Origin of the sequence: Cupriavidus pauculus, from assembly GCF_002858765.1 — a bacterium.
GTDB classification, from domain to species: domain Bacteria; phylum Pseudomonadota; class Gammaproteobacteria; order Burkholderiales; family Burkholderiaceae; genus Cupriavidus; species Cupriavidus pauculus_B.
The window spans coordinates 113,524-167,435 of sequence record NZ_PJRP01000012.1 but is presented as its reverse complement, the minus strand read 5'-3'; the positions used below and the strand labels follow the sequence as shown (position 1 = coordinate 167,435).

Sequence of the window (53,912 nt, the reverse complement as noted above, 5' to 3'; positions counted from 1 at the left end):
AGAGGGGCTGGGGGAGAGGGAGAGGGCGAGCGCATACGTCGCGCTAAACCCCGGCCATCACTGCGGCACCAGTTCCACCCGCTCCTTGCTTTCCTTTTCCACCTGCTTGCGCGAATACACGAGCGGGAAGTACTCGCCCTTGGCCCACAGCGGTGCCAGGTCACGATAGTGCGGGTTGGCCGGGTTGCCCGACTGCCCCGGCGTGTTGACCACACGCGACGCGTCCCAGTTGCCCACGTCGAGCACCATGCGGAACGACGCACCGGCCGTCAGCTGAAAGTCGCTGTTGCGGTAGCTGGTATTCATCGGCGTGAACGACGATCCACCGATCGGCCCGGCATTGACATCGAGCTGCTGGCGCTGCGCCGCATCCAGGATCGGATCGAGCGGATGGCTGAACACGGCCGTGTGCAGCTTGCCCCATTGCCAGGCCCTGGGGTCGCTGCCGAGCTTCTTCTCGATCTCGACCATCGCCGTCTTCAGCGTGCCGGTCATGATCTCGTTGCGCTTGTCCACCGTCATCCAGGTATCGGGCCGCTCCAGCACCGCGATCACGCGGCTGGCATCGCCGGGCCCCACCAGGCGCGCACCTTCCGGCGACAGCGCGGCACGCACCACGGCCGTACGCAGGTACTTGCTGAACCACACCTCGAACAGCGCGGCGGCGGCGCTGTCGGCCCGCTCGTTGCCGTCCCAGTTGCGCAGCAGGTCCAGGCCGCGCTGCACCTGGGCATCGCTGCTATTCAGCGGCTTGACCAGCGCCACCACACGCTGCGCGGGCAGCGATACCGTGTCGTTCTGCCACGCCATCGAATCTTCCAGCGAACTTCGCGGATTCGCCGCCACCAGCGCCTTCAGCCGGCGCGCACGCGAGCTGTCGCTCCATTCGTAGCCGACGCCGATCTTCGCGGCCGGGTGATTGGCCGGGATGTTGTTCTCGTTGGCGGTCACCACATAGCCGGGCGCCGGATTGAAGGCCCACGGCAGTTCATCCATGTTGCGATAGCCGGCCCACTCGTAGCGGCCATCGCCAGGCACCGGCATCAGGCCATCCCAGTTCGGCCGGTTGACCGTCAGCCCGCCCGGAATCCAGCCGATGTTGCCGGACCGGTCGGCATAGACCTGGTTCTCGCCCGGTGCGCCCCAGCGGTTCATGGCCGCGCGGAACTGGTCCCAGTTCTGGGCGCGCATATAGTCCATCGAGCCGAAGTACGGCGCCATCCCGTAGTCCAGCCAGGCCGCGCGCAGCGCATAGGCGCGGCCGCCCTTGGCATCGGCGTACAGCACCGGGCCATGCCGGGTGTAGTCGATCGTCACCTTGCGGGGCGTCGCCTCGCCGCGCACGGCAATCTGCTCGGTGACCGTCTCCATGGGCTCCCATCGGCCCTTGTAGCGATATTCGTGGGCCTGGGCGGGATTGGTCTCGTAGACGTAAAGGTCTTCCTGGTCCATGTAGAACCGGGTCAGGCCGAAGGCAATCGTGCCGTTGTGGCCAATCGAGATGCCGGGCAGGAACGGCTCGCCCGCGCCGATGACCGACAGGCCCGGCGCATTGAGATGGCTGATGTAGCGCAGGCTGGGCGCGCCGTGGGCGCGGTGCGGATCGTTGGCCAGGATCGGCCGGCCCGTGGTGGTGCGGCTACCGGCGATCACCCAGTTGTTCGAGCCCAGGCTGCGGCCGGTGTCGCTGTTCGCGTCGACGGTGGCGTAAAGCTGGTCCACCGGGATGTTCTCGGCCTTGCTGGTGCCCTGCGACCACCACTCCTTCGGAAAGCGCGGCGCGGCGGTGGCCAGGTCGTAGGCGCGCCGCAGCTCGGCGGCCGGCACGGCGCAGGTGTCGAGTCCCTCGGGCACCTTGGGCTCGACCGGTGGATCCAGCTCGCGGCGCACCCAGTCGGCACGCACGGCGTTGGGTTTCACGTAGCAGAAGATCTGCGCACGATCGATCTCGCCCGTGAAATTCAGCGTCAGGCCATGGTGACGGATGCGCACGATGTCCTCGGCGCGCCAGCGCGACGGCTTGTAGTTGAGGATCTTGAACTCGGGCGGCAGCAGTTCCGGATGCGCCTCCACCTGCGCCACATAGGCATTCACGCCGGCCACGAAGGCCTCGGCCACGCGCTTGGCATCGGACCCATAGGCCAGCCATTCCCGATACATGTCGCCCCGGAACAGCACCGCACGCGCCATGCGGTCGCCTTCCACATAGGCGGGGCCGAAGTCCTTGGCCATCTCGCCCAGCCCGCGCTTGCGCCACAGGTCGATCTGCCAGAGCCGGTCGCGTGCGGCCATGAAGCCCTGCACGTAGAACGCGTCATAGAGCGTGTTGGCGTAGATGTGGGGCACGCCCCAGCGGTCCACCAGCACCGTGGCCGGCTTTTCCAGGCCGGGCACCGCGAACTTGTCGGGGCCGGCGGCCTGGACGGGCAAGCTGGCGGCGGCCAGCCAGAAGGCGGCGACGGCTGCGCGGCGCCATGGGCGGATGGGACGGGACATCGGGACTCCTCGACGGAAACTGACAGCGAGGATAGCGGAATGTGATCGCGGCGGCGATCCTGCGCCGCCGCAAAAACGCGCATTGGCGCCCGGACGCGGCTAGTAGACGTCGCGCCGGTAGTGGCCCGTGTCGATCATCTGCTGCAGGCGGGCGTCCCCCAGGATATCGGCCAGCGCCGCATGCACGCCGCCCGCCATGCCCTGCAGGCTGCCGCAGACATAGATGGCCGCACCTTGCGCCACCCACGCGGCAATGCCCGCTGCGGCGGCCCGCACGGCGTCCTGCACGTAGTGCGGCGCGCCGCCGTCGCGCGACCACGCGCGGTCGATGCGCTGAAGCACGCCCTGCTCGCGCCACGCCGCGAGTTCTGCCCCGTGGAAGTCGTCGTGCGCGGCGGCGCGCTCGCCAAACAGCAGCCAGTTGCGATGCCAGCCCTGAGCGGCGCGGGTCTTGAGCAGCGCCCGCAGGCCTGCCAGCCCGGTGCCATTGCCGATCAGGATCAGCGGCCGGTCGTCGTCGGGCGCGTGGAAACCTCGGTTGCTTCGCACGCGCAGCGAAATATGCGCGCCCTCGGCGGCGTGCCGGGTGAGCCAGCCCGAAGCCAGCCCGAGCGTGCCATCCGCATGCACCGTCTGCCGCACCAGCAGTTCCAGCCGGCCATCGGCGGGTAACGACGCAATCGAGTATTCGCGATGCGGCAAGGCAGGCAGGGCATCGATCAGTGCCTGCGGCGCCAGGCCCGCCATCGTCGCCATATGGACATCGGGTAGCGGCAAGCGAGTGGCCAGCGCTTCGGCCAGCGTCATCGGACGGCTGTCGCAACGGACTGCCATCGATCCGTCCAGCGACAGCCTGTCCAGCAGCCGCGCCACCGCCTCAGGCGGCCGGCAGGGACCCACTTCGGCAATATCGCCCGCCTGCCACGTCAGATCAGCGGCGGCCTCCGGCACCAGCGCCAGATGCCAGGCCGGCTGCCCGAGACTGCCCGGGTTCAGCAGCCGTCGCTCCACGAGTTGCCATCGCCCATAGCGCGGGCGCTCCCAATCCTCGATCTCGGCGCCACCGCTTAGCGCGGATAGATGGTTTTGCCAGTGCCGTAGCGCGCCGGGGTCGCCGTTGTCCACCTCGACCATATCGAACAGCGGCTCGGCCTGATGGCGTTGCAGCCAGCCGGACAGCGCATGGCCGAACGCACAGAAGCGGGCGTAGCTGCTGTCGCCCAGCGCCAGGATGCCGTAGCGCAGCGTCTTCAGCGTGTCGGGTGTGGTGCCAGACAGCAGCTTGCGGGCAAAGCCGGAAGCCGTGTCCGGCGCATCGCCCTCGCCCGTGGTGCTGACCAGGAACAGGGCCTGCCCGCACGCGGCCAGATGCTTGCCATCGAGATCGGCAAACGACAGCAGTTGCACCGGCATGCCCGCGCCCTGCAGCGCCCGCGCTGTTTGCGTCGCCAGTTGCTCGGCAAAGCCGGTCTGGCTGGCATACGCCACCAATGTCGGCTTGCCCTGACCATCGTCGGGCACGGACAGCCTGACGCGTGCCGCACGGCGACGCCGGTGTGCGCCGATCGCGCCGGCGCAGAACGCGAGATAGGCGATGACCACGCCCGCCGCCATGAAGGCACGGCTGTGCGCCAGCATGGCCAGCGCCACGCCGACCGCGAAGACGTTGCCCCACAGCCAGCGCGTCATGACAGCATCGCCGCAAAGGCCGGCGTGGTGCGTTCGTCGAATCCGTCCGGCGTGCGCACCAGGAACCGTGCCGCCAGCGCGTGGCGCTGCGCAAAGGCCATGCCGGCCTGGGGCCCGAGCACGGTCAGCGCCGTGGACAGCGCATCGGCCAGCATGCCATCGCGATGGATCACAGTGACCGATGCCAGCGCGTGCGCCGCCGGATAGCCCGTGCGCGGATCGATCGTATGGGCAAAGCGCTGCCCGTCCTGCTCGAAGTAGCGGCGATAGTCCCCGGACGTGGCCACCGACAAACCCAGCAGCGCGATCAGCGTGCGCGTGGGCGCAGCGCCGTCGGCGGAGGGCGATTCCAGTTCGACCCACCACGGCATGCCATCGGGCTTGAGCCCCTGGCCGCGCAGCTCGCCGCCGATCTCCACCAGATGGTGTGCCAGGTCTTGCGCGTCGAGATAGCGCGACACGGCGTCGACGGCAAACCCCTTGGCGATGGCACAGAAGTCCAGCGAGACACCGCCGGGCTGGCGCACGCAGCGCTGCGCGGCATCGACGTCCAGCCGCTGCCAGCCGCAACGTTCGCGCACACGCAATACGTCGTCCACGGACGGCGCGGCGGTACGGCGCCCGGCGGGGCCGAAGCCCCAGAGGTTCACCAGCGGGCCAGCGGTGGGGTCGTAGGCGCCGCCACTATCGCGTGCCGTCTGCAACGCAGCCTGCAGCACGGCGAAGCAGTCGTCGGGCAGCGTCACCCAGCTATCGGCGGCGGCATGGTTGAAGCGCGACAGGTCCGAGGCATCAGACCAGTTGCTCATCTCGGCGATCACGCCATCGAGAACGGCGCGGATACCCGCTTCGATGGCGTCAGCCCGTTTGGCCGCCAATGGCCCCGGTGCCAGCACGGCGCTGACCGACCACGTGGTGCCCATCGTCTCGCCCGCCCATTGCCGCACCTGCCCTTCCGGCATCGGCGACGGCGGGGGTGCGGACAGCGCGACGGGAATCAGCACGCGGTGCATGGGCGGGTCCTGGGGTGTTCTTATTGCGGCAGCACTTCCACCGTCACGGCGTACGTGGCACGGCGCCCCTTGGCTTCCTTGATCGACGTCTTGTCGTCGCGGGTCTCGGCTTCCATCCAGTACATGCCCGGCGCCGGATACTTGACGCTGAACTTGCCGTCGGCGTCGGTCGTGGCCTCGATCTCGTTCAGGCGGTCGCGGTAGCGAATGCCGCCCGGCACCACCGACACCTTCTGGCTGGCCGCCGGCTTGCCGTCGAGCAACAGGCGGAAGCTGGCCGTTTCCCCGACGATCAGATCGTTCGGATGGGTGATCGGCGCCAGCTCCAGGCCCTTGCCGGTGGTCGTCAGCACCTGCTTGGTCGGACGGCCGTTGGTGACGTAGGTCTCGATGCGGCCGGCGATTTCGTTCACCTGCAGGTCCTGCGCGCCTGCCGGCACGTTCTTCGCGAAGGTATCGGCGGCGCCACGCCAGCGCTTGGTCTGGCCGTTTTCCTTCCAGCTTGCGAAGACCCCCTGGTTGACCACGGCCACGCGATAGGTGCCGGGCTGGGTCAGGTGCAGGTCGAACGTGCTGCGGTATTTGCCGGTCGATGCGTTCTCCGCCGACACGGCGGTCTTGCCATCGGGCGCGGTCACCGCAAGGTTGTCCAGCCGCATCGGCACGTGTTCAAAGTAGAACAGGTCGTTGGACACGGCAGCGTCCACGGTCACCCAGGCGTCCTTCTCGGACAGCACGGTGGCCGACGGCAGCAGCCATTGGCGGTGTGCGTGGGCAGCCAGCGGCGCTAGGGCGGCCAGGGCCACGACGGCGAGGCGGGTGGTGAGACGCGCAGGGAAGCGGGTAGAGAGGCGGGCAGGTTTGGTCATCGTCGGACTCCGTTCGTCGGTTCGCATCAAGGTTTGACTTCGACGGTGACGCCGCCGAGTTCGTGTTCGCCTTTGGCGCTGGCGGTCTGGGCGGCCTTGGCCGGCCACGAGAACGGCACGCGCACCAGTTCGCGGCCGCCCACTTCGCGCGCGGCTTCGACCACAAGCTGGTAGTCACCGGCCGGCAGCTTGCCCAGCGGGGCCTTGCCGTCCTTGAAACTCAGGGCGTGCTCGCCCGGTGCGCGCGTGGCGCCGGACACGCCGTCCGCGGGCATCTGCATGTCGCGGCCGGCCTTGCGCCACCACTGGCGCATGTCCTTGAGCCACTTCGTGCCCTCGCCTTCCTTGTTCTTGGCGTCGTACCAGACGGCCAGCGTCTGCACCGGGCTCTGGTCGGCGCGCTCGATCCACGTCGCCACGTACGGACGGTGGTATTCGGCCACGTTCAGGCGGGGAATCTCCACCTTGACGTTCAGGTCGGCGGCCATGGCGGGCGCCAGCGGCGCAGCGGCAAGGCCAGTCACGGTGACGGTCAGGAGTCGGCGCATTGTCAAAACTACCTTTCTCGATGGAATGGGAAGTGAAGCGGATCAGTGGATATACAGGATGGCCAGCAGCAGCGGAATCACCAGCCCGGCACCCACCAGCGGCCAGGTGGCCACGCGGCCCGACGCATGCAGCTTCAGCAGGAACAGACCCGTCACGCTGAACACCAGGCAGGCGATGGCGAAGACATCGATGAACAGGCTCCAGGCCCGGCCCGTGTTGCGGCCCTTGTGCAGGTCGTTCAGGTACGAGACCGCGCCGCGCGAAGTGAATTCGTACTGCACCTCGCCGGAATCAAGCGCCACGCTGACCCAGGCATCGCCGCCGGGACGCGGCAGGCCCACGTAGATTTCATCGGCCGACCATTCGGCGTCGCGCCCGGCCGCGTCGACGTCGAGCGTGCGCGCCAGCCAGTCGGCCAGCACCGGCGGCACGGGCCCCTTCAGGTTCTTCGTGTCGGCGCCGGCCGGCATGGCGCTGCGCAGCGCACTGACCACTTCGCGCGGCGCCGCCTCGGTGCGCGTGACGACCTTCGGCTTGGCCTCGATCTGGCCGGCGTGGTTGAGCGTGAATCCGGTAAGGGCGAACATCAGCATCCCGATCAGGCAGATCGCGGAACTGATCCAGTGCCACTGGTGAAGATGCTTGAGCCAGAACGCGCGGCGCTGCTGGCCGGAAACTGGCGCGGTGTCGGTCATTCGGGTGCTGGAGACGATGCGCGGGGTGCGCCGGACGGCGCGTCATCCGCTGCGGAAACTGGCGATGACATCACAATATCGCCACAGGCCGAAGGATGATAATTGTTCTCATTTGGTGCGGCAACCCGTGCCCCCCTGCAGGGCGGGGTTGTTTTGGTTACGGTTGATTACGCTGCGGCTGAATAGCAAGCCTGGCCGCGCCGGGCAAGGCGGCAAATCTTGCGTCGCTGCCGGACCAACCTGCAATCCGGGGCGCCCTTGCTCCGCATATCGGGCGCTGCGCGCCCAGAACCTGCCGGGTCGGCCGGGTGGCGTGGCGCTTGCAGGCCTTGTTTCCATGGGCCTGATTCCCAGGCCGCAATCGGAGACGTCTCATGAAAACAGTCTGGATCCTTGTTGCGGACGAGGGTGTCGCGAGGATAGTTGCCGCACGCGGCGACAATGCGCGCCTGGAAGAGGTCGAGAAGATCACGGATGCCGGCGCCCACGCGGACAATGCCGACCCGCGGCGCGACGCCTACGGCCGGCGGCCGCAGGCGTCCGTGCAAGGTGATGCCGGTCATCCCGCTGCGCACGCTGGCCGCATGGCCACGGTCGTGTCATCGGCGGGCGAGGATGAGATCCACCAGGAAGCGCAGCTGTTTGCGCGCCGGGTGGCCAAGATGCTGAAGGATGCCCGCAACAAGCAGCGCTTCGACGAACTGGCGGTCATCGCGCCGCCGCGCTTTCTAGGGCTGCTGCCCAAGGCTATGCCGCAGTCGGTCTGCGATGCGGTGACACGGGAACTGGGCAAGGACTATTGCCAGCTTCCCGATCAGGACCTGCAGCAGCGCATGGCCGACGACGGCATCATGCCGGCGCGCCGCGATCCGCGCATCGGCACGGGCCAGGGCGGCGGCAATGCCATCGACAGCCTGCTGATGCGCTAGGCCCCGCCCGGCAGGCCACCTGCTTCAGGGTTTCAGTTTCAGCCCTGCGCCGCCTGTGCCGACTCCGGCCCGCGCCGGAAGCTGATGGCCAGCCGGTTGAACGCATTCATCAGGCCGATGGCCATCGTCAGGTCGGCCAGCTCCTTCTCGTTGAACGCTGCAGCGGCCACGTCGAAATCGGCGTCGGGCACGTGGGTATCCGCCACACGGGTCACCGATTCGGCCCAGCGCAGCGCGGCCTTCTCGCGGTCGCTGAACAGCGCGCCCGCCTCGTGCCAGGCCGGCACCAGCGCCAGCTTCTGCGGCGACACGCCCTTCTTGATCAGGTCGCGAGTGTGCATGTCCAGGCAATAGGCGCAGTTGTTGATCTGGCTGACGCGCAGATAGACGAGGTCGACGAGCACGTCTTCCAGCCCCGACTGCATGATGTAGCCATACACGCCGCCGAATGCCTTCACGCCATTCGGCGCTGCCTTGGTGTAGTCCAGTCTCATTTCACGCTCCTTTTGCGCGGCGATCATTGCTCGTAGGTGGTCAGATTCTTGTCGTCGGTGTCGACGACAAACACGGCCAGCAGCTTTGCCGGCTGGGTCTTGCTCGCATTGCGGCTGACGGGATGGCGCGAGCCGGGCTCCTCGTAGAACGATTCGCCGGCCTTGTAGACGCGCTCGGGCCCGTCGTTCACCTTGCTGGCAATGCTGCCAGACACCACATAAGCGTAGACGAACGCCGACTTGGCATGCACATGCGGCTTCGACGCCCCGCCGGGTGCATAGTCAACCTCCACGGCGACCACCGACTTTCCGGGGATATTGGGAATAGCGTGCGAGAAGTTCGGCTTGACGCTCTCGGCCGCGCCATGGTCCGTGGCGCCGTGGGCGATGGCGGCGCCGCTGACGGCCAGCCCCGCCGCAGCGAGGATCGATACAAGAAGGCTTCGGGGTTTCATGTTCATCTCCTGGTTGATGGATAGAATCATGGACGCCCGGTAGTGCATGTAAAAGAACCAAAAACCGCAAATCCTGCTGCACCAGACCCCATGACACCCCCGCTCCACCTCAAGCTGGACCTGACGCTCGACCGCCAGTCGTCAACATCGCTCGCCGAGCAGATCCGGCTTGGCATTGCCAGCGCCATCGAAAACCAGGTGCTGGTGCCAGGGGCCAGGCTCCCGTCGTGGGTGGATCTTGCGACACAGCTTGGCGTGGCGCGCGGCACGGTCAAGGCCGCCTACGAGCGGCTGGTGGACGCGCAGTGGCTGGTGTCGTCGCGCGCCGGGGGCACACGCGTTGCCGACCTGGCGCCGAAAGCGCGCAATGTGGCCGATCCCGGACGCCCGGTGCAGACCGATCTGCAATCGGCGCTGTACCAGCACTTTCTGCCCGGCCCGGCGGTATTCCAGATGGGCGTGCCGGCGTCGGACTGCTTTCCGGCCACGTTGTTTGCGCGTTTGCGTGCCCGCGCGGCGCGTGACGAAATCGAGGCGCCCGCGTCCTATCCCGACCCGCGCGGCGAACATGCGCTGCGACGCGAGATTGCCGCGCACCTGGCGCTGGCTCGCGGCATCGCCTGCCAGCCGTCGCAGATCTTCATCGCGGCCGGCTTCACCGGGGCGCTTGGCGTGGCCTTGCGCGTGATCCAGGCTCCGGGGCGCCAGGCGTGGGTCGAAAACCCCGGATTCATGATCAGCCGCAGCGCGCTGGCCATCGCCCAGTTCAGGCCCGTGCCCGTGCCCGTGGACGAGGAAGGGATGGACATCGGCTACGGCGAACGCCACGCCCCCGATGCCGCGCTGGCGCTGGTCACGCCCGGCCAGCAGGCGCCGCTGGGCCCCACCCTTTCACTGGCGCGCCGGATGCAACTGCTCGACTGGGCCAGCCGCACCGACGCGTGGATCGTCGAGGACGACTACCTGGGCGAACTCCAGCTCCGTCGCCGCGCCGCACCGGCGCTGGCATCGCTGGATCGTGCAGGCCGCGTGATCCATATCGGCTCCTTCAGCAAGACCATCAGCCCGACCCTGCGGCTCGGCTTTGCCGTGGTGCCGCTTGACCTGGTGGGGCGGTTCGAGGAAGCCGTGGCCTGCCTGGGGTCCGCACCGGGCCCAGCCGTGCAGATGGCCACCACGGCATTCATGCACGATGGGCACTACCTGCGGCACCTGCGGCACATGAAGCGTATTTATGCGGCGCGAAGTCAGACGCTGCTGGACGCGCTGGCGGCGCGGCAATTCCATGCCTATCCGGCCGGCCTAGCCGTGGTTGTGCAGTTGCCCGATGGCGCGGACGACCGGCGTATCGCCCGCGAAGCTTATGCCTACGGCCTGGCGCCCGCGCCGCTGTCGGGGTTCTACTGCTCGGCGGACACACAGCGCGCCGGGCTGCTGCTCGGCGTGGCCACGGCGATCGAGCATCAGGTGCCCAACGCCTGCGATCGCCTTCAGCAGCTGATCCGCAAGTTCGCGTGACGCCCACCAGACCGGCAAGCTCAAGGCGCTGGCCGTGACCAGCAAGCTGGCTTGCGCCCTGGCGTGGGATGCGGCAAGCGCCGTCGTTCAGCGCAGCACGCGCCAGGTCGACTGCACCAGCCCCGACGGGAAGTGCCGGCTCGATTCGAGCGCCAGGCCCACGTCGCGCGGCAAGGCACCGAACAGCGGCCTGCCCGCCCCGATCAGCACCGGCACCGTGGAGACCACCATGTCGGAGATCAGTCCATCGCGCAGGAACGACTGAACCAGTTGGCCGCCATCGACATAAACGCGGCGCACGCCCTGGGCCGCCAGTTCGGCAAAGGCCTGGGCCGGCGTGGCATCCGAAAACCGGACCTTGCCCTGCAGATGCGCGGGCACGGGCTGGCCCGCCAGTTGCCGGGAAAGGACGAGCACGGGGCGGTCGTAGAACCAGTCACCCATCGTCAGCACTTTCTCGTAGCAGCCGCGGCCCATCAGGATCATGTCCTTGTCCGCGATGAAGTCGGAGTAGCCGTGGTCTTCGGCGGGATCATCCCTCCAGAAGCCAGCCGATGTCGCCATCAGGCCGTGCAATATAGCCATCAAGGCTGGTGGCAATGAAAACGTGTCCGGTAATCATCAAGGTCTTGTGGTTCTGCGTGGTGGTTGAGGCGCGGCGTGTCGCGGGCCGCTACGGGATGCCGGTCAGGCTTCGACAGGCGCTTCCAGCCCGCGCAGGCACAGGCTCATCAGGCCCAGCCGGCCCGGCACGCCCAGCTTGCGAAACACGCTGAGCACCAGCGTCTGCGTCCTGGCCGCACCCAGGCCCAGGCGGCTGGCGATCTGGCTTTCGGAAGCCGCGGTTAGCAGCAGCACCAGCACGTCGCGCTCGACGGGGTCCAGCAAGCCGAGAAGATCCGACGCCAGCATATGTTCGCAGGCCGGTTGCCGCAACGCCGTGACGTCGCGCGCAAAGCCCATGCGCAGCTGATGCGCGTGGAGCCAATTGGCCTGCCAGGCCAGGTAGATCGCCCGGCCATCGCGATGCTGATAGCGGTTTTCAAACCCCACCCGATCCCGTCCGGCCACCACCTGCGCCGCTTCTTTCAGCGTGCGGTCCCGATCGCCAGGCAGCACGAGTTCGATGATGGGTTGTCCGATGACATCGGACCGGGTGAAGCCCAGCGTGTCGGCGCACCTGGCATTGACATAGCGGACGATGCCGCCCCGGTCCACCAGGAACACGGTTTCCTGCGCGCCTTCCGCCAGGGTGAGGATAGCGTCTTCGGTCAATCGCTCCATGGCTCTATCCGCTCTTGTCCGCTCTGTTCGCTCTCTATCTGCGCCGTTTGCTTTCGCTGCGTTGTACCGATCCGCAGCACCTGCGTCAGATTCGACGAATCTGGAGATACTGCCATAGCCAGCCACCGTCCGGGAGGTCATTGGCGACGCAGATACTGCCCTCCGGACCGCGCGGCCATCAGAAAGCGGCGCCCTCTTCACTATTCCCATATTGGTAGCAATCCTCAATCAAGTTTCCGCGTTGGCCGACCGTTAGCGCCGCTCATAGAGAGGACGTCTCGAAAAGCGCCCCGACGATCAACGAAGCGAAATGGAGGAGATGGGATGTTGCAAGAACTGAGTCTGAGGAAGAAGCTCATGCTGCCGCTGGTGCTGAGCTGGGTCTGCCTGCTGGCCATCACGTTGTGGAACGTCTGGCAGATGCGCGAGCAACGGCTGCAGGATCGCAAGGTCGCGCTGGAACAGGTGACCGACACCGCCAATTCAGTGGTTGCCGAATACGAGGCCATGGCCCGCGCCGGCAAGATCAGCGCCGAAGACGCGCAGAAGCAGGCCATCGACCGCGTGCGCGCCATGCGCTTTGGCGCCGACGGCTACTTCACCATCATGCGCTCCGACACCGTGGTGCTGATGCATGCCATCAAGGCCGAGCTCAACGGCAAGAACATGTCCGACATGAAAGATGCCAATGGCGTCTACCTGTTCCGCGACATCGCCCAGATCGGCAAGACCACCGGCAAGGGTTTCATCGAATACCTGTGGCCCAAGCCCGGCGCCGACGCCCCGCAGCCCAAGCTCAGCTATACGCTGAACTTCAGGCCGTGGGACTGGAATTTCATTGCCGGCCTCTACCTCGACGACATCCAGGCCGAATTCCGTACCGCGCTCTGGAAGGCGCTGGGCTGGCTGGTTGCCGTGGGCGCGCTGATGAGCGTGGTGATGGTGCGCATCTCGATCAGCCTGCAGCGGCAGCTTGGCGGCGAACCGGCGATGACGTCCCGGATCGCCGCGCGCATCGCCGATGGCGACCTGGGCACCCACGTGGAAACCGCGCCTAACGACCGCGACAGCGTGCTGTACAACATGCAGCAGATGCAGGCGCGCCTGACCGGCGCCATCGGCCAGATTCGCGGGTCGGCCGATTCCATCGCCGGCGCCGCGCGTCAGATTGCGGCGGGCAACGTCGACCTGTCGCGCCGCAGCGAGGAACAGGCCGCCTCGCTGGAAGAAACCGCTGCGAGCATGGAGGAACTGACCAGCACCGTGCGCCAGAGCGCCGATAACGCGCGCCAGGCCGCGCACCTGGCCGAAGGCGCATCGGACATCGCCGTCCGTGGCGGCGAGATCGTGCACAAGGTGGTGGAAACAATGGGCGAGATCAAGGCCGCGTCGGGCAAGGTCGTGGACATCATCGCCGTGATCGAAGGCATCGCCTTCCAGACCAACATCCTGGCACTGAACGCCGCCGTGGAAGCCGCCCGCGCGGGCGAGCAGGGCCGTGGCTTTGCCGTGGTGGCCGGTGAGGTGCGCAGCCTGGCCCAGCGCAGCGCCACCGCTGCCAAGGAAATCAAGGGCCTGATCGACAATTCCGCGCAGCGCGTGGAAGACGGCGCCACGCTGGTGGAAGGCGCCGGCAAGGCCATGGAAGACATCGTCGGCGCCGTGAAACGCGTGACCGACCTGATGGGCGAAATGCGCGCGGCCACCGAAGAACAGACCGGCGGCATCGAGCAGGTCAACCAGGCCGTATCCCAGATGGACCAGATGGCACAGCAGAACGCCGCACTGGTGGAAGAAGCCACGGCGGCCGCGGCATCGCTGGAAGACCAGGCCGATGCCCTGCACCGCGCGGTAGGACAGTTCCGATTGGCGGGGGCGTTGTAGAAGTTGTAGGCGTTGTAAGGAAGGGGAAGTCCGAAAAGAAACGCGTGAAAGCGTTATAGCGTTTTTGCCAGACTTGCCGGCCCGCAGCGATGCGGGCCGTTTTGTTTTCGGCGAATGCACTGTGCCGATGTCCTTGCTGCCCCCAAAGATCTCGCGGCCGCCTTCTCGCTGCAGGCGCTTGCCGTGGAAGCCCCATCGCTGATTTTTACCGCCTCCATGGCATGGCGAGCCCTGACTTGGCGAGCAGATGAAGCGATCGGATCAGTCCCACCCACGCGATAAAACAAAAAGGGCGACAGCCAAAGCCATCGCCCTTTCCCACCCCAGGCGCCAGCCTGGAACGTCTTACTTCTTCGAGTTCGTCAACGCCTGGAACTGCTGCGTGAGGTAGTTCTTGGTGTTGTTCATCTGGGCCACCGCCAGGTCGAGCGCGGTGAACTGCTTGCGGATGCGCTCGATCTTCCCGTCGATGCGGGTGCTCAAGTCCTCGTAGCGCTTCTCGATGTCCTTCATGCTGCGCTCGATGCCGGTCGTGACCGCGCCGATCGGGCCGCTTTCGCCGGTCATCTTGTCCACCGCATCGGACAGTCGGCGGCCGAAGCCACCCGTGGTGCCGTCGCCCGAGAACAGCTGCGTCACGGTGGGCAGGTTGTCCTTCAGCGCGGCGTCCAGCTTCTTGCTGTCGATGGCCATCGTGCCGTCCTTCTGCATCGACACGCCAATCGCGGCCAGCATGGTCGGGGCCTTGGCCGGCATGCCCGCTTCAGGCGTGTTCAGCACGGCGCGGATGGTCGTCTGGATGCCGCGGATCGACGAGTCACCGTTGAGCGCACCCTTGGTCATCGCCTTGGTGTCGAACGAGGTCAGCGACTTGATCGAGGACTGGATGTTGTTGTACGCGGTCACCATCGCCTGCACGGCGTTCTTGATGCTGTCGGTGTCCTGCGTCATCGACAGCGACGTCGTGCCGGTCTTCTTGAGCGTCATGGTCACGCCCTGCGCGGCGTCCACCACGGTGTTGCTGGTGCTGGTGATGGCGATGCCATTGACCGTCAGCGCCGCATTGGTGGCGCGCAGCGTTTCCTTCATCGCGTTCGAGCCCGGCGTGGTCGGGTCGTAGCCCGCCACCCCTTGCAGCTCGGGCGACGAACCCGAGACGCGCATGCTCATCGTCTCGCCGGTCTTGTCCGACGTCAGGATCAGGCGGTACGGCGTGGCGCTGCCATCGTTGATGATGCTGGCCTTGACGCCGATGCCAGCCTTGTTGATGGCATCGCGGATGTCCTGCAGCGACCCCTTGCCCGGGTCGATGGTGACCGTGCGGGGGTTGGGGACGTCGGTGGTGGACGCATTGGGGTTGAACCCGGGGCTCAGGTAGGTGCCGCTGGCTTCGTCCCAGCCGGTCGTGGTGCCGAACTCGAACGTCAGCGTGCCCGAGCCGATCTGCACGTCCTGCTTGGCGTACCCGGTGCCGGCCAGCGACTGGGCCTGCGCCAGGCGCGTCACGTTGACGCTGAGGTCGCTCGGTACGGCGTTGGCGGCGGTGGTCACCGTCATGATGTCGGAATTGCCCACCGCGGACTTGACCGCGCCGAACGTGTCCCGGTTCATCAGCGCCTTGGCCGTGGCCTGGAAGCTGGTGAGCATGCTCTTGACCGTCCCATAGGCGGTCAGGCGGGTCTGGTACGCCGCGTGCTGGTTGTCCAGTGCCGTCAGCGGCGCGCGCTCGGCGGCGGACAACTTGTCCAGCAATGTGGACAGTTCGAGGTTGGCCCCAACCCCGAGGGAGGAAATCGCTGCCATGGTGTGTGCCCTTCTTCTTGTTCGTTTCTTGTCACCCAGGCGCTGCGTCACCTGAATGTCCTGACATCCAGGTTTACGTCGACGCAAAGTGGTTCTTTAGGCTTTTTGATACAGAAACGATACAAAGATGATACGAAGACGGGCTAAATCCGATACATGAGCTTTATACAGCACAAATAAGTCAGTGCGCCAGGCGTTGGCCCAAGGCAGACAAAGTGGCGTCGAACTGCCGAAGCTGTGCCGTCATCGGTTTGTCATCGACACGGCGCCGGGCCAAGGCGGCCTCGAGCGATGCGGCGATCAGCCGTCGCTGGGCGCCGATGTAGCTCAGGCAGCGGGCCCGGGTCTCGGGCCCGCCATTGGCCAGCACGGCCAGCACCGGCACCAGCGGCAAGGTTCGGTAGCCGGCAAAGGGGATGGATTCGATGCCGCGTGCCGGGCCCAGCAGTTCGGGCGCCAGCAGGCGGTACACGGCATCGCCCCATTGATGCTTGTCGTCGGCCTCATCGTCGCGGCGCCGGGCCAGCGCTGCGGCGTAGTCGCGGTCGGCAACCGCCCCCGCCACAACCAGCGGGATATGGCCACCCGGCCGAGGACGCGACGGCGACGGCGATGGCGTGGACGGCACGACGGCCAGGCAGTCGGCGCCGATATCGTGATCGCCGCCGCGTCGCTTGGCCGCCAGCGACACCGCCTGGAGCCGGTCTGGCACCCAGGCGTCGAGCGGCACCATGGCGCAGGTGGATGGGCGGGACGCGTGGATCGTGCAGCGGCCATCGTCGGCCAGTGCGGGACAGCGCCCGCGCGACGGATAGTCGATGGCCTGCGTGGCGATCATCAGCACGTCGCCATTCGGCAGCGGATGACCCTGGCGGCGCGCCAGCGCGGCAAACGCCGCCACATCGTCAGCCGTGACCTCCACGAGGTGCCCGTCCACCACGTGCCGGATGCCGACCCGTGGCGGCCGCACGCGGCGCAGCGACAGCGCCCCGACAAAGCGACCGGCGTGGCGGAACAACTCGTCCATGCTCATCAGCGGCGGGGAATTGCAGCACTTGCCGCAGGCGGTGCATTGAAAACCGACCGCGACGCGATCACCGTCCACCATGCCTCCTACCATGGCCGACGCACCGAATCGTTGAAGCGCGTCAGGATGAAAGCCTTCACCGCCGGGGCATGCAGCGCGCTGACCGTCTGCGCCACCCACCCAGCCCGACAGTCGGCCACACGTACCGCCAGCACATTGGCCCACGGCACGCGGGCATCCTCGATGCCAAGCGCGTCACGCGCCGGGGCCAGCCCGGCAGCATCGGCCGCCGCGTAGGGCAGCGCCACCAACGCGGCGCTTCGCAAGGCGGCAGCCAGCCGTTGCGCCGGCAAACGCTCGAAGCGCAGCTTGCGCGGATTGTCGATGATGTCGCTGACCTGCGGCTGCAGGCCGGCCTCGCCATCGATACGGATCAGTCCGTGGTTCTGCAGCAGCAGCAGCGCACGACCCTGATCGGCGCGTGCTGCCGGTATCGCCACGACCGCGTTGACCGGCACCTGCCGCAGTGCCGCGATCTTCCCGGCGTACAGCCCCATCGGATAGGTCACCGTATGCACCACCGCGCAGACCGACGCATCGCCCGCCAATGCCGGGGCATCCTCGGCAATCGACGCATCGATGCGCTGCGCCCGCAGCGCCTTGCGCACTGCGGCGGTGTCGGGCAAGGACACCGCCAGCAGTTGCGCCGCGCCGCCCGCGTTGGCCGCAGACGCGGCTTCCACGAGTTCACGGTCACCCTGCGTCACGACGCCGATACGCACCACGTGTCGGGTTTCGGGCGGTACACGGACCTGCGTTTCGGCCCTCGCCGGCAGGTGCAGCGCCCAGACACAGCCTATCGCCACCAGCAGCGGCTTAACCATCGCGCAGCACCGTTCGGAAGCCGATGTGCGAAGTCGGCAGGTCGCGCTCGGCGGGTTCGCGCGCCGACGCCCGATAGCGCACGCAGAAGTCCGGCGCGCACAGGAACGAGCCACCCTTGATGACGGCCATGCGCGTGTCGCGCGGCTTGCCGGATTGGCCCGACAGCGCCGCCACGAACGCGGTATCGCCATTGGCGTGCGACTGGCGCGGCCCGGTATAGGGGTCGGCGGTCCATTCCCACGCGTTGGCGATCATGTCGTACAGACCGAACGCATTCGCCGTGAAGCACCCCACCGGCGCCAGGCCATCGAAGCCGTCGCGGGCACTGTTCAATACGGGGAACACCCCTTGCCAGTAGTTGGCCGTTGGCGTGCCATCCGCGTTGGTGGGCGCGGTTTCCAGCGCGGCGCCGGTCTGGCCGGCCTTGGCCGCGTACTCCCATTCGTCCTCGGTCGGCAAGTCGCGGCCCAGCCACTGCGCGTACGCGCGGGCATCGGCCTGCGTCACCAGCGTCACCGGCTGGTTGTCCTTGCTGTCGATGGTCGATGCCGGCCCCGACGGATGCCGCCAGTCGGCGCCGCGCACCATCGACCACCACGCATAGGGCCGTTGTTGCAGTTCGTCGTCAGTCGGCTTGTGGAACACCACGGCCTCCCCGGCGCGTTCCGCTTCGGTGCGATAGCCGGTGGCCTGCACAAAGGCGGCGAACTGCGCGTTGGTGACTTCGGTGCGGTCGATCCAGAAACTGCCCACGCGCGTCTTGCCCGCTGGCCGCTCATCGGGATAGCCGAGCGTGGTGCCCGGTACGAATTCACCGCCGCGCACGTGCGCCATGCCTGCCGTGCCCTGCTTGCGCCAGTCATCGGGCAGACCTGTGTAGGCGGCGCACTGGCGCGGCGTGCCCAGTGCCGCCGCGCCATGCAGCGGCACGGCGCGCACCGCCAGCGTTGCCGCCAGCCCCGCCACAAAGGTGGCGCCAGCGATCTTCCACAGCCGATGGAATCGATGCAATGCCACGGCCGCCTCAGTAGATCATGCCCGGCACCTTCGGCAGCACCGCACCGACCGCCTTGGCGTAGTCGTTCCACTTCGCCTTGAGGTCCGCCACCACGTCGGGGCGCTGCACGGCAAGGTCGCTGGTCTCGCCGCGGTCCGCACGGATGTCGAACAGCTGCCATTCGCCATTGGCCGGCCCGAACGGCGGCTCGATCCACGTGGCCTTCCAGTTGTCGGCGTAGACGTAGGTGCGGCCGTAAAGCTCTTCCGCGAACGTGGCGCGTGCCGGGCCAGTGGCCTTGCCCTGCAGCGTCGGCAGCAGCGACAGCCCGGTGATCGGATACACGTTGCGGCCGTCGTAGACCACCTTGCCCGCGTTGCGGTTGACCCCCTTGCTGTCATAGAGCGGCGCCGCTGGCGTGCTGGGTGCGACGACGCCGGCAATGTCCAGGAACGTGGGCGCCAGGTCCACCACATGGGTGAAGGCATTGAGTTGCGCAGCCTGCTGCGCGGGCGCCGCACCGGGCAGCTTGACGATGGTCGGCACCGAGTGGCCGCCTTCCGCCGGGTACGACTTCCAGAGCCGGAACGGCGTGGCGCTGACCTCGGCCCAGCGCTGGCCATAGTCGAGATTGCTGGACCCTTTGTAAGCCGTGGTGCCCAGCGTCGGATAGACGGCCGGGTCTGCGTTCTTCGTGTCGTAGCTCTGGTCGTAGTTGCCGCTGAACTCGTAGTAGCTGGCTTCCGGACCGTTATCGCTCTGGAAGACGATCAGCGTGTTGTCGTACTCGCCAATGTCCTTCAGGTGCTGCACCAGGCGGCCGACGTTGTCGTCCAGGTTCTCGACCATCGCCGCGAAGATTTCCATGTAGCGGGCCTGGGCACGCTTTTCGTCGGCCGTCAGGCTGTCCCACTTCTTGTTGGCATTCGCCACGCGGGTATCCACGCCGCCCTGCGCCGCGCTGTTGGTCGACGTGATGTAGTTGGCCGACGCCGTGCCCCAGTTCGCGGACTTCGGCGTCACCGCCAGTGTCTCGTCGCGCCCGGCGTTCGGCGCGAAGTCGGCCGGAATCAGCCCCAGCGCCTTCTGCCGCGCCAGCCGCGCCGCCTGGATGGGCGCGTAGCCAGCATCGTAGGCGCCCTTGTAACGGTCGATGTACGCCGCCGGCGCCTGCAGCGGCGAGTGCGGCGCCTGGTAGGTCAGGTACGCAAAGAACGGCTTGCCATCGGCATTCTTGCCGGTGCTCGAATCGATGTACTTGAGGATCGTCGACGTATAGAAGTCGGACGAGAAGAAGCTGGTGGTGTTCGGTGTTACGTAGTGGTCGTCTTCCACATACGCCGTGCTGCCGTTGCGGCCGAAGTGGTCGCCACCGCCGCCCAGCAGCGCGTAGCTCTTCTCGAAGCCCCACGACACCGGCGTCTGTCCCGGCGACGTCGTGCCAACGTTCGCCCCCTGGTTCGTGGCATTGGGCAGCCCGCTGCCCAGGTGCCACTTGCCGGCCATGTACGTGTGATAGCCGCCATCCTTGAGCAATTGGGCGATCGACAGCGCGCGGTCGTTCAGATAGCCCTCGTAGCCGGGCTTGGGCGCGTTGTTCTCGTCGACGTAGTTCACGTCGGTGGTTGCCATGGTGCCCTGGCCTACCAGGTGGTGGTCGGTGCCCGAGATGATCATCGAGCGCGTCACCGCGCAGACCGCCGCCGTGTGATGGTTGGCCAGGATGCGACCCTGCTTCACCAGTGCATCGAGATTGGGCGTTCGGATTTCACTGCCGAAGGCGCCCAGGTCCGAATAGCCAAGGTCGTCGGCCATGATGAAGATGATGTTGGGCTTCTTCGTGGCCACCGTTGTCGGCGTCGGATTGTTGGAGGACGTTGTTGACGCGTCGTCGCTGCCGCAGCCGCCCATCAGCGTTACGGCCGTGGCGCACAGGCCTGCCAGCACCCGCCGTGCCGGGGTGCTTCGGTTGCTACGGGACGCTGCTGTCGTTCTTGTCATACGCCTCTCTCCTGAACCGGATGTCTTGGGAAAGCGGTCATGCTAAGAACGTGGCGCGTAGCGCCGAACGAATGTTTTTGCCTATCGATATTCGTGCAGCGCGCCGCAGGCTGGTTTGCCCGACTGGTCACCGTGACGGCGCCCGGCGGGATCCGTATGGAAGCGGATGCCCTGGGCATGTAGATTTTGCAAGCCGTCGCCTGCGGTTTTCTCCATTCAAGCGGGGCAGGGCGCGCGCTGCCGACGCCGTCAGGGCGTGGTCTGGACCTTGCACCGCCTTCCCTTGTCTCCTACTTAATCTCCCATTAAGACTCGATAGATGAGCGCACCATGGCAGCCCGCGAAGATGCATCAACACGTAACAGCCAGCCGGAACAGGACGAACCCGATCATGTCGTCGAGATCCTCGCAGTGAAGGTCTCGGGCGAGGGCAATGGCCTGGTGGACGACGAAAACTCGGGTCACGCACTGCGGCCGGACGACCCGTCGCCGGGCAAGACCGCCAACGAGCGCAGCGCCGGCGAAGGCGACGAGGACGCGACCAGCCAGTAAACGCCGCGCACCCAGACCGCCAGACATTGGATACAACAGCTTACAAAGACACCTGCGACCGGGTCAACGGACCGCACGGCGCGCCGTTAGTATCGGCATCCACGCAGCAACCCGAGCAAAGGTGCTCTACATGTCCAGGTTCCTCATCGCCAGTCTGATCGGTCTTTCCGCCCTCACGGCTTCTGCCGCCGCCGAGGCGCACGTCAATTTCGACATCGGCATCGGCGTGCCGGCGTACGTGGCCGCACCCCCGCCGGCGCCGGTCTACTACCAACCCGCGCCTGTCTACGTGGCGCCGCGGCCGGTGGTGGTCGAGCCGCGACCCGTGGTGGTAGCCCCCGGTTACTACGAGGGCTACCGCGAACAGCGCTGGCGCGAGCGTGAATGGCGCCGTGAGCAACGCTGGCGCGAACACGAATGGCACCGCGAGCAGCGCTGGCGCGAAGACTACTGATTCCAGCGACCGCCCAGGCGCCCGCCTCCCGGCTTCTCCGAAGCGCGCGGGCGCCCGCCATCCCTCCTGCCTGGCCTGACCGATTTCTACCGCGTCACATCCAGCACCCATCCCGGCTCAAGATGATCGGGATCGTCCGCCAGCCCGTACTGCGGATTCAGGTTCACCAGTTCCCGCAACGCGAAATTGCCGACCTGTTCGTCGTGCGTCATCGGCGCCTCCCGGGCGGCAACCGTCTGTTCGTCGGACTGCAGCGTTTCCAGATACGTCCGCGCAATGCCCCATAGCGTGGCGTCATCGACCGTGGCCGCCGAATACGGCTCGACCGTAACCCGCTCGTCACGCGGTGCGCGCGCCCGGGGCGTGGTGGCGGGGAATGTCCCGGCTCCGTCTGCGGCGGCTGCGTTGCCACAAGGGCGCTCGGTGTCGTGGTCGGTGCGGTCGTCGGTGCCGTCGTCGGCGCTGGCTCAGGTGTAGAGGAGATTGTCGGATCGGGCGTCGACATCGGCGCAGGCCTGCCCGCGCCATCCTTCTCGTCCTTGGTCAGTTCCATCACGATCTTCGTGACGAAGTTCGCGATCACGCCCCCGCCCAGCAGGACTAGCCCGAACGGCATGACCTTGCCGTAGAACTTCCACTTGCGATCCTCGCCCGCGAAATCAACCGGCGCTTCGTTCCGTGCCAGGCGCAGCGCGTTCTTATCATTGAGCAAGTTCAGGTGGGCGCCCGTGCCGAACACCAGCAGGCTGGCGGCCTCGAACGCGCCCACCGCGCCGCCCTGGTGGTCCTGTCGTATCGCTAAGGCGCGCGCACCCCCTCAAACAAGGGGACATACAGTCATTCCAGTCATTGCAGTCGCGGCATTTGCAGATTTAACAGTCCGTTAAGCCTGAGTCGGCAAAAAGGTAAAAATACAGCGGCAACACCGCCTAACGTTACGTAACGCGTAACGTCGCAGTACCGGAAGTCCGCAGCATAGTGCGGCTTTCAGCGTCGCCGCATGGCTGGAACGGAACTTGCGCCGCAGTCGCTTCCAAACATAGAAGAACAGGGGAGCGACACCATGAAGGCTGCTGTTGTGGAATCCCGGCCGCTGATCGGCCTCGGGATCCAGCAGGTGCTGTACCGCATCCAGGACATCAATGATTCGTATCTGATGTCGCCCCGCCCCGTGCCTGGCCTGACGCTGGACGGCATCGATCTGCTGATCGTGGGAGACCTGCTGCGGGGCTACGACACGGCCATGCTGGAACTGCTGCGCACCGCAACGGATGTGCGCGGCGTGCTGTATCTAAGCGCCGGGGGCACGGTGCAATGGATGCCACCGCGAGCTATCTCGCCGTTGCTGTCGTGGCTACCCGAAAATGCCACCCTCGCAGCCATCGATGGCACGCTGCGCAATATGATCGGCGCCATGCGGCGAGGTTGCTGCACCGGCGCGCCTTACGAGGATGCGCGGCCACACCTCGCCCAGACCACGCCCGCGACTGGCGGCGATGCCGCGATCGTGTTGCCGATGCCCATCTCGGCGCTTCCGCCCGGTACGGCTCAGCCGAAGTTCGCGACCGAGGCCCAGTTGCTGAGCCTAACGCAGCGCCAGTACGATGTGCTGGTGCTGCTGTCCAAGGGCATGTCGATCAAGCTGATCAGCCGCCGCCTGCATATCTCCGTGCCGACGGTGAAGAGCCACACGCTGCAGATCTACCGCCGGCTCGCGGCCAACAACAAGACCGAGGCCGTCTTCGTGGCACGCGAGCGTGGCGCACTGCTGACGTCGATCTCGGCGGCGGCCGAAGCCGCCTGACACGATCGGACGTACAGCGTCGGACGTACGGCGCCGAACGTACAGCGCTGAACCCTCAGGGCCGCTGCGAGAACGTACGCTCGAATACCGATTCGGCGATGCGGTTCTTCAGGATCTCGATCGAACCGCCGGCAATCATCCAGCCCCGGCAGCGCCGCTGGCAGTATTCGACCAGTTCTTCCTGGCTGTAGCCCATACCGCCCATCACCTGCAGGGCCTCGTTGGCGATGTCGAAGCCGGCCTGGTTGCAGAATGCCTTGGCGATGGCCGTTTCCTCCGCCGACGGCAGGCCGCTGTCGGCGTTGCTGGCGGCACGGTACAGCAGCAGCTGCCCGGCATCGAGCTTCATCTTCATCTCGGCGAACTTCCACTGCAGACCCTGGAACTCGCACAGAAGGCGGCCAAACTGCTTGCGCTGCAGCGCCCACTGGCGCGCCACCTCGTACGCGTAGCGGCCCAGCGCCAGCGAGCGCGCCGTGTTGCCCATGCGTTCGACGTTGAAGCCGGCGATCTGCTTCTTGAAGCCGCCCTCGCCCAGTAGCACGTCTTCGGGCGCCACGTAGACGTCCTCGAAATAGATCTGCGCCCATTCCTCGCCCGACATGAAGCGCGATTTCTGGCCGATGCGCACGCCGGCCGCCTTCGTGTCGATCAGCACCGACCCGATACCACCCACGCCGGGGCCGAAGCGCACGTAGGCCAGGATCACGTCGGCATGCGGGCCGTGCGTGGTGAATATCTTGGTGCCGTTGATGCGGAACCCTTCGCCGTCGGGCGTGGCACTGGTCTTCAGTTCGGTCACGGCCGAGCCGGCCTCCGGCTCGGTCATGCCCACCGAGATCAGCGTCTCACCGCGCAGCAGCAGGGCCAGCCAACGCGCTTTCTGCTCGGCCGACCCGTACTCGGCCAGCACGCGAATCGCGCCGAAGTTGCCGGCCTGCACCACGTCCGCGCTGCGCGGGCAGTGCGCGGCCACGGCCTGGATGGCGATCACGGCGTCCATCAGCGAGCCGCCCTGGCCGCCATCGGCCTCGGCGATCGTGATACCAAGCAGGCCCTGCCCGGCCATCTTTTTCGCCACATCCCACGGATACGCGTCGGTGTGGGCGCGCTCGCGGGCGCCGGGGCGCAGTTCCTTTTCCGCGAAGCGGCTGACGGCGTCCTGGAATTCCTGCTGTTCGGGGGTGAGCTTGAAATGCATGATGTCTCCGGAATCTCTTCGGTATCGGGTGTCTGGTATGGGGTATCGGGTGCGGATGTCAGTGTTGCGGGTCGGCCAGCCGCAGCACGCAGTCGACCCCAACCACGCCGCTGGCACGCACGAACAATGGATTGATCTCGGCCTCGGCCACGGTCGGGCCCTGCACGGCCGCAAGGCGCGAGAAGCGCACGATGGCATCGGCCAGCGCATCGACATCGCCGCGCGGCAGGCCGCGGAAGCCGCGCACCAGCCGGGTGGAACGCACCTCGTCAATCATCTGTCGTGCCTCGGCAGGGCTAACCGGCGCCGGGCGCAGGCTCACGTCGCGATGCAGTTCCGCCGTGATACCGCCCGCGCTGAGCATCACCATCGGACCCACCAGCGGATCGTGGCGATAGCCGAGCATCAGCTCCAGCAGCCGGTCTTCCATGCGCTGCACCAGGATGCCGTCGATGCGCGCGTCCGGCGCCTCCTGGCGGGCGTTCGCCATCAGCCGTTCGGCGACGGCGGCCAGTTCGGCGTTATCGCGCACGCCCACCTGCACGCCGCCAATCTCGGTCTTGTGCAGAATGTCGCGCGAGCAGATCTTGGCCACCACGGGGTACGGCACCGCGTGGCCCAGCGACGGCGGGCTGACCAGCGCGGCAGGGGCAATCGGCACGCCCAGCGCCGCGAAGACGGCACCGGCTTCCAGTTCGCTCAGGTCGCCGTGCGTGGGCAGACCTTCGGGCCATGCCAGCGGCGGGACGCCGGCGTCAGCATCGTCAGCGTCGGCGGCCTGGGCACCCCGGGCAGCGCGGAACAGGCACGACAGCGCATCGGCACAGCTCTCCGGCGTGCGGAATGCCGGTACGCCGGCTGACTGCAGTACCTGCAGCGACTGCGTGGCCTCGGGCGCCAAGAACGCCAGCAGCGGTTTGCCGCCGATGGCCGAAGCCTCGACGATGGGCTTGATGGCCAGTTGCGGATGAAACTGCGCCGACGACCCCGCCACGCACAGCACGGCGTCGCACCAGTCGCTCTGCAGCATCTGCTCCACCAGGTCGCGGTATTGCGCGCTGGTGGCCGCCAACGTCAGGTCGATGATGGGGGTCTGGCGGATCTTTACGCCACGGGCGGCCATGTGCGCGACGAACGCGTCGGGGGGCGGCACCGCATCGACGCCGGCCAGGCCGAGCCGGTCCACCACGGTGGCCGCGCCGCCGCCGGTGGTGGTCACCACGGCCACGCGTGGCGCACGATCCAGCGCCGGCACCGAGCGCGCATGGCGGCTGGCCAGCGGCGCGGCTTCAAACAACGTTTCCAGCATCTCCACGCGCATGGCGCCGTGCTTGCGCAGGAAGGCATCCACCGCCGCATCGTTGCCGGCCAGCGCGCCCGTGTGCGACTGGGCCAGCGCCTCGCCCTGTGCCGAGCGGCCCAGCTTGTACACCAGCACCGGTTTGCCTGCGGCACGTGCGCGCCGCAGCGCCGGGCCCAGCACGGCGGCATCGCGGATGGTTTCCAGAAACAGCAGGATGACCTGTGTGGCGTCATCGTCCACCAGCAGGTCCACCAGTTCACCCACGCCAACGTCGGCCTCGTTGCCGACCGACACCAGCTTGGCAAAGCCCATGCCCCGTGCCGCACCGCGCGACAGCAGCGCACCCAGCATCGACCCGCTCTGCGATACCACGCTCACCGCGCCGGGCCGCAGTTCATCCATCTCCAGCACCGCGTTGACCGACAGGATGGCCCCGCTATGCACATCCACCACGCCGATGCTGTTGGGCCCCAGCAGTCGCACGCCAAGCTGCCTGGCCTGATCGGCCAGCGCCTGCTGGGCCGCCATGCCCGCCTCGCCCAGTTCGGCAAAGCCATCGGAGAACACCGTCACCACGCGCGCACCACGCGCGGCGCTTTGCGCCAGCGCCTCGGCCACATGGGCGCCGGGCACCATCACGAAGGCGTGATCGATGGCCTCGGGCAGCGCCTCCACGCTGGGGTACGCCGGCAGGCCCATGACTTCGGTCCGCCCCGCGTTCACCGGCAGGATGCGGCCCTTGTAGCCGTGCTTGCGCATGAAGCGCAGCGGGCGTGCCGTGTTTTTCTTCTCGTCGGCCGATGCACCCACCAGCGCCACGGCGCCGGGCGTGAACAGCGCGCGGGCCAGCGCCTTGCCGGTAGCGCCCACGGCGGCGGCAATTTCCTTGTCGACTCTCGTCATGACTGCAGTGTTCCTTTGAGTGATGGGGGTGCGGCTCAACGTGCGCGCAGGGCGCCAAGGCCAAGCTGGCGCACCGGGCGCGCATCGAGTTGCCACAGCGCGTCCAGCAGGCTGGCGGCCTTGTCCTGGCCCAGCATGGGGCCGCCCAGTTCCATGAACTTGTCGGTCAGCATCGCGTCGTCGAGCGGGGCTTCCGGATCGCCCACGCGGTATGGCTGGAAGTGCGCGTGGCGCGTGCCGTTGGCCATCTCGATCTCGACCCGCGCGGCCCGCTGGCGTGGGAAGGCGGCCGTCAGTTCGGCGTCGGCGGTCAGCGTGATGCGCGTCATCAACGCGCGAATCGCGGTATCGCCAAGGCGCTCGGGCTCGAAAGCATCGAGCCGCACGGCACCATGCAGGATGCCGTGGGCCACCACGTAAGGCAGGCTGAAGCGCGCCTCGAACGGCGTGGTGGGGTTGAAATTGCCGGTCACGTCGAGCGCCACCTGGTAGGCGTTCACGCGCACGGCCGCAATGCGGGAGGGGTCGAGCGCGTGATCGCGCACCAGCCGCATGGCGGCGTCGATGGCGGCGAAGGTGTGGCCGCAGCAGCCATGGTTCTTCTGCGTGATGCGCGTGACGTTGTAGTCGGTGCCCAGGCCGGCCGTGGCAATCGCCCAGTCCGGGCTGCCGCACAGCGCCGCGCCAAAGCCGGCATCGCCTTCGAGGATGTCGCGCACGCCAGTCACGCCGTGCGCGGCGCCCTGCGCCGCCAGCACGCCGGTCTGCGCCGCGTGCCCGGCGTGCAGCGCCTTGGTCATCGCATCCGACCGGAATGCCTGCTGCAGCCCCGACGCAAAAGTGGTGGCCGTTGCCATGGCGTGGGCCGCCACGTCGGCATTGCCCGGCGCCAGCAGCACGGCACCCGCCGCGGCCGCGCCAATGCAGCCGACGGTGCCGGTGGTATGGAAGAAGCGGTAGTGCGCAGGCTGGATCGCCGCGCCGATGCGCGTGGATACCTCGTAGCCCGCCACCACGGCGCGCAGCAGGTCGGTGCCGCTGGCATTGCGGTCTTCGGCCAGCGCCAGCGCGGCGGCAATGGTCGGGCACCCCGGGTGGTAGACCGCATCACGAAAGATGTCGTCGAACTCGGCGGCGTGCGACGCGCTGCCGTTGATCCACGCGGCCAGCCCCGGGAATGCGATGGCACCATGGCCCAGCACGGTGCTGTGGCCGACGCCAAGTTCCTCGCGATGAGCGGCCACGAGCTGGCGGCCCGGCGCCATCGGCACGCCGGCCAGCAGCGCGGCAAACCAGTCGATCACCACGCGCCGGGCATGGTGCTGTACGTCGTCGGGCAGGGGCGCATGGGCCTGGTTGCCGACATAGGCGGCAAAGTGGTGGATCAGCATGCCGGTTGTCTCCTCTGGAATGACTCCCATGGTAAGAACCGCGGCCCGCCCAGCTTTGACATTTGGTGAAAGCTCCCAAGCCGGCACGCGTATCCCGGCGTTTGCGGGCTGGTGCATACTCTGCGCACGCCATCGTCGGCCCAGCCTTTCCATTTGGAGCACGCTCAACCCATGGACATGGACATTCCTTCGCTTGCCATCCTGATTGCCGCCGTGGAAGAGAAGAGCCTGTCACGCGCGGCCGAGCGCGAGAACCTGGTGACGTCGGCGGCCAGCAAGCGGATTGCCGAACTGGAACGGCGCGCGGGCACGGCGCTGCTGCGCCGTCATGGACGTGGCGTAGAGCCCACGCCGGCGGGCGCCATGCTCTACCAGCGTGCCAAGGCCATCGTGCGCAGCGTGCAACTGGCGCAGGATGCGCTGGCGGCCTACTCGCTCGACGGCATCGCCAAGATCCGGCTGGCGTCGAACCGTTCGACGATCCTGCAGTTCCTGCCGGCCGACATCAGTGGCTTCCAGAAGCACGACCCCGACGCCCGCATCGACCTGGTGGAAGCGTTCAGCTTCGACATTCCGCGCATGGTGTCCAACGGCGACGCCGATATCGGCATCTATCACGCGCGCAGCCCCAGCCCCGGCGTGCATTCGCTGCCATACCGCAAGGACCGCGTGGGGCTGGTGGTGCCGCGCGGGCATCCGCTGGAAGCCAAGGGCGCGCTGCATCTGGAAGAAGCGCTCGACTACGACTTCCTGGGCTACTTTCCGCGCCATACGTTCGATGCGTTCCTGACGCTGGCGTCGGGCACGCTGTCGCGCCCGCTGACCGTCAAGACCCAGGTATCGAACTTCGAGGCCCGCTGCCGCATGGTGCGCGAAGGGCTGGGCCTGGCCGTGGTGCCCGAGGGCATTGCGCGCAACTACCTCCAGATGATGGGCCTGTCGATGCTGACGCTCAAGGACGCCTGGGCCGAGCGGGAGTTCTACGTCTGCGTGCGCGACCGCGACAGTCTGCCGTCCGGCGTGGGCCGGCTGCTGGAATACCTGAGCCGATGCGCCGCGATGGAGCAGCATTTCCTCAAGCCGCGCTGAAGCCCGGCTGACATCCCACCGGCATCGCGCCGAAGCCCCACCGAGAACGCAGCGTTTCTGTTTCGTCAAAGCTCCGTGCGGGCATCTTTCTAAGATGCTCTACAGGGCCGCCTTTTTCCCAGCGCGCCCACGACAAGAATCACACGGAGACAGCAATGAAAGACTTCCTGCGGCGCTCGGCCGCCGGCGTGCTGCTTTTTTGCGCCGCAACAGCCCACGCCCAGCAACCCTATCCGTCCAAGCCGATCCGGGTGGTCGTGGCGTTCACCGCCGGCGGCACCACCGACATCCTGGCCCGCGAAGTGGCCCAGCAGATAGGCAAGGCGCTGGGCCAGAGCGTGGTGGTGGAGAATCGCCCCGGCGCCGGCGGCAATATCGGCACCGACTACGTGGGCCGCAGCGATGCCGACGGCTATACGCTGCTGGCCACGTCCGTGGGCCCCGTGGCCATCAATCCCACGCTGTACAGCCGACTCAAGGTGAACCCGCAGACCGATCTGCAGCCGGTGGCGCCCATTGCGGATGTGCCCAACGTCATGGTGGTGAGCCCCAACGTGCCCGCAAAGACGGTGCAGGAATTCATCGCCTACGCCCGCGCGCATCCGACCCAGCTCAATTTCGGCTCCACGGGGGTGGGCACGGCCGCGCACCTGTCCGGCGTGCTGTTCAACGAACGCACGGGCGCCAAGACCACGCACGTGCCGTACAAGGGCGCAGATGCGCTGAACGACCTGCTGGCTGGCCGCGTGCAGTTCATGTTCGCCACGGTGCCGTCGGTGATCTCGCATATCCGTGGCGGCCAACTGCGCGCGCTGGCGGTCACGTCGCGCAAGCGGTCGTCGGCGCTGCCCGATGTGCCGACGATGGCCGAGGCTGGCGTGCAGAACCTGGTCACGGGCGCCTGGTTTGGCCTGTTCGCGCCGAAGAACACGCCGCCCGAGATCGTCGCCAAGCTGAACAAGGTGGTGACCGATGCGCTGGCCCAGCCCGACATGCGCAGCAAGCTCGCGCAGCAAGGGGCCGAGGCCATGAACCTGGCGCCGGACGCGTTCGGCAAGTTCGTGGTGGCCGAATACCAGGCCTGGAAGCCTGTGGTGGTCAGCTCCGGGGCACGCATCGACTGACCGGCGCGCCGCTGTGTCATGATGGCGGCCATCCCCACTCCGGTGTCTCCATCATGACCACAGCCCTGATCGTCATCGATGTCCAGCAGGGACTTTGCGAAGGCGACGAAGCCTGCGTCGACGCGCAGGCCACGATCGAACGGATCAACCACGTGTCCGCCGCTGCCCGCAAGGCCAGTGTGCCGGTGATCTTCGTGCAGCATGAATCGAAGTCCGACTACCTGCGGTTCGGCTCCGACCGCTGGCAGCTTGCCAGCGGCCTCGATGTGGGCGATGCCGACGCGCGCGTGCGCAAGACCACGCCCGATTCGTTCCACCGTACCGACCTGGCCGAAGTGCTACAGGCACGCGGGGTGTCGGCGCTGGTGATCTGCGGCATGCAGACCGACTTCTGCGTGGATACCACCACGCGCCGCGCGCTGGCGCTGGGGTATCCGGTCACGCTGGTGGCCGACGGCCACACCACCGTGGGCAACTCCGCCTTGTCGGCCGCGCAGATCGTCCGGCATCACAACGTGACGCTGTCCAATATCGAGAGCTTCGGGCCGCGCGTTACGCCGATGGCCGCCGCCGACATCTCTTTCGCTGCATAGCACCACCGGGCCTGCCCTGCAGCACGCCAGCTCCGGCATCGGTGCGGCTATCGCACATTGCATCGCAAACCCGGGGCTGACCCTGACTTCGGTTGCAGATTTCCTCACCGATAATCCGCGAAGCCGGGCTCTGCCCGGCCATAGAGCCCCGGGGCGTTGCCATCGGGCGCGGAAGAATATCAGTGAAGGAGATGTAGTGCGTATCAAGCATCAAGCCGCACGCGTGGCGTGCGGGATGGCCGTTGCCATCGCCACCATTTTCACCGCGCACAGCGCCCTGGCCGCCGATGCCTGGCCGACCAAGCCGATCAAGGTCATCGTGCCCTACACGCCGGGCGGTTCCACCGACACCGTGTCGCGCGTGATCTTCGAGCGCGTGTCGCAGAGCCTGGGCCAGCCGATCATCATCGAGAACAAGCCCGGCGCCAACAGCACGCTGGGCGTAGGCGTGGCCGCGCGGTCGGCGCCCGACGGCTACACCTTCGTGTCGGTGCTGGCCGCGTACAGCGCCAACATGTCGCTGTATTCCAAGCTCAGCTACAAGCCGTCGGACCTGACGCCGGTGGCGGAAATGGCCGAGCTGCCGCTGTTCCTGTTCGCCAGCAAGAAGGTGCCGGTCAAGACCGTGGCCGAACTGGTGGACTACGGCAAGAAGCACCCCGACACGCTGACGTTCGGCTCCAGCGGCGTCGGCAGCTCGGCGCACCTGACCGGCGAACGATTGGCCATGGAGTCGAAGGTCAAGATGACGCACGTGCCGTACAACGGCAGTGCGCCGATCCTGCCGGCGCTGGTCTCCGGCGAAGTATCGGTGGCCTTCGACCCGCTGCTGGTGCCGATGCCCCACGTCAAGTCGGGCAAGATCAACGTGCTGGCCGTGGCATCGGCCAAGCGCTGGCCCGGCGAGCCGAACATCCCGACGATGGAGGAATCGGGCTTCCCGGGCTTCGTGATGAGTTCCTGGACGGGCCTGCTGGCGCCGGCCGGCACGCCGCAGCCGGTGATCGACCGCATGGCCAAGGAAATCGCCGCCGCCACGCGTAGCGCCGATGTGGCCAGGAAGCTCACCGAACTCGGCTTTATCCCGGTGGGCAGCACGCCGGACGAGTTCCGCAAGCTGATCGAGCGCGATACCACGCGCTACGGGCAAATCGTGAAGGCGGGGAAGATCACGCTGGATTGATCGGATTTGGCTCGTTGGTTTGCTCCTCTCTCCCACAAGGGAGGAGAGAGGAGCAAACCAACGGCGATGTTGCTACCCCTGCCGCCGCTTCCACTCCGCATACAGATCCGCCTCGCCCTCTAGCCGCACGGGCAGGTACTGGATCTTCATCGACTGTTCGGCGAACGGTTTGGCCAGATCCGCGTAGATGGCCGCCGTCGACAGGCCGAACGGCTCGCCATCGTCGTTCGAGTAGGCGTACGCCACTTCGGTCACGCCCGCCAGCCGCATCGCCGCCATGCACATCGGGCACGGGTGACCACTGGCATACACGGCGCAGCCGGCCAGGCTGGGCGTGCCCAGCTTGTGGCTGGCGGCGCGAATCGCGTTCAGTTCGGCGTGCGACGTGGGGTCGTTGGTCTTGTGGATCTCGTTCACGGCAGTCATCAGGACTTCGCCGTCACGGACGATCACCGCGCCGAACGGGCGCCCGCCCGCCTGCATGTTGGCTTGCGCCAGGCGGATGGCCTCGCGCAGGTACTGCTGTGCATTCGACGTATTCGACATGTCTGGTCTCCAGAAAACGCAGGGGCCGATGATAACCGCCAGCAGGCTGTACTAATCTCATAAATGGCGCGCTTCACCGGCTGGAAGCCGCCCGGATGCCAGGGATACCTGCCTCAGCCGTGATCGTCGGGAGCGGGGGGACGCCATGTCTCGCTTTGTTGCCTGTGCGGTTGCCATGCTTGCCACGCTGGGCTCGGCCCTGGCGGCCGAATCTCAGCCGGGGGCGCTGACCATCACCTTTATCCATCCCGAGACCTACCAGGACGCGTCGAAGTCCTATGGCTACGGCAGCGATCCGCAGGTGCTCGACGCAATCCGCCAGCACCTGCAGAAGCTGGCCGTCCGCGAACTGCCCGCCGGCTACTCGCTGTCGATCGAGATCCTGGACATCGACCTGGTCGGCTATGCGGACTGGCGCTACCAGGGCAATGTGCGCGTGATCCGCGATGCCACCTGGCCGCGCATGACACTGCGCTACGCGCTCATGCATGGCGACGAGACCATCGCCAGCAGCCAGGAGCGCATCAACAACATGAACTTCAACTGGGGCGTCAACCTGTACGGCTACGGCGATCCGCTGCGCTACGAAAAGGCGATGCTGGACGACTGGTTCGCGCGGGCCATCACGCGGCACGTGCACGGCTGAGTGCGCAGCCGGCGTGCCGCCCGGTGCTACTTGCGTGGCACGGCGGGCCGGCGCCGCTCGCCGATGACACCCTTGGCCGCCGCGCGCAGGATGCGCCGGAATGTCGGGCAAGCCATATGGCTGGACGCAGGACAGGCCGCGGCGTGACGCAGGCCGTCGCGCATCGCCACAAGCTGGCGGATGGTGCGATCGAGGTCGTCGGCTTTGTCGGCCAGCTTGCGCCGATCGATATGTACCTGGCCGTCGCGGGCCAGCATGCCGGCAATCTCGTCCAGCGAAAATCCCGCGGCACGCCCCAGCGCCACCAGCGCCAACCGGTCCAGCACGTCGGGGGCATACTGGCGGCGCAAGCCACGCCGCCCAGTGGACGCTATCAGGCCCTTTTCCTCGTAGTAGCGCAGCGCGGACGCCGGCACGCCCGATTGCCGCGCCACGTCTCCGATGTCGAGCGGATTCACCCTTGACCTCAAGTGGAGTTGAACTGGCACAGTGTAGCTTCCCTCCCCTGGAGAATCCGCGAGAACCGGACGATGAACGCCTATCCGCAGACCAACAGCGACCAGAGCACCCTCTGGAACGGCACCGGCGGCCGTGCCTGGGTCGTGAACCAGACCCTGCTGGACCACATGTTCCAGCCATTCGAGCCCATCCTGCTAGATGCCCTGCCTGCCGGTGACGGACATCGCCGCGTACTCGACGTCGGATGCGGCACCGGCGCCACTACGCTGGCCATGGCACAGCGCCTGGGCGGCCAGGGCGAGTGTGTCGGCGCCGACATTTCGGCCCCGATGCTGGACGTGGCGCGCGAACGCGCCGCCCGTCTTGGCGTGGCGGCAAGCTTTGTCCAGGCCGATGCGCAAACCCACGCGTTCGCGCCGGCCAGCTTCGACCACATCGCATCGCGCTTCGGTGTGATGTTCTTCGATGATCCCGTGGCGGCCTTCGCCAATCTGCGTCGTGCCGCGCGGCCGGGCGCGACGATGCGCGTCATCGCCTGGCGCAGCCAGGCCGAAAACGCGTTCATGACCACCGGCGAGCGTGCCGCCGCCCCGCTGCTGCCCGACCTGCCGGTGCGCCATCCCGGCGCCCCGGGGCAGTTCGCGTTTGCCGACCGGCAGCGCGTGGCGGCGATCCTGGCGCAGGCCGGATGGTCCGGCACCGACATTCGCCCCATCGACGTGCCGTGCGAGCTGCCCGAGCCCGACCTGGTCGACTACATCGGCTGGCTCGGTTCGGTGGGCCAGCGGCTGCTGACGGTCGACGAGACCACGCGCGCCAGGGTCATCCAGACCGTGCGCGCCGCCTTCGCGCCCTTCGTGCATGGCGACACGGCGCGCTTCACGGCCGCGTGCTGGCAGATCGACGCGCAGGCCCCAGACTGATGTTGCGGCGCCCTGCGGCGCGACTAGACTGGGTACATCATCGCGCGCACGACAGGGAGCCAGCCATGACCGCATCCACGGAACACCCGGTCAGTCATTCCACGCTGGCGTTCGGACGCATTTATGCCGATGACGCGGGCGAATCACACTTTGGAGCGTTGTCTTTCGACATGGCCGAGCGAAGCTTCGCCCCGCCGGCGCCGCCGTTCTGGGTGTCGCGCATGGACGAGGCCGTGCGGCAGGGCTTTCTGGTGGTGCCCACGGGTTGGGTGGGCGACCTGCACCCCGCGCCCGTCCGCATGTGGATATTCCTGCTCGATGGCGAGATGACGTTCGAGGCGTCCGACGGCGAATGCCGGTCGCTGGTGCCGGGCAGCGCGCTGTTGCTCGACGATACGCGCGGCAAGGGCCATCGCAGCTGGGTGATCGGCGGCAATATCGCCACGCTCGCCATGGTGGAGATGCCGGTACTCGGCCGCTAGGCGCAACGGATGCCCTCCGACACCAGCCAGGATCCACAGCGGGGCGGCGCCTCGCCCCCTGCTTCGCCAGCGCAGGCACCGCCACCGTTGCCACCGCCCGCGCCGCCGCCCAGCGTGCCGTCGGGCTTCCGGCAGGGCATCATCACGGCCATTACCGTGCTGCTCGGGTTTTCGCTGGCATTCTGGCGATTCTGGGGTTTTGAGAGCCCGGGGTACTGGAGCCGGGGTTCGCTCGCGGCGGCCGTGTGCCTGATCGTGGCCGTGGCGCTGCAGATCCTTGCGTTATTCCGCGCGCTGCGCGTGGAAGACGACAGCATTCCCGAGTATCGCAAGACCGTGCGCTGGTTCATTGCCTCGGCCATCGCACTGCTGGCCGGCCTGACCATCGCGATGCTGGACGCGGCGCTGATCGAGCAGGTGGACTGACGGCGCTGTCTACCGATGCAATAGCGCCGGTGCATACGTCTTCACGAAGAACGCCAGCGTGATGCACGACGTGGCCAGCAGCGTACCGGCCCGCACCACGCGCGGCGGCGTCATGCGGCCGAGCAGCGCGCCGCCGTATCCGCCCAGGATGGCGCCAATCAGCATCGCCACCGTCTCCGGCCAGCGCACGGCGTTCGCCACGATGAACGCGATCACCGCCACGGCATTGGCCGCGCTCACCATCAGCGTGCGCGGCGCATTCAGGTTCTTGAGGTCGCGGCTGTCCAGCAGGCCCCACATGGCGATCATCATGATGCCGACCGCGCCGCCGAAATAGCCGCCGTAGACGCCCAGCCCGAACTGCACCGCCAGCACCGCATGGGCATGGATACGCCAGCGCGCGCGCAGCACCTCGCCCAGTTGCCGCCCGAACGCCAGCGCGATGCAGGCAATCAGCAGCAGCCATGGCAGCACGAACGTGAACGCCGCCGACGATGTGCGCAGCAGCAGCATCGCCCCGACAAACCCGCCGCACAGCGTGGCCATCAGCAATGTCCGCAGCGACACCTCGCCCACCGGCCCCAGCCCGTCGCGATAGGCCCAGGCGCTGGCCAGGCCGCCGGGAAACAGCGCGACCGTGCTCGATGTGTTCGCCTGAACCGGTGGCACACCGGCGGCAATCATGGCGGGCAGGCTGACGAACGAGCCGCCGCCCGCCAGCGCATTCATTGCACCGGCGACAAATCCCGCGCCGAAAACCAGAAGAATTGGGTCCATGGAGCGAATGCTAGCCATCGGGCCGGGCACCCGCAATCTGGCTTTTCCGGTGCTAGACTTCGGCAAAACCGAAAGCTGTGGAGAGCAAGGCGTGCGTTTCGACCTGACCGATTTGCGGCTGTTCCTGACCGTGGTGGAGTGCGGCAGCCTGACCCAGGGTGCCCGGTCGATGCATCTGGCCCTGGCGTCTGTCAGCGAACGGATTGCCGGCATGGAGGCCACGCTGGGCGCGCCACTGCTGGAGCGCAACCGGCGCGGCGTACGGCCCACGGCCGCTGGCGACGCCCTGCTGCGACACGCGCGCTCGATCCTGGGTCAGGTGGAGCAGATGCGCGGCGAACTGCGCAGCTATGCAACGGGCCTCAAGGGCCGCATCCGCCTGCTGTCGAACACCGCCGCGCTGGCATCGTTCCTGCCGCCGCACCTGCGCCGTTTCCTGGCGGCGCATCCCGACCTTTCCATCGACCTTGGCGAACGCCCGAGCCCGGAAATTGTCCAGGCGCTGGTCGAGGGGCGCGCGGAACTGGGCATCGTGGCCAATTTCACCGATTTCTCGAACCTGCAGACCCACCGCATCGCCGAGGACCAGCTCGTGGTAGTAGCCAGCCGGCAGCACCGGGTGGCGGCACAGCCCGCGGTGGCCTTTGCGGACATCGTCGACGAGCCGATCATCGGCATGGCGGACACGGCACTGGAAACACACCTGGCCGAGCGCGCGTCGCGGCTGGGGCACCAGTTGCACTATCGCGTCCAGCTGCGCAACGTGGGCCACGTGGCGATGCTGGTCGACGCCGGTATCGGCATCTCGATCGTGTCCGGTTCGCTGGCCAGGTCGATGCCAGGCGGGCTGGCCATCCTGCCGCTGTCGGAACCGTGGGCCACGCGCCGCCTGTTCTTGTGCGCGCGCGATTTTGGCGCGCTGACGCCACAGGCGGGCCTGCTGGCGCGGCAACTGATCGAAAACGGCGAGCCCGATGCCTCAAGTCCGGCGGTCGGAAAGCCGTAAAATCCTGCGATATCGTTCGGAAGCATTCCCATGAAGAAGCTAATCCTGCTGGCCGCCGTCGGGCTGGCATCTGTCGCCCAGGCCCAGCCGACCGCTGGCGGCGTAGCGGCACCGCTGGGCCTGGAGCTTGGCAAGACCTCTTGCGCGCGGCTGACGCCGGGCCCGAATCGCGAAAGGACCGGCACGGCGCCGTGGGCCGGCGGCGACGCCTTCGAGCTGAAGCGCCTGGAGCGCTTCAACCTGCCGGGCCTGACCCGTGCCGTGGTGAACTGCGACGGGCAGGACCTGGTGACGCTGGTCACGCTGACCTTCGACCGCGCCGCGCTCGACGACGTCACCCACAAGCTCGACGCCCGCTACGAATCAAAGCGAAAGACCGAACCCAACGCCCAGAACGGCTACGCGGAATGGGCGGCGTCCAACGGCAGCCTGGAACTGCTGTACGCCCGCGACGGCAAGCAGTTCACCGTGGCGTACTGGGGCAAGGGCGCCAAGGCGCGCTATTTCGCCTACAACGGCAACTCGGACAAGGTCCAGACGACGACTCCCCCCACCCAGGCTCCCGCCCCCGCGAAGGTGCCGGCACCGCTCTGACGCCACCCGCCGCAATGCCGCAACGCCGCAACGCCGTCAGCCGGCCACGGTTGACGGCCCGGCACACGGATGGCCCCACAGGTTCGCGCCCCATCCACTTCAACCTTTAGTTGAAAATCCTTCTCCGGATCTGTGCCTACCGGGAACAGGTCGCGCCAACCATACTGGCTTCACCTTCCTCTCACCCGGAGCCAGCAATGACCACCCCCACCCAAGTTGCGATCGTCTACCACAGCGGCTACGGCCATACGGCCAAGCAGGCAGAGGCGGTGGCACGCGGCGCGGCGCGCACCGCAGGCACCACCGCCCTGCTGATCAGCGTCGACGAGATCGACCAGTACTGGGACAAGCTTGAGCAGGTGGACGCCATCATCTTCGGCGCCCCGACCTACATGGGCAGCGCGTCAGGGCAGTTCAAGATGTTCATGGATGCCACGTCGCGCAACGTATTCGCCAAGGGCTTCCGTTGGGCCAACAAGGTGGCGGCCGGCTTTACCAACGCCGCATCGCGCTCGGGCGACAAGCTCGTCACGCTGCAGCAGATGGCAATCTTTGCCGCGCAGCACCAGATGCACTGGGTCAACCTGGGCCTGGCGACCGGGCACAACACGTCGACGTCCATCGAGGACACGCTGAACCGCCACGGCTTCTTCATCGGGGCCGCCGCGCAATCGGATGCCGACGTAAGCGCCGAAATGGGCCCGCCGTCGGCCGACCTGCGTACCGCCGAGCACCTGGGCGCACGCGTGGCGCAAGTGGCACGCGAACTAAAGGCCGGGCGCGCCGCGCTGGCGGCGCTGGATGCCGAATTGAACGCCGAACTGGCCGTCGGGCAGACCGCGGCAAATTCCGTCGACCTGAAGGCCGCGGCCTGATTCTTGCCAGACAGGAGAACACCCATGCGCCAAGTCACCTCGTTCGTCGTCCGCCTGCCCGGCAAGCCGGAGCACCGCGAAGCCCTGCAGGCCCAACTCCATCACGTGCTGGAGACCATGGCCGCCGAGCCCGACTTCATCAACACGTTCCTGCACCGGTCCAGCGAGGATCCGGACACCCTGGTGCTCTATGAAACCTGGGCCTGCTCGGCCGAGGACTTCCGCACCAGGCATCTGGCCAAGCCGTACCGCCAGGACTATGAAGCCGCGCTGCCAACGTTGCTCAAGGCACCGCGCACCATCGAATGGCTCGACCCGCTCAAGGAATACCTGAAGCGTTGACCGCCAGGGTGTAATCTTCAGCCTGCATTGCGCGGCCCCCTTTTTTCCTCGCGCATCCGGGATGTCCGTCGGCATCCCGGCCAGACTGGAGCCCACACCCATGACCTCCAAAGCATCTTCCCGCAGACAGGCCTTCCGGCAGCAGGTGGCGACGCGCAAGGCGCTGCTGATGCCCGGTGCGTTCAATGCCATGAGCGCACGCGTGATCGAAGACCTGGGTTTCCAGGCTGTGTACCTGACCGGCGCGGGTGTCACCAACATGTCGTTCGGCCTGCCCGACCTGGGCTTCATCGGCCTGAGCGACATGGCCGAGCACACCGCCCGCGTGCGCGATGCCGTCGACCTGCCGTTGCTGGTGGATGCCGATACCGGCTTCGGCAACGCGCTGAACGTTCACCACGCCGTGCGGACCCTGGAGCGCGCTGGCGCCGATGCGATCCAGCTGGAAGATCAGGTCATGCCGAAGAAGTGCGGCCATTTCGCCGGCAAGCATGTCGTGAGCACCAGCGAGATGGTCGGCAAGATCCGCGCCGCCACCGATGCGCGCGACGACCCCAACTTCCTGATCGTGGCCCGCACCGACGCCGCCGCCGTGCATGGCATCGACGATGCCATCGATCGTGGCCACCGTTTTGCCGAAGCCGGCGCCGACATCCTGTTTCTGGAAGCCATCGAGGACCTCAAGGACATCGAACGGCTGCCCGGCCTGTTCAATACGCCGCTGCTGATCAACATCGTGATCGGCGGCAAGACACCGGTGCAGGGCCGCGACGCGCTGGAGCGGCTGGGGTACGGGCTGGTGCTGTACGCCAACGCCGCGCTGCAAGGCGCCGTGCGCGGGATGCAGCAGGCGCTGGACATGCTGCAGACCAACGGTCAGATGAACGAAGACCCGGCCATCGTGACGCCGTTCGGCGAGCGGCAGCGGCTGGTCAGAAAGCCGCTGTACGACGAGCTTGACGGCCGCTACAAGAGCGACGACTGATTCGCGGAGGCAGCCATGCAGACAGCGCTGGTCGTACTGGACCTGATCAACGATATCGTCCATGCCCAAGGCAAGCTGGCCGGCAGCGGCACGGCGGCGCAGGCTGCCGCGCGCAACCTGGTGACCGCCTGCAACGCCGTCATCGCCCACGCGCGGGCGCGCCAGTGGCCGGTTATCTTCGTCAAGGTTGGGTTTTCCGAGGGCTACGCCGAGCATCCGAAGGACTCGCCAGTCTTTGGCAAGGCCAGGGCGGCCGGTGCGCTGAAGCTGGGAGGATGGGGGACGGCGTTCGTCGACGGCCTGGATGTGCAGCCGGACGATGCCGTCGTCAACAAGCACCGCGTCAGCGCGTTCTATGGCACAGGGCTGGAAGCCATCCTGCGCGCACGCCATGTGAATCGCCTGGTACTGACGGGTATCAGCACCAACTGGGCCGTGGAAGCGACGGCGCGCGAGGCGCACGATCGGGACTACAAGGTGGTCGTGGTCGAGAACGCCTGCGCCGCCCGCAGCGAGGACGACCACCGCCAGGCGCTGAAGAACCTCGGGGCGATCGGCACCGTAACGACCGTGGCGGCGCTGCCCGGCCTGCCCGACGCCTAGCAGCCAGCGTCCGCTCAGCCCTTGCCGAGCGGCGGCCGTGACAGAAAGCCGGCCATGTTGCTGAGCTGCGCCAGTTCGTTGGCGGCTTCGCGCAGTAAGGCCGCGTGTTCGTGGATCCTTGCCGCCGTCAGGCGCGTGCGCGGCCCTGCCAGACTGATGACGCCGATGCAGCGCGATCCGCGCACCACCGGCACCGCCACCGCCGCCATCCGCGCGGCAAAAACCTCGTCGATCATCGCGTAGCCACGCACCCGCGCGGCATGCAGGAAGCCCAGCAGCGTCTTCAGCGTGGTGGGCGCATTCGGCCCGTACTCGTTGGGCTGGCCAAACCCCTGTTTCATGACCAGCGCCACGGCCGCCTCGTCGGACATCGTCATCAGCCACGCATGGCCGGTGGACGTACACGACAGCCGCGCCCCTAGCCCCATGTCGGGGTCATAGCGAAAGCCCGTGCGCTGGCCGTCGGCCTTGGCCACCCAGATGATGGCCTCGCCATCCACCAGCGACAGCCTCGCCAGCTCGCCGGTGCGTGCCGCAATGCGTTCGATGATGGGCTGGGCAATATCGGCAATGCCGGTCAGGCTCAGGAATTCGAGCCCGTTCGACGTCATGCGCATCGTCAGGATGTAGCGGCTGTGGTCCACCAGCTGCCGGACATAGCCACCGTCGACCAGTTCATGCAGCACGCGATGGCAGGTGCTGCGCGGCAGGCCAAGCGCCTCGGCAATGACAACCAGCCCCGCGCCTTCGCCCTGCGACGCCAGGAAATCAAGAATCCGGAGACCTGCCTTCAGTGACATATTTCGTATTACGGAATGAAGTTCCGGTGCGGAACACCCCGGTCGTGCCGCGCAAACAATAGCAGTGCGCACAAGCTGCGGCAATCGACACCGATACTCATATAAAAGAGGGGAGACAACCATGTCAGTGATAACTGACTCGAACATCGCGCCTGCCCAGGCGCAGGCCGGCCAACCTGAAATGGCCCGGCGCGCCGTCGCTGGCGCGACCGTCGGCACGGCCCTGGAGTGGTTCGACTTTGCGCTGTACGGCGTGGTGGCTGCCACCATTTTTCCGAAGCTGTTCTTTCCGTCGCTGGACCCCACGGCTTCCTTGCTGGCCTCGCTGGCCAGCTTCTGGGCCGGGCTGGCTGCACGACCGCTGGGCGCCATCATCTGCGGCATCCTGGGAGACCGCTGGGGTCGCCGCAACCTGATGCTGATCACCGTGTCGGTGATGGGGCTGTCTTCGTTCCTGATGGGACTGCTGCCGACCTACCAGCAGGTGGGCATCGCCGCACCGGCCCTACTGGTGACACTCCGGATCGTCCAGGGCTTTGCGCTCGGGGGCGAATCGACCGGCGCCCAGCTGATGGCCGTGGAGCACGCGTCGGCGGATCGCCGTGGCCTGTACTCCGGCTTTCTTGGCATCTGCTCCCCGCTGAGCCAGATCTTGGCCAACCTGACACTGTTCGCGCTGGCCGCCGCGCTATCGCCCGAAGACTTCGAGTCGTACGGCTGGCGCATTCCGTTCCTGGCTAGCTTCCTGCTGGTCATCCTGGGCATCTACATCCGGATGAAGGTCAGCGAGACGCCCGCCTTCGAGGCCCTGCGCAAGAGCGGCACGCGCACGCGCGCTACCAATCCGCTGGGCACCGTGATCCGGCATCACTGGAAGACCGCGCTGCGGCTAACGCTGTTCTTCTGCGGCCCGGCGGCGCTGTTCTACCTGATCGTGGTCTTCTCGCTCAGCTACCTGACGCGCAATCTTGGCGTGCCCAAGCAGACCGGCTTCATGTTCCTGATGGTGGCCAACGCCTGCGCCATCGTCGGCGCACTGGCCGGCGGCTGGCTCAGCGACCGCATCGGCCGCAAGCGCGCGCTGCTGCTGGGGTCGTTCTGTACGCTGGTCTGCTGCCTGATCTACTTCCCGGTCCTCAACCAGGGCTCGTACGCGATGACGATGGCCGTCATGGGCGCCTTCCTCGGATTCACGCAGTTCCAGAGCGGCATCCAGCCGGTCTGGTTCGCCGAATCGTTCCCGACCGAGGCGCGCTACACCGGCTCCGCCCTGTCGTACTCGGGTGCCAACCTGCTGACCGGCGGCCCGATGCCGATCGTCGCGGTGGCCCTGCTCCAAGCGTTTCACGGATCGCCATGGGCCATCGTCGCCGTCTGTGGTTCGCTGAACCTGCTCTCCTTCATCATGATCGCCATCTCCCGCGAGACCCGGGGCACGGCACTGGACCAAAGCCACGCGCACTGAAGCCGAACCATGCAACGCAAACTCCATATTCTCAACGGCTCGAACCTGAACATGCTGGGCGTTCGGGAGCCGCACATCTACGGCAGTACCACGCTGAAGGACATCGAACAGCAATGCCAGGCGATGGCCGAAACGCTGCGCTTTGACTGCGTGTTCCAGCAGACCAACAGCGAAAGCGAACTGATCGACTGGATTCAGGAAGCGTACTTTCAGGACGCCGCGCTGATCATCAACCCGGCAGGCTTCTCGTTCGGCCGCATTCCGGTGCTCGACGCCGTCAAGCTGATCCGCCGGCCCGTGGTGGAAGTCCACATCAGCAATATCCACCGCCGCTCGCAGGAGTACCGCCATTCCACGATTTCGGTGGCAGCCACGGCGGTGATCTGCGGGGCGGGGGCCAATGGTTACCCGTTGGCGATGCGGGCGGTGGATGATTTGTGGGGGCAGCAGTCGCCGGCCGGCCAGCCGTAGATTGCAACGCGCCATCGAGGCACCCGCCGGGAACGCGTCTATCATCCGCGTTCCCGGTCTTCGGCCAGACGCGAAACGACCTGCACCAGTACACCGACGTCGTCAGCCACCTTGTCGAGTTTGACTTCCACCCTGTCCATTCGCTCATCCATCTTGTCGAAGCGGTCATCCATCCTGTCCAGACGGATATCAATCTGCTCAAGATACTTGTCGACGCCATCCAGCCTTGCCACCAACGGCTTGACCTCCGCCTGCACGATATCTCGATTGTGATTGGCTCATGTAGGTCATGATGCCTAGCACGATGCCCACGATCGCCGCGGCCAGGATGCCAGCGACAGTCAGTTGATAGACAGTCAGGCTGGCCTCCTGCACCTGAGCCGGGAATGCCGTAGCGGCGGTCATTATCGAATTCATGTTGGCTGAGAATATTCTTAGAGTGCGGATCGTTTCCGCGCTCATTTCTTGTCGTCCTGCACATCATCGATGACAGGGCCTCGCGGCCTGCTGAACTTCAACCCTCAACCGCGCGGCTATTGCATCACGGAATGCCCGATACCCGTGATAGCGTGAGATCAAACGACAACGCACCCGGGCAACAAATCAACCCATTGCCAGCAGCGTCAGCGATGCGCCGCCCACCAGCACAAGACTGAGCGCCCACACCACGTCGAGATTGAACCAGCTGCGCGCCACGAACTGCGGCCCGAGATAGCGGAACGTGAGCCAGGCCAGGCCGCCGCCCATGGCCAGCATCGCCATGGTGTGCACCGCCGTCACCAGCACGGCGGTGCCGGCATTGCCGAAGGCCAGCGCGCCAGCCGCCGCGTGTCCACGATCGCCGCGCGCGAAGCAGAGCCCAAGGTAGATGGGCACCAGCATCAGCCCTGCCCCATGGGCAATGGCGACGGCGAACGACCAGAAAGCCAGCCGCGACGGCGGAATGCGAGCCAATGCGCGCGGGTGACGGCGCCAGACCAGCAACGCCGTACCATAGGCCACCACCAACACGCTCGCGGCTAGGCGAATGTGCATCTCCCATGTAGCCAGTGACACCAGCAACCCGAATGGCAATGTCAGCGTCAAAATGGCCAGCGCGTGCCCGGCACCCAGGTAGCCAAGCGAAATTGGCAGCGTGCGCGCGCTGCGCGTCATCAGCGCGCCCGACACCGCCAGCGGCCATCCCATCGCCGGATTGAGACCGTGGTACAGGCCGCTGGCCAGCACGGCGGCCCACAGCCCCGCCTGCTCCAAGGATGCCATCGCGCCAGCGGTCAAGCGCCCACCGATGGATAGCAGAACGAATCGGTCGAGCAGTCGCCGCCTTCCAGCCGGATCTGATGGGCCCGATAGCCATCGGGAAACGTGGCCCGGAAGCGTTCATCGAGCCGCAGCCCGCCATCGGCCCCGGCATGCGCCATGACCTGCGTGCCGGGCACGCCGTCCGGATAGAACTGGTCGTCCCACGTGGAATACAGCGAGTTGGTCCAGTAGACGCGCCGGCCATCGCGGCTGATCTCCACCATCTGCGGCCCGCCCGCGAACGGCGAGCCGTCCGGGTGCGGGGTGCGCCGGACAATGCCGCCCAAGTGTACCGATCCGGCCAGCGTGGGCTTGCGCGGATCGCTGACGTCATACTGCCGCATTTCGCCCGTGCCCCAGCACGATACGTAGAGAAATCGGTCGTCGAGCGACAGGTCGATATCGGTCACCAGCGGCGGCACTGCGCCAAAGCCCTTCAGCAGCGGGGGCAGATCATCCGGCGACGCGGGCTCGGGCGGAATCGTGGCCGTCTTCTCGATATGGAACTGGCTGCCTTCGCGCCACCATGTCCAGATCGATCCCTCCAGGTTCGTGGTGTCGACCACCACGCCGACAAAGCCGTATTCGCGCACCGGATCGTGCGCGGGCCGCACCTCCAGCGCCATCTGGTGCTGGGCGCCCAAGTCCAGCGTCTGTACGTTGCGTCGCGCGCGCAGGTCCCAGAAATGCAGCCGGTGCCCGTAGCGGTTGGCCAAGAGATCTTCGGGCACCAGGCCGCGCTCGAACTGCGGCGGCAACGCCCATTCACTCGACACCATGTAGTCGCGCGGCAGGTTCCACCAGAAGTCATAGTGCTTGTCTTGTGTGCCGCGGTCGATCTCCCAGCGGCCCAGCACCTCGAACGTCTGGCAATCCATGATGAAGATGCCGGGAGCGCCATCGGTGCCATCCGGGCCCGCCCCACCCAGCGTGCTCACATAGATGCCTTCCGGCCCGCAATGCACGGTATGGGGCCGCGAATAACCGGTCTTGCTGAAGATCTCGTTAGGCTCGATGACCTTGTGGAGCTTCGCCCGCGTGGGGTCCGGCTTCGTATCCACCACATAGATGCGCGAACTGCGCATGCCGGGAATGATCAGGAAGCGCCGCTCCAGAAACGCATGTCCGGTCAGCGGCGAGAGGGCGGACGAACAAGCGTTCCAACCGAAGTGGTGCAGTTCATCGCCGCGCCCCGTCATCGGCACCGTGTGCACGACGGTGCCGTAGCGCGACGAATCGGGATTGACGTCGATGACGGCCAACGCGTCGGGCTGCGACCCATCGGGGCTCAGCAGCAGCGTGTACGCGTGGGTTTCCGCCGGCGCCTCCATTGCAAGCCGGGGCGATGCGTAAAAGGTGGGATCGGGCCGCAGGTTCATGATGAAACCTCCTTGACGTCGGGGTCAAAGTGCGTCGGTGCGATCTACCAGAATAGGTGCCTGTCCCGCGCAGCGGTACGAAGATATCCGCATGCCCATATGCCGTCACATGCGAGTTGGAACGAGAAATGCGCGTCTCCGGCCCCGGCGACAAGGGCGCTTGTCCTGGATCGTCCGATCGCAGCAAGGCCTGCACCCCGACGATCCTGCCGGCACCAGGTGCGCGCAAGCATCCATATCGGCGTACCGCCGGATTCGCCGTTGGATTCGCTGCTGAAGAGCGCGGCCGACCTGCGCGGTAAGCGTGGGCGCCCGGACGCGGGCAGCATCGCCGCACGCGTCCAGGGCCCGGGCCCTGACTGCTTTACTGGCGCTGGGGAAAGATGCCCTGGGTGCAGATCACGTAGTAGAGCCCCGTGGGCTCCAGCGGCCGGAGATCCGGCAGCTGGAAGGTGGACACGCCATTGCCACCGAACTTGGTGCCGAGGAGCGCGAACAGCGCCTGGTTGGTCGAGATGGGTAGCGTGCGGCCGTCGGCGTGCACACCGCCAGCCGCGAAGCTTGCGGCGGACAGCCAGACCGTCGCCATCGTGCAATCGCTTTCGACGCCATCGCCGATGCTACCGGTGTTACCCAGGCCGGGAATCGTGCCGGCGGGGCCCGTGGCACCGGTAGCGCCGTTGGCGCCGGTCGCACCCGTGGCGCCCGCTACGCCTGTGGCACCCGTCGCACCCGCAGCGCCCGTGGCGCCGGTTGCGCCCGTGGCACCTGTCGCCCCGGTTGCGCCCACCGCACCGGTGGCGCCCGTCACACCCGTTGCGCCTGTGCCGCCCGTAGCGCCGGTATTGCCTTGCGGACCTGTCGCACCGTTCGCGCCCGTCGCACCGGCGGCGCCCGTCGCACCCGCAGCGCCCGTCGCACCCGCAGCGCCCGTCGCACCCGTCGCACCCGTCGCACCCGTCGCACCCGTCGCACCCGTCGCACCGGCCGCGCCAGTCGCACCAGTCGGGCCCACCGGACCCACCTTACCCTGCGCCACGTCGGTCGACAGCGCGGCCAGCGTCGAATTGGTCAGCTTGAGCTTGGCCGCGATTTCTTCCAGGCGATCGTCGTAGTTGTCGCCGTTGCGCGGGTTGAACTTCTGGTTCAGCAGGTTCAGCGAATCCGCGTTGACGCCCAGCGTAGACAGGCGCTGCTTGACCTGGGTAATGGCCAGCGCCAGCTTTTCGCTGGCTGCGGCAGCCGATACCGTCGAGAAATTGGTGAAGAACGCTTCGGTGTCGGCATTGCCATACGCACCCGCCACAACCAGTTCGGTAATCGGCGTAACGTTCGTCGTGCCTGCCGATTCGATGTACGAATGCAACACTTCGCCGGTGGCCGTGGTGACGCGCAGCACGCACGGCAGCGCCAGATTCGCCGTGGACGCGCTCCAGCTACCGTCCGATCCGGTCGTCACGGACGTTTGTCCACTCACGCACTTGATCATCAGCGCGGCATTGGTGATCGGCGCGCCGGTGGCGGCAGTGCCCGAAATCGTCGCTGCCGGCAGGGCAGTCGGGGTGCTGGCGGACGTTCCAGTGTCGTCTCCGCCACCGCAGCTTGCAAGAAGTACCGACGTGGCGACCGACAGGGCGGCAGCCCATTGTTGTTGTTTCATTTTCCCGTTTCCCGATTGAATGGATGATTGGATCCGACGCGCCTCCCGCGCCGGCATGCGAAGTCCGGCCGCTCGTGGCGGGGCAGCATCTTAGCGATGGATGGGCCCGTCGGGGACACTCAGGCACGCCCCACCTTAGTGGGGCAGACAGCCATACGCGCGCCGCATGCCACCGCAGCGCGAAAAGCGGGTATTCTTCGCCCGGATTTTTGAGCCTGCGAGGACCGCGGTGACACGCATCTGCCTAAACATGATCGTCAAGGACGAAGCCCCGGTGATCGAACGCTGCCTGGCCAGCGTGAAGCCCTGGATCGACCATTGGGTCATCGTCGACACGGGCTCCAGCGACGGCACGCAGGACGTGATCCGCCGCTTCATGGCCGACGTACCCGGTACGTTGCACGAACGCCGGTGGCGCAACTTCGCGCACAACCGAAACGAGGCCATGGCGCTGGCACGCACCGCCATGGGCGATGGTGGCGGCGATAGTGGCGAGGGCGACTACCTGCTGTGCATCGACGCCGACGAGACGCTGCGCATGGCGCCGGACTTCCATTGGCCGGACCTGCAGGCGGACGGCTATCAGTTCCGCTGCGAACTGGACGGGTGGCACTACCTGCGCAATGCGCTGGTGCGCGCCCACCAACCCTGGCGCTGGGAAGGCGTGCTGCACGAATTCCTGACGCAGGACGCGCCGCACCGCTGGGAGGCCCTGCCCCAAGCCACCATCGTCGTGGCGCGCGACGGCGCCCGTGCACGCGATCCGCAGACCTACCTGCGCGATATCGCCGTACTGGAGCAGGCCATTCGCGACGAGCCCGCCAACACGCGCTACCGCTTCTATCTGGCGCAGAGCTATCGCGACGCCGGCAAGCTCGATGATGCGCTGCGTCTCTACGACGAACGCGCGGCGATGGGCGGCTGGGACGAGGAGGTCTGGTTCGCGCGCTTCCAGGTCGCCGTCCTGCGCGAGCGTCGCGGCGATGCGCCCACGGCGGTGCAGGCGGCCTACCTCAATGCCTATCAGCAGCGCCCGGCCCGGGCGGAGCCGCTGTGCGAACTGGCACGCTATCACCGGCTGCGCGGCGAATTCGCGCTGGCGCATCTGTTCGCGCAGCAGGCCGCCAGCATGCCAAAGCCCGCCGACGCGCTGTTCGTCGACGAATCAGTCTACGCCTGGCGGGCGCTTGATGAGCTGGTGGTCAGCGCGTACTACGTGGGTGCGCTCGAACAGGGTCGCCACGCACTGCAGCAGTTGATCGCGGGCCAGCGTTTTCCCGACAGCGAGCGCGCGCGCATCGTCGGGAACAGCCAGTATTTTGGTCTGTAGGGGGCAGAAGGCGGTTGGGCGCTACGCCGGCTTGTCCCCAGCGTCTGCCCCCACGTCCTGGCCCGCATCCGTACCCACATTCTGGCTTGCAGTCTGACCGGCGCGACCAAGCTGGCCGGTCAGACCCGGCTGGCTCGACTGGGCGGTCCAGCGGGTATCGCCGCTGCCGGGCAGCACCCTGATCCGGTTCTCGACATCCTTGACGCCGAAGACCGACGCGGCGATGTCCTCGATGCTGTACTTCTGCGGACGCGCCGGCACCGTGCCTGACAGCGTGACCCAGCCTTCCGATACCGTCACCCCTACTTCCCGCACGTCGAGCCGGCCCGCGTGGGCCAGGGGTTCGCACAGGTCTTCGCGAATGCGTTCGTCCGGCCGCGTGTAGCCCTTGGGGCCCGCCGGCTGGCGCCGCGCATGCAGCTGCGCCGAGCCTCCTGGACCGCGGCCGTAACCGCCGGGCAACGCGTGGTCGTCGAGGAATCGATCGTCGCGATACCCGCTGTCCCTGCTGTCTCGGTTCATGACCTCTCCTGCTGGCTGACTTCCGTGGGTATTCAGTGCGATGTCAGGACCCGTGACCCTTCTTCGGGCGCTTGCCCGGCGATGTCGACGTGGCCTGATGTTGCGCGCCGGGATCTTCGTTGCGGAATCCGCCATAGCTGCTCTCGCCGGGATCTGCGCTGCGGCTCTTCAACTGGTCGGCGCGCCGGTCGGTACGCACACTGGGATTGGCACCGCCGCGCTTTTCGGCTTGCTTGCCGGTATTTGGTTTGCTGGACATCACGGTCTCCTGATGGCAATTGCGGCGGGAATGCCGCAAGCATCATGCCAATGACCGCCTGTCTTGTCGGACCTTGTGCATCCGGCATGGCGCTTGCCTTTGTTCCTCGCACCGATCCACCACCAAGCGAGGACTGCCATGCCAGCATCCACCATGCGACTTACCGGTTTCCTGATTCTTGCTGCCGCCGCGGTAGTCATGTCCGTGGCAACCCCGGGCGCGCATGCGGCGCCGCTGTCGGACCAGCCTGGCACCGCCATGGCCGGCGACGGCGACGTGATGTTCCTGCGCAAGGCGGCCATGGCCGGCACGCTGGAAATCGACGCCAGCAACCTGGCGCAAAGCCGCGCCAGCAGCCCTGCGGTTAAGTCGTTTGCCACGCAGATGATCCAGGACCATCGCGCCGCCGAGGCAAAGCTGAAGCAGCAGGCGCAAAGGCTCAGGGTGCAGTTGCCCGCCACGCCGCTGCAGAAGGACCAGCAGGCGCTGGCCAGGCTGGGCCAGATGAAGGGGGCCGAGTTCGACCGGGCCTATGCCCAGCAGATTGGCGTGGATGCCCACCAGGACGCCGTGGCGCTGTTCAGAAAGGCGGCCGACGATGCCAAGGACGATGGCGTCAAGTCGTTCGCGCGTCAGACGCTGCCCACGCTGGAACACCATCTGGAGATGGCGCAAAAAATGGCGTCGCAAGTGAAGCCGTAGGGCGTTTGGCCGGCGTTTGCAGATCCAGGGGGCGGATCTGCAAACACGGTGCAATATCTGCGCGCCCTATATTGTGGATGTCAGCGGTGGATGTCAGCGCCGGCGTCAGCCGACCCTGGCGAGGAAGTACTGCGACACGATGGCCCGCGTGGTGGGGCTGGTGGTCAGGTCGTCGAGCACGTCGCGCGGCGCCCACTTCAGGTACTTGATCTCGTTGCGAGGCTTGGGCGCGGCCGATTTGCCCACGGCCGCCGCAAACACGTGATGCACCGTGGTGGCACCGATGAACTGGAATGCCGTGGTCAGCGACTTGGCCTCGATCGCGGTTTCCTCGCGCAGTTCGCGCCATGCGGCTTCCACGAGCGATTCCTCGTCGTCGGGGCGCCCGCCCGGCAGGGCCCAGCGCACGCCGTCTTTCGACACAAGCAGGACTTGCCCCTCGCGGACGCAAATGACCGTAGCTCTGATTTTTGGTTTGATGAATGGCATATCGGCCGATCCAACCACTGCACGTTGTTTCATGACATCCGGATCACGCTGGCGCGATGATCCCACTATAAAGGCATGCCATCGCACCCCAAGACGGCCATTTCCGCAGCAGCCTGTGCGAAACGCAGACAAACTGAACAGGCGCGTAGTGTCGCCCTCTCGGCTGCCACTGGCAATGGATGACGACTGCACCTGTTGCGCATCTACCTCACGCACGCACCGCACGCGTACCTTACGCATGCGCCGTGCCAGCGGCGTCCCTGCCACCGGCCGAGGCCAGCGCGTGGTAATGCGCGATACGTTGTAGCGCCCATTGTGCAGCCGCCTGCCGCGTCTCGGTGCGATCCCCGCGAAACTGGCGTGTTTCGGTGTACGCGCACATCGGGGCCCCGGGCACGCGGATCAGCCACGCAAAGCATTGCGTACCTGGCGGTGTACCGTCGGGGGCGCCGTCATCGGCCACCTCCGTGTTGGCGACGGCCACGTCGGCCCGGCTGATCCGCATCACGCCGTGCGCCATGGCCAGCGAAACCGCCTCGCTGGTCAGGCCGTGCTGCGCGCAGCTGGGCGCTGACGCCAAGGATCTGCTCCTTGGCATCGGGCGAATAGGCAACGATTGCACACTTGAGCGTGCCGCCGCAGCCGGGCACATCGGCAATATGGGACGCAATGAGCCCCGCCGTGCAAGACTCCGCCGTCGCCAGCCGCAGGTTGTGGCGCTGCAGGAAGTGCGCGGCCGCCTCAGCCGGATGCATGGGCGTCCTCCGTTTGAGGGTGCGGGTACGAGGGCCCTTGCACCGGGCGGCGTGGCTGCCCGAGGTGCTTGACGAACGATATTTGCCCATCCCGCTCAAGCACGACATCCCATCGCGCGTCGCCGTGCCCGTTCTGCTGTGCGTCCCGATGCGCGTCCCGCCGTGCGTCCGAGCCCGAGCTGTGCAGCGTCGCCCTGGCGTTGGCGTCCAGGTCTTCGTCAGTCAGCATGGCGCGCCGGTGGGCATGGCGGTCCTCGATGCCGTCCTTCACGAGCACGATGGGCCGCCGGCCATGTCGTGGACAGCAGGCAGACGAATCGATGCATGAACACCAGGACCACAGCCGCGGCGAGTGTGCCTGCAAGCGGACTGGCACCCACCACCGCCCGCGACAGGACCGCGCCCAGCAGCAGCACGATGCAGAGGTCGAACGCGGTTTTCTGGGCAAAGGTTCGCCGGCCCGCCACCCGCAGCAATAGCCATGTCGCCACGAATACCAGTGCGGCGCGCGCGCACATCTGATACCAGGCGAGGTCCCTGCCCGCGCCGAATACAGCCTCCATGGCCGTCCCCAGGTTGCTCACGGCACTTACCCCCGTATCGACCTGGGATCGTGACCGAACGAATTGCGCGCCCGTATCTGGCCGTCGCGGCCGTGGATAAACAGCTCGGCCTTGTTTTGCCGCGCCATCTCCGTCGCTACCTCGACGGCGTCCTCCTGCGTGGCATAGAGCTTTCGGCCTTCGGCACCCCTGGCCTCTTCCACCGCCCAGCCGTCCGGGGCCGGCACCACGTGTACGTCCTTCCCGCTCATTTCCGCCTCCATGGGTGTCTGTCACATGTCCTACTTATTCACCCAAAGCAGCTGGCGCGGTAGTCGGCCGTGGTCTGACAACTGCGTAGGCCAACCTCGGTGTTCGCAATGCCGGTGTTCGCAACGGGGGGCCGTGTCCGCAACGGGTGCTTTCCGTACCGGCTGACGCATCGGTTTCTGACCTAGATTATTCATGCGTCCGGCGGTCCAGACCCGTCGGGCCTCCCTTGATCCATGGCGCCCGCTCTCCCGGAGTTGGCGCTTTTTTTTTGCTCGCGCGCCATCCCGGTCTGCGCGCCCAATACCGTTCTATGCCGCCTTGCGCGGCAGCGCCCCGCTGAAGCAGTAGCCGTTCTTGCCCGACCGCTTGGCCACATACATGCTTTCATCGGCCAGGTTCAGCAGGTAATCGGGTTCGCCGGCATCGTCCGGATACAACGCGATGCCGATGCTCGGGGTAATGCGGATCGGACAATCGTTGATGGTGTCGATGCCGCCCACCGCGTGCACCAGCCGTTCCGCCAGCGGCGCCACCTGGCCGATGTCCGCCACATCCTCCAGCACAATGGCGAACTCGTCGCCACCCAGGCGCGCCACGGTATCGCCCTCGCGCAGTTGGGCCTTCAGGCGCTGGGCCACCGTGATCAGCGTCTCGTCACCAATGCCGTGGCCCAGCGTGTCGTTGACGGCCTTGAATCCGTCGAGATCGATAAACATGACGGCGACATGCGTGCCGCCCCGGCGCGCCCGCCCGATAGCCTGCTCCAGCCGTTCACCGAGCAGCGTGCGATTGGGCAGCCCGGTCAGCGCATCGTGCGTGGCCAGGTAGCCGAGCCGGTCCTGCGCCAGCTGGCGCTGGGTGATGTCGGCGCAGACCGCCACGAAATTGGACACCTCGCCCTTCGGGCCGCGGATGCCGTGGATCGACAGCGATTCGCGATAGATCGCGCCGTCCTTGCGCCGGTTCCATAGCTCGCCGCGCCAATGGCCGGTCTCGCGCAATGCCCGCCACATATCGCGGTAGAACTCGGGCGGCTGGCGCCCCGAGCTGAGCAGGCGCGGTGTATTGCCGATCAGTTCGGCCTCGGTATAGCCCGTGAGCCGCACGAAGGCCG

57 protein-coding genes and 2 pseudogenes (1 of these 59 running past the window's edge) are annotated in these 53,912 nt (G+C 66.8%); 24 read left to right on the top strand and 35 right to left on the bottom strand.

Going from position 1 to position 53,912, the window contains the following annotated elements; translation table 11 throughout:
- Positions 1-57: 57 nt before the first annotated feature.
- From CYJ10_RS22855 to CYJ10_RS22830, 6 genes are all read right to left on the bottom strand, one after another.
- On the bottom strand, positions 58-2,496 hold the full coding sequence (locus tag CYJ10_RS22855; RefSeq protein WP_101683731.1) for a penicillin acylase family protein: 2,439 nt from the start codon (positions 2,494-2,496) through the stop codon (positions 58-60).
- A 99-nt stretch (positions 2,497-2,595) separates the two neighbouring features.
- A complete protein-coding gene (locus CYJ10_RS22850) occupies positions 2,596-4,185 on the bottom strand; it encodes a sulfite reductase subunit alpha (protein ID WP_101683730.1) in 1,590 nt (529 codons plus the stop codon).
- The gene (locus CYJ10_RS22845; protein ID WP_101683729.1) at positions 4,182-5,198 is read right to left on the bottom strand and encodes an FAD:protein FMN transferase; all 1,017 of its coding nucleotides are present in this window, start codon (positions 5,196-5,198) and stop codon (positions 4,182-4,184) included. Before CYJ10_RS22845 ends, CYJ10_RS22850 begins: the two co-directional genes overlap by 4 nt.
- A 20-nt stretch (positions 5,199-5,218) precedes the next feature.
- On the bottom strand, positions 5,219-6,067 hold the full coding sequence (locus CYJ10_RS22840) for a DUF4198 domain-containing protein (RefSeq protein WP_101683728.1): 849 nt from the start codon (positions 6,065-6,067) through the stop codon (positions 5,219-5,221).
- A gap of 26 nt (positions 6,068-6,093) precedes the next feature.
- Positions 6,094-6,615, bottom strand: coding sequence for a DUF2271 domain-containing protein (locus CYJ10_RS22835; RefSeq protein WP_101683727.1), 522 nt, complete (start codon positions 6,613-6,615; stop codon positions 6,094-6,096).
- 42 nt (positions 6,616-6,657) lie between these two features.
- Positions 6,658-7,311: a PepSY-associated TM helix domain-containing protein gene (locus CYJ10_RS22830; protein ID WP_101683726.1), complete on the bottom strand. Its 654-nt coding sequence runs from the start codon at positions 7,309-7,311 to the stop codon at positions 6,658-6,660.
- Positions 7,312-7,685: 374 nt separating this feature from the next.
- On the opposite strand from CYJ10_RS22830, the gene CYJ10_RS22825 reads away from it, so the two are divergent.
- Positions 7,686-8,240 (top strand): host attachment protein, encoded by a 555-nt coding sequence (locus CYJ10_RS22825; protein ID WP_101683725.1) that lies wholly within the window; start codon positions 7,686-7,688, stop codon positions 8,238-8,240.
- A gap of 38 nt (positions 8,241-8,278) precedes the next feature.
- Here the strand turns inward: CYJ10_RS22825 and CYJ10_RS22820 are convergent, their stop codons facing one another.
- Positions 8,279-8,734, bottom strand: coding sequence for a carboxymuconolactone decarboxylase family protein (locus CYJ10_RS22820; protein ID WP_101683724.1), 456 nt, complete (start codon positions 8,732-8,734; stop codon positions 8,279-8,281).
- Positions 8,735-8,757: 23 nt separating this feature from the next.
- Positions 8,758-9,189, bottom strand: a complete 432-nt coding sequence (locus tag CYJ10_RS22815; protein ID WP_101683791.1) for a cupin domain-containing protein — start codon at positions 9,187-9,189, stop codon at positions 8,758-8,760.
- Positions 9,190-9,279: 90 nt separating this feature from the next.
- On the opposite strand from CYJ10_RS22815, the gene pdxR reads away from it, so the two are divergent.
- Positions 9,280-10,707, top strand: a complete 1,428-nt coding sequence (pdxR, locus tag CYJ10_RS22810; RefSeq protein WP_101683723.1) for a MocR-like pyridoxine biosynthesis transcription factor PdxR — start codon at positions 9,280-9,282, stop codon at positions 10,705-10,707.
- 87 nt (positions 10,708-10,794) lie between these two features.
- Here pdxR and CYJ10_RS22805 read toward each other — a convergent pair.
- Positions 10,795-11,329: pseudogene (locus tag CYJ10_RS22805) on the bottom strand (dihydrofolate reductase family protein).
- A gap of 65 nt (positions 11,330-11,394) precedes the next feature.
- Positions 11,395-11,991: a PAS domain S-box protein gene (locus CYJ10_RS22800; protein WP_101683722.1), complete on the bottom strand. Its 597-nt coding sequence runs from the start codon at positions 11,989-11,991 to the stop codon at positions 11,395-11,397.
- A 324-nt stretch (positions 11,992-12,315) separates the two neighbouring features.
- Between CYJ10_RS22800 and CYJ10_RS22795 the strand changes: the two genes are divergently transcribed.
- Positions 12,316-13,875, top strand: a complete 1,560-nt coding sequence (locus CYJ10_RS22795; RefSeq protein ID WP_101683721.1) for a methyl-accepting chemotaxis protein — start codon at positions 12,316-12,318, stop codon at positions 13,873-13,875.
- 345 nt (positions 13,876-14,220) lie between these two features.
- Here the strand turns inward: CYJ10_RS22795 and fliD are convergent, their stop codons facing one another.
- The 5 genes from fliD to CYJ10_RS22770 form a co-directional block, all read right to left on the bottom strand.
- Entirely contained in the window at positions 14,221-15,678 is a 1,458-nt protein-coding gene (gene fliD / locus CYJ10_RS22790) for a flagellar filament capping protein FliD (protein WP_101683720.1), read from the bottom strand.
- Between the two features lie 181 nt (positions 15,679-15,859).
- Positions 15,860-16,786: a YkgJ family cysteine cluster protein gene (locus tag CYJ10_RS22785; protein ID WP_257993469.1), complete on the bottom strand. Its 927-nt coding sequence runs from the start codon at positions 16,784-16,786 to the stop codon at positions 15,860-15,862.
- Between the two features lie 5 nt (positions 16,787-16,791).
- Entirely contained in the window at positions 16,792-17,589 is a 798-nt protein-coding gene (locus CYJ10_RS22780) for a MetQ/NlpA family ABC transporter substrate-binding protein (RefSeq protein ID WP_101683718.1), read from the bottom strand.
- Positions 17,582-18,607 carry a formylglycine-generating enzyme family protein gene (locus CYJ10_RS22775; RefSeq protein WP_374703297.1) on the bottom strand — a complete coding sequence of 342 codons (1,026 nt, stop codon included), beginning with the start codon at positions 18,605-18,607 and terminating at the stop codon, positions 17,582-17,584. The genes CYJ10_RS22780 and CYJ10_RS22775 overlap by 8 nt, the downstream gene beginning before the upstream one ends.
- Before the next feature lie 7 nt (positions 18,608-18,614).
- Positions 18,615-20,588 (bottom strand): arylsulfatase, encoded by a 1,974-nt coding sequence (locus CYJ10_RS22770; RefSeq protein WP_101683717.1) that lies wholly within the window; start codon positions 20,586-20,588, stop codon positions 18,615-18,617.
- Positions 20,589-20,918: 330 nt separating this feature from the next.
- On the opposite strand from CYJ10_RS22770, the gene CYJ10_RS22765 reads away from it, so the two are divergent.
- A complete protein-coding gene (locus tag CYJ10_RS22765) occupies positions 20,919-21,140 on the top strand; it encodes a hypothetical protein (protein ID WP_101683716.1) in 222 nt (73 codons plus the stop codon).
- Positions 21,141-21,270: 130 nt separating this feature from the next.
- Positions 21,271-21,594, top strand: coding sequence for a hypothetical protein (locus tag CYJ10_RS22760; RefSeq protein WP_101683715.1), 324 nt, complete (start codon positions 21,271-21,273; stop codon positions 21,592-21,594).
- Between the two features lie 86 nt (positions 21,595-21,680).
- On the opposite strand, the gene CYJ10_RS22755 is transcribed toward CYJ10_RS22760, so the two are convergent.
- Together CYJ10_RS22755 and CYJ10_RS33875 are read right to left on the bottom strand one after the other, a co-directional pair.
- Complete coding sequence (locus CYJ10_RS22755; RefSeq protein WP_257993481.1) at positions 21,681-21,857, bottom strand: LWXIA domain-containing protein; 177 nt, start codon at positions 21,855-21,857, stop codon at positions 21,681-21,683.
- A complete protein-coding gene (locus CYJ10_RS33875; RefSeq protein ID WP_146002099.1) occupies positions 21,803-22,363 on the bottom strand; it encodes a hypothetical protein in 561 nt (186 codons plus the stop codon). The genes CYJ10_RS22755 and CYJ10_RS33875 overlap by 55 nt, the downstream gene beginning before the upstream one ends.
- A gap of 294 nt (positions 22,364-22,657) precedes the next feature.
- Here CYJ10_RS33875 and CYJ10_RS22750 point away from each other — a divergent pair, with 294 nt between their 5' ends.
- Complete coding sequence (locus tag CYJ10_RS22750) at positions 22,658-23,398, top strand: helix-turn-helix transcriptional regulator (RefSeq protein ID WP_101683713.1); 741 nt, start codon at positions 22,658-22,660, stop codon at positions 23,396-23,398.
- Between the two features lie 55 nt (positions 23,399-23,453).
- On the opposite strand, the gene CYJ10_RS22745 is transcribed toward CYJ10_RS22750, so the two are convergent.
- Genes CYJ10_RS22745 through CYJ10_RS22735 form a run of 3 tightly spaced genes read right to left on the bottom strand, consistent with a single transcriptional unit; the run spans position 23,454 to position 28,196 of the window.
- Positions 23,454-24,599, bottom strand: coding sequence for an acyl-CoA dehydrogenase family protein (locus CYJ10_RS22745; protein ID WP_101683712.1), 1,146 nt, complete (start codon positions 24,597-24,599; stop codon positions 23,454-23,456).
- Positions 24,600-24,657: 58 nt separating this feature from the next.
- The gene (locus tag CYJ10_RS22740; RefSeq protein WP_101683711.1) at positions 24,658-26,805 is read right to left on the bottom strand and encodes an acetate--CoA ligase family protein; all 2,148 of its coding nucleotides are present in this window, start codon (positions 26,803-26,805) and stop codon (positions 24,658-24,660) included.
- A 35-nt stretch (positions 26,806-26,840) separates the two neighbouring features.
- A complete protein-coding gene (locus CYJ10_RS22735; RefSeq protein WP_101683710.1) occupies positions 26,841-28,196 on the bottom strand; it encodes an MmgE/PrpD family protein in 1,356 nt (451 codons plus the stop codon).
- 177 nt (positions 28,197-28,373) lie between these two features.
- On the opposite strand from CYJ10_RS22735, the gene CYJ10_RS22730 reads away from it, so the two are divergent.
- The 4 genes from CYJ10_RS22730 (at position 28,374) to CYJ10_RS22715 (ending at position 32,185) form a co-directional block, all read left to right on the top strand.
- Positions 28,374-29,285, top strand: coding sequence for a LysR family transcriptional regulator (locus CYJ10_RS22730; RefSeq protein ID WP_101683789.1), 912 nt, complete (start codon positions 28,374-28,376; stop codon positions 29,283-29,285).
- Positions 29,286-29,440: 155 nt separating this feature from the next.
- Entirely contained in the window at positions 29,441-30,409 is a 969-nt protein-coding gene (locus tag CYJ10_RS22725; RefSeq protein ID WP_101683709.1) for a Bug family tripartite tricarboxylate transporter substrate binding protein, read from the top strand.
- A gap of 53 nt (positions 30,410-30,462) precedes the next feature.
- Positions 30,463-31,002, top strand: coding sequence for a cysteine hydrolase family protein (locus CYJ10_RS22720; RefSeq protein ID WP_101683708.1), 540 nt, complete (start codon positions 30,463-30,465; stop codon positions 31,000-31,002).
- Between the two features lie 196 nt (positions 31,003-31,198).
- Positions 31,199-32,185, top strand: coding sequence for a Bug family tripartite tricarboxylate transporter substrate binding protein (locus tag CYJ10_RS22715; RefSeq protein WP_101683707.1), 987 nt, complete (start codon positions 31,199-31,201; stop codon positions 32,183-32,185).
- A 72-nt stretch (positions 32,186-32,257) separates the two neighbouring features.
- On the opposite strand, the gene CYJ10_RS22710 is transcribed toward CYJ10_RS22715, so the two are convergent.
- Entirely contained in the window at positions 32,258-32,731 is a 474-nt protein-coding gene (locus CYJ10_RS22710; protein WP_101683706.1) for a nucleoside deaminase, read from the bottom strand.
- 145 nt (positions 32,732-32,876) lie between these two features.
- On the opposite strand from CYJ10_RS22710, the gene CYJ10_RS22705 reads away from it, so the two are divergent.
- On the top strand, positions 32,877-33,377 hold the full coding sequence (locus CYJ10_RS22705) for a DUF3016 domain-containing protein (RefSeq protein ID WP_101683705.1): 501 nt from the start codon (positions 32,877-32,879) through the stop codon (positions 33,375-33,377).
- Between the two features lie 26 nt (positions 33,378-33,403).
- On the opposite strand, the gene CYJ10_RS22700 is transcribed toward CYJ10_RS22705, so the two are convergent.
- Entirely contained in the window at positions 33,404-33,835 is a 432-nt protein-coding gene (locus tag CYJ10_RS22700; protein ID WP_101683704.1) for a helix-turn-helix domain-containing protein, read from the bottom strand.
- Between the two features lie 72 nt (positions 33,836-33,907).
- Here CYJ10_RS22700 and CYJ10_RS22695 point away from each other — a divergent pair, with 72 nt between their 5' ends.
- From CYJ10_RS22695 to CYJ10_RS22685, 3 genes are all read left to right on the top strand, one after another.
- Entirely contained in the window at positions 33,908-34,759 is an 852-nt protein-coding gene (locus tag CYJ10_RS22695; RefSeq protein ID WP_101683703.1) for a class I SAM-dependent methyltransferase, read from the top strand.
- Positions 34,760-34,824: 65 nt separating this feature from the next.
- A complete protein-coding gene (locus CYJ10_RS22690) occupies positions 34,825-35,241 on the top strand; it encodes a cupin (protein WP_101683702.1) in 417 nt (138 codons plus the stop codon).
- A 9-nt stretch (positions 35,242-35,250) separates the two neighbouring features.
- The gene (locus CYJ10_RS22685; protein WP_257993468.1) at positions 35,251-35,667 is read left to right on the top strand and encodes a hypothetical protein; all 417 of its coding nucleotides are present in this window, start codon (positions 35,251-35,253) and stop codon (positions 35,665-35,667) included.
- A gap of 9 nt (positions 35,668-35,676) precedes the next feature.
- Here the strand turns inward: CYJ10_RS22685 and CYJ10_RS22680 are convergent, their stop codons facing one another.
- Complete coding sequence (locus CYJ10_RS22680; RefSeq protein ID WP_101683788.1) at positions 35,677-36,444, bottom strand: sulfite exporter TauE/SafE family protein; 768 nt, start codon at positions 36,442-36,444, stop codon at positions 35,677-35,679.
- A 91-nt stretch (positions 36,445-36,535) separates the two neighbouring features.
- Here CYJ10_RS22680 and CYJ10_RS22675 point away from each other — a divergent pair, with 91 nt between their 5' ends.
- From CYJ10_RS22675 to CYJ10_RS22650, 6 genes are all read left to right on the top strand, one after another.
- Entirely contained in the window at positions 36,536-37,450 is a 915-nt protein-coding gene (locus CYJ10_RS22675) for a LysR family transcriptional regulator (RefSeq protein ID WP_180863030.1), read from the top strand.
- A 30-nt stretch (positions 37,451-37,480) separates the two neighbouring features.
- Positions 37,481-38,044, top strand: a complete 564-nt coding sequence (locus tag CYJ10_RS22670; protein ID WP_101683699.1) for a hypothetical protein — start codon at positions 37,481-37,483, stop codon at positions 38,042-38,044.
- A gap of 197 nt (positions 38,045-38,241) precedes the next feature.
- Positions 38,242-38,919: a flavodoxin family protein gene (locus CYJ10_RS22665; RefSeq protein WP_101683698.1), complete on the top strand. Its 678-nt coding sequence runs from the start codon at positions 38,242-38,244 to the stop codon at positions 38,917-38,919.
- A 24-nt stretch (positions 38,920-38,943) separates the two neighbouring features.
- Entirely contained in the window at positions 38,944-39,261 is a 318-nt protein-coding gene (locus tag CYJ10_RS22660; RefSeq protein ID WP_101683697.1) for a putative quinol monooxygenase, read from the top strand.
- A 100-nt stretch (positions 39,262-39,361) separates the two neighbouring features.
- Positions 39,362-40,246, top strand: coding sequence for an isocitrate lyase/PEP mutase family protein (locus CYJ10_RS22655; protein WP_101683696.1), 885 nt, complete (start codon positions 39,362-39,364; stop codon positions 40,244-40,246).
- Between the two features lie 15 nt (positions 40,247-40,261).
- Entirely contained in the window at positions 40,262-40,849 is a 588-nt protein-coding gene (locus tag CYJ10_RS22650; RefSeq protein ID WP_101683695.1) for a cysteine hydrolase family protein, read from the top strand.
- Positions 40,850-40,863: 14 nt separating this feature from the next.
- Here CYJ10_RS22650 and CYJ10_RS22645 read toward each other — a convergent pair whose 3' ends face one another.
- Positions 40,864-41,649: an IclR family transcriptional regulator gene (locus CYJ10_RS22645; RefSeq protein WP_101683694.1), complete on the bottom strand. Its 786-nt coding sequence runs from the start codon at positions 41,647-41,649 to the stop codon at positions 40,864-40,866.
- A gap of 181 nt (positions 41,650-41,830) precedes the next feature.
- Here CYJ10_RS22645 and CYJ10_RS22640 point away from each other — a divergent pair, with 181 nt between their 5' ends.
- A complete protein-coding gene (locus tag CYJ10_RS22640; RefSeq protein ID WP_101683693.1) occupies positions 41,831-43,114 on the top strand; it encodes an MFS transporter in 1,284 nt (427 codons plus the stop codon).
- A 9-nt stretch (positions 43,115-43,123) separates the two neighbouring features.
- Complete coding sequence (locus CYJ10_RS22635; RefSeq protein WP_101683692.1) at positions 43,124-43,585, top strand: type II 3-dehydroquinate dehydratase; 462 nt, start codon at positions 43,124-43,126, stop codon at positions 43,583-43,585.
- A 41-nt stretch (positions 43,586-43,626) separates the two neighbouring features.
- Here the strand turns inward: CYJ10_RS22635 and CYJ10_RS22630 are convergent, their stop codons facing one another.
- The 4 genes from CYJ10_RS22630 to CYJ10_RS22615 all read right to left on the bottom strand — a co-directional run bounded on the left by CYJ10_RS22630 (position 43,627) and on the right by CYJ10_RS22615 (position 47,926).
- Positions 43,627-43,842 carry a hypothetical protein gene (locus tag CYJ10_RS22630; RefSeq protein WP_101683691.1) on the bottom strand — a complete coding sequence of 72 codons (216 nt, stop codon included), beginning with the start codon at positions 43,840-43,842 and terminating at the stop codon, positions 43,627-43,629.
- Between the two features lie 346 nt (positions 43,843-44,188).
- The gene (locus tag CYJ10_RS22625; RefSeq protein ID WP_101683690.1) at positions 44,189-44,848 is read right to left on the bottom strand and encodes a hypothetical protein; all 660 of its coding nucleotides are present in this window, start codon (positions 44,846-44,848) and stop codon (positions 44,189-44,191) included.
- A gap of 11 nt (positions 44,849-44,859) precedes the next feature.
- Positions 44,860-46,266 carry a selenium-binding protein SBP56-related protein gene (locus CYJ10_RS22620; protein WP_101683689.1) on the bottom strand — a complete coding sequence of 469 codons (1,407 nt, stop codon included), beginning with the start codon at positions 46,264-46,266 and terminating at the stop codon, positions 44,860-44,862.
- Between the two features lie 364 nt (positions 46,267-46,630).
- Positions 46,631-47,926 carry a tail fiber protein gene (locus CYJ10_RS22615; RefSeq protein WP_101683688.1) on the bottom strand — a complete coding sequence of 432 codons (1,296 nt, stop codon included), beginning with the start codon at positions 47,924-47,926 and terminating at the stop codon, positions 46,631-46,633.
- Positions 47,927-48,155: 229 nt separating this feature from the next.
- On the opposite strand from CYJ10_RS22615, the gene CYJ10_RS22610 reads away from it, so the two are divergent.
- Positions 48,156-49,256, top strand: coding sequence for a tetratricopeptide repeat-containing glycosyltransferase (locus CYJ10_RS22610; RefSeq protein ID WP_257993467.1), 1,101 nt, complete (start codon positions 48,156-48,158; stop codon positions 49,254-49,256).
- A 21-nt stretch (positions 49,257-49,277) separates the two neighbouring features.
- Here CYJ10_RS22610 and CYJ10_RS34910 read toward each other — a convergent pair whose 3' ends face one another.
- Together CYJ10_RS34910 and CYJ10_RS22600 are read right to left on the bottom strand one after the other, a co-directional pair.
- Positions 49,278-49,778 carry a BON domain-containing protein gene (locus CYJ10_RS34910; protein ID WP_374703296.1) on the bottom strand — a complete coding sequence of 167 codons (501 nt, stop codon included), beginning with the start codon at positions 49,776-49,778 and terminating at the stop codon, positions 49,278-49,280.
- Between the two features lie 43 nt (positions 49,779-49,821).
- A complete protein-coding gene (locus tag CYJ10_RS22600) occupies positions 49,822-50,037 on the bottom strand; it encodes a hypothetical protein (RefSeq protein WP_101683685.1) in 216 nt (71 codons plus the stop codon).
- Between the two features lie 138 nt (positions 50,038-50,175).
- Between CYJ10_RS22600 and CYJ10_RS22595 the strand changes: the two genes are divergently transcribed.
- Positions 50,176-50,739, top strand: a complete 564-nt coding sequence (locus tag CYJ10_RS22595; protein WP_257993466.1) for a DUF4142 domain-containing protein — start codon at positions 50,176-50,178, stop codon at positions 50,737-50,739.
- A 105-nt stretch (positions 50,740-50,844) separates the two neighbouring features.
- Here the strand turns inward: CYJ10_RS22595 and CYJ10_RS22590 are convergent, their stop codons facing one another.
- From CYJ10_RS22590 to CYJ10_RS22565, 5 genes and pseudogenes are all read right to left on the bottom strand, one after another.
- Positions 50,845-51,228 carry an NUDIX hydrolase gene (locus CYJ10_RS22590; RefSeq protein ID WP_101683683.1) on the bottom strand — a complete coding sequence of 128 codons (384 nt, stop codon included), beginning with the start codon at positions 51,226-51,228 and terminating at the stop codon, positions 50,845-50,847.
- A 232-nt stretch (positions 51,229-51,460) separates the two neighbouring features.
- A pseudogene (locus tag CYJ10_RS22585) lies at positions 51,461-51,983 on the bottom strand (CinA family protein).
- 218 nt (positions 51,984-52,201) lie between these two features.
- Positions 52,202-52,546 carry a hypothetical protein gene (locus CYJ10_RS22575; RefSeq protein ID WP_101683681.1) on the bottom strand — a complete coding sequence of 115 codons (345 nt, stop codon included), beginning with the start codon at positions 52,544-52,546 and terminating at the stop codon, positions 52,202-52,204.
- Positions 52,547-52,572: 26 nt separating this feature from the next.
- Positions 52,573-52,797 carry a DUF2188 domain-containing protein gene (locus CYJ10_RS22570; RefSeq protein WP_101683787.1) on the bottom strand — a complete coding sequence of 75 codons (225 nt, stop codon included), beginning with the start codon at positions 52,795-52,797 and terminating at the stop codon, positions 52,573-52,575.
- A 309-nt stretch (positions 52,798-53,106) separates the two neighbouring features.
- Positions 53,107-53,912, bottom strand: partial view of a diguanylate cyclase domain-containing protein gene (locus CYJ10_RS22565; RefSeq protein ID WP_101683680.1) — the 3' portion only. 757 nt of this gene lie beyond the right edge of the window; the window shows 806 of its 1,563 coding nt (coding positions 758-1,563); its start codon lies off the right edge, out of view; the stop codon is at positions 53,107-53,109.

What these genes read in the sequence shown, in the direction of transcription:
- CYJ10_RS22855 (WP_101683731.1), bottom strand. Translation starts at nt 2,496, where the DNA reads ATGTCCCGTCCCATCCGCCCATGGCGCCGCGCAGCCGTCGCCGCCTTC.
- CYJ10_RS22850 (WP_101683730.1), bottom strand. Translation starts at nt 4,185, where the DNA reads ATGACGCGCTGGCTGTGGGGCAACGTCTTCGCGGTCGGCGTGGCGCTG.
- CYJ10_RS22845 (WP_101683729.1), bottom strand. Translation starts at nt 5,198, where the DNA reads ATGCACCGCGTGCTGATTCCCGTCGCGCTGTCCGCACCCCCGCCGTCG.
- CYJ10_RS22840 (WP_101683728.1), bottom strand. Translation starts at nt 6,067, where the DNA reads ATGACCAAACCTGCCCGCCTCTCTACCCGCTTCCCTGCGCGTCTCACC.
- CYJ10_RS22835 (WP_101683727.1), bottom strand. Translation starts at nt 6,615, where the DNA reads ATGCGCCGACTCCTGACCGTCACCGTGACTGGCCTTGCCGCTGCGCCG.
- CYJ10_RS22830 (WP_101683726.1), bottom strand. Translation starts at nt 7,311, where the DNA reads ATGACCGACACCGCGCCAGTTTCCGGCCAGCAGCGCCGCGCGTTCTGG.
- CYJ10_RS22825 (WP_101683725.1), top strand. Translation starts at nt 7,686, where the DNA reads ATGAAAACAGTCTGGATCCTTGTTGCGGACGAGGGTGTCGCGAGGATA.
- CYJ10_RS22820 (WP_101683724.1), bottom strand. Translation starts at nt 8,734, where the DNA reads ATGAGACTGGACTACACCAAGGCAGCGCCGAATGGCGTGAAGGCATTC.
- CYJ10_RS22815 (WP_101683791.1), bottom strand. Translation starts at nt 9,189, where the DNA reads ATGAAACCCCGAAGCCTTCTTGTATCGATCCTCGCTGCGGCGGGGCTG.
- pdxR (WP_101683723.1), top strand. Translation starts at nt 9,280, where the DNA reads ATGACACCCCCGCTCCACCTCAAGCTGGACCTGACGCTCGACCGCCAG.
- CYJ10_RS22800 (WP_101683722.1), bottom strand. Translation starts at nt 11,991, where the DNA reads ATGGAGCGATTGACCGAAGACGCTATCCTCACCCTGGCGGAAGGCGCG.
- CYJ10_RS22795 (WP_101683721.1), top strand. Translation starts at nt 12,316, where the DNA reads ATGTTGCAAGAACTGAGTCTGAGGAAGAAGCTCATGCTGCCGCTGGTG.
- fliD (WP_101683720.1), bottom strand. Translation starts at nt 15,678, where the DNA reads ATGGCAGCGATTTCCTCCCTCGGGGTTGGGGCCAACCTCGAACTGTCC.
- CYJ10_RS22785 (WP_257993469.1), bottom strand. Translation starts at nt 16,786, where the DNA reads ATGGTGGACGGTGATCGCGTCGCGGTCGGTTTTCAATGCACCGCCTGC.
- CYJ10_RS22780 (WP_101683718.1), bottom strand. Translation starts at nt 17,589, where the DNA reads ATGGTTAAGCCGCTGCTGGTGGCGATAGGCTGTGTCTGGGCGCTGCAC.
- CYJ10_RS22770 (WP_101683717.1), bottom strand. Translation starts at nt 20,588, where the DNA reads ATGACAAGAACGACAGCAGCGTCCCGTAGCAACCGAAGCACCCCGGCA.
- CYJ10_RS22765 (WP_101683716.1), top strand. Translation starts at nt 20,919, where the DNA reads ATGGCAGCCCGCGAAGATGCATCAACACGTAACAGCCAGCCGGAACAG.
- CYJ10_RS22760 (WP_101683715.1), top strand. Translation starts at nt 21,271, where the DNA reads ATGTCCAGGTTCCTCATCGCCAGTCTGATCGGTCTTTCCGCCCTCACG.
- CYJ10_RS22750 (WP_101683713.1), top strand. Translation starts at nt 22,658, where the DNA reads ATGAAGGCTGCTGTTGTGGAATCCCGGCCGCTGATCGGCCTCGGGATC.
- CYJ10_RS22745 (WP_101683712.1), bottom strand. Translation starts at nt 24,599, where the DNA reads ATGCATTTCAAGCTCACCCCCGAACAGCAGGAATTCCAGGACGCCGTC.
- CYJ10_RS22740 (WP_101683711.1), bottom strand. Translation starts at nt 26,805, where the DNA reads ATGACGAGAGTCGACAAGGAAATTGCCGCCGCCGTGGGCGCTACCGGC.
- CYJ10_RS22735 (WP_101683710.1), bottom strand. Translation starts at nt 28,196, where the DNA reads ATGCTGATCCACCACTTTGCCGCCTATGTCGGCAACCAGGCCCATGCG.
- CYJ10_RS22730 (WP_101683789.1), top strand. Translation starts at nt 28,374, where the DNA reads ATGGACATTCCTTCGCTTGCCATCCTGATTGCCGCCGTGGAAGAGAAG.
- CYJ10_RS22725 (WP_101683709.1), top strand. Translation starts at nt 29,441, where the DNA reads ATGAAAGACTTCCTGCGGCGCTCGGCCGCCGGCGTGCTGCTTTTTTGC.
- CYJ10_RS22720 (WP_101683708.1), top strand. Translation starts at nt 30,463, where the DNA reads ATGACCACAGCCCTGATCGTCATCGATGTCCAGCAGGGACTTTGCGAA.
- CYJ10_RS22710 (WP_101683706.1), bottom strand. Translation starts at nt 32,731, where the DNA reads ATGTCGAATACGTCGAATGCACAGCAGTACCTGCGCGAGGCCATCCGC.
- CYJ10_RS22705 (WP_101683705.1), top strand. Translation starts at nt 32,877, where the DNA reads ATGTCTCGCTTTGTTGCCTGTGCGGTTGCCATGCTTGCCACGCTGGGC.
- CYJ10_RS22695 (WP_101683703.1), top strand. Translation starts at nt 33,908, where the DNA reads ATGAACGCCTATCCGCAGACCAACAGCGACCAGAGCACCCTCTGGAAC.
- CYJ10_RS22690 (WP_101683702.1), top strand. Translation starts at nt 34,825, where the DNA reads ATGACCGCATCCACGGAACACCCGGTCAGTCATTCCACGCTGGCGTTC.
- CYJ10_RS22685 (WP_257993468.1), top strand. Translation starts at nt 35,251, where the DNA reads ATGCCCTCCGACACCAGCCAGGATCCACAGCGGGGCGGCGCCTCGCCC.
- CYJ10_RS22680 (WP_101683788.1), bottom strand. Translation starts at nt 36,444, where the DNA reads ATGGACCCAATTCTTCTGGTTTTCGGCGCGGGATTTGTCGCCGGTGCA.
- CYJ10_RS22670 (WP_101683699.1), top strand. Translation starts at nt 37,481, where the DNA reads ATGAAGAAGCTAATCCTGCTGGCCGCCGTCGGGCTGGCATCTGTCGCC.
- CYJ10_RS22665 (WP_101683698.1), top strand. Translation starts at nt 38,242, where the DNA reads ATGACCACCCCCACCCAAGTTGCGATCGTCTACCACAGCGGCTACGGC.
- CYJ10_RS22660 (WP_101683697.1), top strand. Translation starts at nt 38,944, where the DNA reads ATGCGCCAAGTCACCTCGTTCGTCGTCCGCCTGCCCGGCAAGCCGGAG.
- CYJ10_RS22655 (WP_101683696.1), top strand. Translation starts at nt 39,362, where the DNA reads ATGACCTCCAAAGCATCTTCCCGCAGACAGGCCTTCCGGCAGCAGGTG.
- CYJ10_RS22650 (WP_101683695.1), top strand. Translation starts at nt 40,262, where the DNA reads ATGCAGACAGCGCTGGTCGTACTGGACCTGATCAACGATATCGTCCAT.
- CYJ10_RS22645 (WP_101683694.1), bottom strand. Translation starts at nt 41,649, where the DNA reads ATGTCACTGAAGGCAGGTCTCCGGATTCTTGATTTCCTGGCGTCGCAG.
- CYJ10_RS22640 (WP_101683693.1), top strand. Translation starts at nt 41,831, where the DNA reads ATGGCCCGGCGCGCCGTCGCTGGCGCGACCGTCGGCACGGCCCTGGAG.
- CYJ10_RS22635 (WP_101683692.1), top strand. Translation starts at nt 43,124, where the DNA reads ATGCAACGCAAACTCCATATTCTCAACGGCTCGAACCTGAACATGCTG.
- CYJ10_RS22625 (WP_101683690.1), bottom strand. Translation starts at nt 44,848, where the DNA reads ATGGCATCCTTGGAGCAGGCGGGGCTGTGGGCCGCCGTGCTGGCCAGC.
- CYJ10_RS22620 (WP_101683689.1), bottom strand. Translation starts at nt 46,266, where the DNA reads ATGAACCTGCGGCCCGATCCCACCTTTTACGCATCGCCCCGGCTTGCA.
- CYJ10_RS22615 (WP_101683688.1), bottom strand. Translation starts at nt 47,926, where the DNA reads ATGAAACAACAACAATGGGCTGCCGCCCTGTCGGTCGCCACGTCGGTA.
- CYJ10_RS34910 (WP_374703296.1), bottom strand. Translation starts at nt 49,778, where the DNA reads ATGAACCGAGACAGCAGGGACAGCGGGTATCGCGACGATCGATTCCTC.
- CYJ10_RS22600 (WP_101683685.1), bottom strand. Translation starts at nt 50,037, where the DNA reads ATGTCCAGCAAACCAAATACCGGCAAGCAAGCCGAAAAGCGCGGCGGT.
- CYJ10_RS22595 (WP_257993466.1), top strand. Translation starts at nt 50,176, where the DNA reads ATGCCAGCATCCACCATGCGACTTACCGGTTTCCTGATTCTTGCTGCC.
- CYJ10_RS22590 (WP_101683683.1), bottom strand. Translation starts at nt 51,228, where the DNA reads ATGCCATTCATCAAACCAAAAATCAGAGCTACGGTCATTTGCGTCCGC.
- CYJ10_RS22575 (WP_101683681.1), bottom strand. Translation starts at nt 52,546, where the DNA reads ATGGAGGCTGTATTCGGCGCGGGCAGGGACCTCGCCTGGTATCAGATG.
- CYJ10_RS22570 (WP_101683787.1), bottom strand. Translation starts at nt 52,797, where the DNA reads ATGAGCGGGAAGGACGTACACGTGGTGCCGGCCCCGGACGGCTGGGCG.